This is a genomic window from Rhodanobacter sp. FW106-PBR-R2A-1-15 (assembly GCF_058789735.1).
In genome coordinates this window covers 1-53,932 of record NZ_JBYTEM010000016.1, presented here as the reverse complement: position 1 = coordinate 53,932, position 53,932 = coordinate 1, and the positions used below count along the sequence as shown (strand labels likewise).

The window sequence follows — 53,932 nt, the reverse complement described above, 5'->3', positions numbered from 1 at the left end:
ATGCTCGGCCGCGCTCGGCTCGGGCTCGGTCGGGAGCCCCTCCGCCTCCGCCCTCGCGCGCACCACCAGACGCCCGCTGCGGGTGAGGCTGTCGATGCGCGCGAACACCTCGCTGCGGCCGAACGGCTTTTTCATGAAATCGTCGGCGCCGAAACGCTGCACGTAGAACTGCTCGGTCGCCTGCAGGTTGCCGCTGATCATCACGATCGGAATGTCGCGGGTCAGCAAGTCATGGCGCAACGCGCGCAACACCGCGAAACCGCTCATACCCGGCATCACGATGTCGAGGAAGATCAGGTCGGGGCGTTCCGCGCGGGCGAGCTCCAGCGCGCTTTCGCCGTCCGCCGCCTTCAACACCATGTGGCGGTTCTGCGCCAGCATCTTGCCGAGCACCGCGCGGATGGTCGGCGAGTCGTCCACCACCAGGATGCAGGCTTCCTCCGGCTCGCCGCTGCGCGGCGCCGCGCGACGCTCGCCGTGATCGCCGAACATGCGCTTGATCAGATCGAAACCTGCCATGGCACGAGCTCCCCCAGCCCATGAGACTGCGCGCTAGTCTCGGGGCAGCGCAGACCGGACGCAAGGGAGCCCTACCCGCCCAGCAGCCAGTTGCCCAGCGGGACGGTAAGCAGCGACAGCACGATGCCGGCGCCCAGCACGGTATTGGCCAGCGCCGGCTCCAGGCCGTACTCGTCGGCCAGGATGGTGGCCGACACCATCGGCGCCATCGCCGCCTGCAGCACGCCGACGGTCAGCACCAGCCCGCCGACGCCGGCGGCGGTGCCCACCGCCCAGCACAGCAGCGGCGCCAGCAGCAGTTTCCAGCCCAGCCCCCAGCTGGCCGCGCCGAGCTGGCGCTGACCCGGATGAAACTTGAACTGCAAGCCTACCGAGAACAGCGCCAGCGGCGTCAGCGTGGCGCCGATCGGCGCGAACACGCCGTTCAACAGTTCAGGCCAGCCACCGCTCAGGCCGGCGATGATGCCCACCACCAGCGCGATGAACGCCGGAAAGGTGACGATGCGGCGGACGATCAGGCGCAGCTGCAGGCTGCGCCCCGAATAGACCGAAGCCACCACGATGCCAGCCGACGCCAGCACCGGAAATGCGCCGATCTGGTCGGCCACCACCGCCAGCGCCAGGCCCGCCTTGCCGTGCAGGGCCTCGATCATCGGGTAGCCCATGTACGCCGTGTTGCCCAGCCCGCAGACCAGGATCAACGCGCCCGTGCGCTGCCGCGACCAGCCCAGCCGCGGGCCGAGCAGGCCGAACAGCAGCCACGCGCCGCCGAAGGTGAGCCACATGGCCGCCACCAGGAACCACAGCTGTGGGTCGAACTTCAGCTTCGGGATCAGTTCCAGCACCAGCGCCGGCAACGCCACATTGAGCACCCACCAGTTGATGCCCGGCACGATCCCCGCCGGCGGCTGCGCGTAGCGCGCCACCAGGGCGCCGAGGATCAGGCAGGCGAACAGCAGCAACATCGCGCTCATCAGGTGGAACACCGCGGCGAAAGCTGGTCATTATAGGGATCGCGCGTGCGGCGCCGATGGCGGCCGGAGCGGTGGGCCGACGCTTTCGGGGATAATCCACGGCCTGCCCGCCCGCGGAGACTTCACCACCCCCATGAACGACCCGCTCCATCTCGCCCACGGGCTGGCCGGCGACCACACGCCGCCGGACTGGCCACCGCTGACCGCCGGCGAAGTCGCGACGCTGCTGCGCGGCTATCCTGCGCTCGGCGCGCCGATCCGCATCGACTGGCACAGCCCGCGCCCGCTGTCGGCGGCGTGCCTGGCCCGGACGCCGCACGCCACCGTGTTCGTCAAGCGCCACCACCGCCGCGTGCGTTCGGTCGCCACGCTCGCCGAGGAACACCGCTTCATCGCGCATCTGCGCGACCGCGGCATGCCGATACCGGCCGTGCTGCGCAATGCGCAGGAACAGACCGCGGTGGCGATCGGCGAGTGGGTCTACGAAGTGCACGAACGCGCCGCCGGCATCGACCTGTACCGCGAGGCGATCTCGTGGGAACCGCTGCCGAACCTGAACCACGCCCGCAGCGCCGGCCACATGCTGGCCGCACTGCACGACGCCGCCGCGGACTACCGCGCGCCGCAGCGCGGCACCCACATCCTGGTTGCGCGCAGCGAGCTGCTCGCCGCGCCCGATCCGCTCGCCGCGCTGCGTGCGCAGCTGCCGCAACGGCCCGGCCTGGCCGCTTATCTGCGCGATCGCGACTGGCCGTGCGAGCTCACCGAACTGCTCGGCCCGTGGCATGCCGCCCTGCAACCGCGGCTGGCGCAGCAGCCACGGCTGTGGACGCACGGCGACTGGCACGTCTCCAACCTGTGCTGGAGCGACGGCGGCAGCGACGCGCGGATCAGCACCGTGCTCGACTTCGGCCTCGCCGCCGCCAACGTCGCGCTGTTCGATCTGGCCACCGCGATCGAACGCAACGCGATCGCCTGGCTCGCGCTCGACGCCGACGCTGACGTCGGCTATCCCGACATCGCCTGTGCGCTGATCGAGGGCTACCGCCGGCAACGTCCGCTGGAGGCGGCCGACCTGCACCTGCTGGCCGACCTGCTGCCACTGGTGCATGTGGATTTCGCGCTGTCCGAGGTGGAGTACTTCCACGCCATCACGCACTCGCGCGCGAACGCCGACGTGGCTTACGACACCTTCCTGCGCGGCCACGCGGCGTGGTTCCGTACGCCGGCCGGGCAGTCCCTGCTGCAGGCCATCCGCGCCGCCGGCTGACCACGCGGCGCCGATTCGTGGTTCAATAGACGTTCTTGAAGCGGGGGTGCCCGGCAAAAGCCGGGCTGAGAGAGTCCCTTGGAACCTGACCCGGTTAGTACCGGCGTAGGGAGCTTGCAGATCCGGCGCGTCCTCGCGACAGCCGGGTCGCCGTCGCTTCGTCCGTACCCACCGACGACGACGACGACCATGCCACTTCCCCGCACTCCCCTGCTGCTCGCCCTGCTCGCGGCCATCGCGCCCGCCCACGCCGACGACAGCGCCGACAAACCGCAAACGACGCAGCTGGCGCCCGTGCACGTGGAAGCCGACCGCGCCAAGGGCTACCACGCCGACAGCTCGCAGATCGACACCTTCGGCAGCTTCGGCAGCGCCCCGCTGCACGACACGCCGGCGGCGATCAGCGTGATCACCCGCGACCAGATCGACGACCGCCAGCCACGCACGCTGAGCGAGCTGGCCCGCTCCGATGCCGCGCTCGGCGACAACTACGCACCGGTCGGCTACTACCAGGACATCGCCATCCGCGGCTTCACGCTGGACCTGGCCACCGGCTACCGGCTCAACGACATGACCATCACCGGCGAGCAGCTGACGCCGCTGGAGGACAAGCAGCGGGTGGAAATCCTCAAGGGCCTGGGCGGGCTCGAAGCCGGCGTGGTCGCGCCGGGCGGCCTGGTCAACTACGTCAGCAAGCGCCCCGCCGACGTGCGCAGCGCCACCGTCGGCACCGACTCGCACGGTTCGCGCTACGTCGCGGTGGATGTCGGCGGCTGGCTGTCGCCCGCCTTCGGCGTGCGGGTGAACGCCGCTCACGAGGACATGCATTCGTGGGTCGAACACGCCGACGGCCGGCGCAACTTCCTCTCGCTGGCGGCGGACTGGAAGATCAGCCAGGACACCACGCTGCAGCTGGACACCGACTACCAGACCAGCGGCCAGCGTTCGGTCTCCGGCTACCAGCTGCTGGGCGGCACGACCCTGCCACCCCACCCCAGCCGCACCCGCATGCTCGGCTTCGAGCCGTGGCAGCAGCCGGTAGGCATCGCGGCCAGCAACACCACCGCGCGCCTCGACCACCGCTTCGGCGACACCTGGAGCATGCAGCTCTCGGCCGGCCATAGCCGCAGCCGGATCAACGACAACGTCGCCTTCGCCTACGGCTGCTTCTATTCGCCGGCCTGCGCCAGCGGCGTCACGCCGGGCTATTTCTTTGCGCCGAACGGCGACTACGACGTCTACGATTTCCGCAGCCCCGGCGACACCCGCGTCAACGACGAGCTGCGCGCCGTGCTCAAGGGCAGCTTCGACACCGGCGCCATCGGGCATGAGATCAGCCTCGGTGCCAGCGCGTTCCGCCGCACCCTCGACCAGCGGCCGTACGTCTACGACTATGTGGGCACGGCCAACATCGACGACGCCAACCCGCCCTACTTCGCCCCCTCGCCGAACCAACCCGGCCCGTCCGCGCGCACGCTGACCAGCTGGCAGCACTCGCTGTTCGCGCTCGACCGCCTGCACCTGGGCGAGCACTGGCAACTGCTCGGCGGCGGTCGCTTCGTGCGCCTGCACGAGCGCGACTACGACAGCAGCGGGCTGCTCCAGCGCGACACCCGGCTGAGCAAGTTCCTGCCGCAGACGGCGCTGATGTGGCAGCCCATCGCGCCACTGACCACTTACCTCAGCTACAGCAAGGGCCTGTCGCTGGGCGCCCAGGCGCCATACTGGACCTCCAATGGCGGCACCACGCTGGCGCCGGTGCTGTCGCGCCAGCTCGAGGCCGGCGTGAAGTACGACTGGAGCGACGCGCTCAGCTTCAATGCCGCGCTGTACCGCACCCGTCAGGCCTACCAGTTCGCGCAACCGGACAGCACGCCCGAAGGCTTCACCTTCGTGCAGCGCGGCAGCGAGGTGCACAGCGGGCTGGAGCTCGGCGCTGCCGGCCGCATCAGCGACGACCTGCGCCTTACCGCCAGCATCAACCTGATTCGCGCCCGTGCGCAGGGCACCGGCACGCCCGGCTACGAAGGCCACCAGGTCATCAACGTGCCGCGCGTGCGTTCGGCCGTCTATCTGGATTACCGCCTGCCGTTCGCCCCGCAGCTGAGCGTGCTCGGCGGCTGGCGCTACGCCGGCAGCAATCCCGCCACGCCCGATGGCACGGTCAAGGTTCCGGCCTACCACGTGTTTGACGCCGGCCTGCGCTACGAGAGCCGGTGGCGCGACCACGCACTGATCTGGCGGCTGAACGTCGACAACGTGTTCGACCGCTTCTACTGGCGCGACACCGGCAGCACCGGCGGCGACCGCTACCTGTTCCCGGGTGCGCCGCGGCTGGCCCGGCTCTCGTTGACCGTGGCGTTCTGAGCGCCTGCGATGAGCTGGGTCGAACTCGTCGCCGCGCTGGTCAGCGCCTGGGCCGTCTGGCTCACCACCCGCCGTCGCCCGTGGTGCTGGCCGGTGGGACTGGTCTCGGTGCTGGTCTACGCGTGGGTGTTCGTCCACGCGAAGCTGTACTCCGATGCGCTGCTGCAGCTGGCCTTCGCGGTGCTGATCGGCTACGGCTGGTGGCGCTGGCTGCAGCACTTGGGCGGGGACGGCCGCGTGGAAGTGGCCGCCCTGCTGCCGCGGCAGGCCATCGCGCACCTGGCCATCGGCTGCCTCGGTGCGCTGGCGCTGGGCGCGTTCATGCACTACCGCACCGACGCCGCGCTGCCATGGCTGGATGCGGCGCTGACCGCCTTCAGTCTGGTCGCGCAGTGGTGGCAGGCGAAGCGGCACGTCGCCTCGTGGTGGCTGTGGATCGCGGTGGACGTGATCTACGTGGGCGAGTACGTCTACAAGCACCTGCTGATCACTTCGGTGCTATATGCCGGCTTCGTGCTGCTGGCGGTGCTCGGCCTGCACGCATGGCAGCGGGTGGCGGAGACCGCTGCGCCGCACGAGCTGGGCACACCTCCTTGATGGGTCGGCAGGGCTCCTAGGAACCGTCAGCCGGCCAGCCGAAACGATCAGAGCTTGCTGTGCTCGACCTGCCGCTCGCGTTGCATCAGGGTCCACTCGGCATGCTCGGTGAGCGCGGCGTCGCCGAGTGAAAGCAGGATCTGCCGCTGCAGCGCGGGATCGCTCGTGCGATCCAGCGCCGCGCGTGCACTGGTGAAGATGCGCTGCATGAAACGGTACTGCCGGATCAGCTCCTTGTCGGCCTTGCGGTAGGCATACGCCTCACGCACGGCAGCCATGATCGACAGCACCGCCATGACCAGCACCAGGATGGTCTTGGTGTCGTGCGACAGCCGGTGCACGAACACCGCCAGGAACACGCTGATCGCCACGCCGCCCCACAGGCTGAGCGAGCCGACCGCCTCGGTGACATGGTGCAGCCCGGTGCGCTCGGCGGTCTTGCGTTCGTAGTAATGCAGCTGTCCGGACTTGCCGGATTCGCCGACCCACTCCGCAATGACCTGCGCCAATGCCGCGGGTGGCGGCTGCGCCGGCCGGATCGCCGCCTGCAGGCCGGCGGCGCGCATGACGTTGCGGATCCAGCCCAGTTCGATGTTCTGCTTCTGCAGGAAGTTGTCGTGGGCGAACTCGTGGTCGGCGTTCGCCGCGATGTTCGCCCGCTGCCAGTACGACTGGATCCGCAAACCCTCCGCCAGCGCGCGGTAGTCCAGGTACTTGCGATGCCAGCCGCGGCGCCTGGCAAGCATCGCCACCGCACCGCCGCTGGCGAACAGCAACAGGAACAGGTAGATCAGGAAATCCTGCGCGGGCAGGTGGGCGTAGAAGGTGAAGGCGATACCCATCAGTGCCGCCAGCGTGTAGGTCAGGCGCATCGCCAGCAACACGCGCCGCTGAAAGTGCAGCGCCAGCCAGTCGGCAGCGCGAAACAGGCCGTCGACGTCTGCCGTGGCATCCACCGTGTCGGCCGGTCGCGTCGAAGTCGCGATCTCGTCGGCATACGTGTCGCACTCGCCGTTGAACTCGACCATGCGCGCGAACATCAGCTGAAAATCCGCCGGCAGGTTGCCGGCGGCTGCCACCGTATCGGCCGTGCGCCACAACGTCTGCAATGGCAGCAGCCCGGCGGCCGGCGCGCCATCGACCCCGTCGCGCGAACAGACGATGTGGTAGAGCAGGCTCTCGTCACCGCCGCCCAGCACGTGGGGTGTATCCCGGCGCCGGTCGATCAGGCCGGGCATAGTACCGCTCAGATGATAGTTGACGATCTGCGCGGTGCCGCCGAGCCGGCCCGATACCTTGCCGTCCCAGATCGCCAGCAGGATATGGCAGTGGCTGGCGATATAGACGCCGGCCTTGGCGTACTGGCGATCGCGCGCCACGCCCGGTGAGCCGATCGCCTGCCGCGGTTGTCCCATCAGCTGCGGCAGCAGCACGATCTCGGCCTGGTTGCACAGCAGGTGAAAGCTGGCACGCACGGCCGCACTGGAAAAGTCCTCGACGTACATGTCCGGTGGCAGCGGCAGCGGCGCCACCAGCCGCGCACCGACGGCGAGCGCCTCGTGCGCGACCAGCTGGTCGCCGCCCTCGGCCAGTGCGGACACCACCACCAGCGGCAACCCGGGGAAGTCGCGCCGCAGTCGCGCCAGGAAATCCCGCACACGCTGCCGGATCGGTTCGATCTCGTGCGCGGGAATATTGCGATGGCTGGTGACACCGACAACCAAGGGAGTCATGGCGGCTTCCGGATGATGCTGAGTATCACGGTGGACAATGCATGGCCTCGCGGCCCGGTGATGCGGAGCAAGCCATCGCCGTCCGCTTCCCCATGGAATCGGACTAGCCACGATGTTTGACTCGCTGTTGGCGGCGGCGCGTCAGTTGTTCTTGATCAGCGGTGCGGTGGTGGTATCCGGCGACAGTGGGCTCGTAGTCTGCTCGGGCGCCGGCCCGCTCTCGTGGCTCGCCCCACCTCTCTCTCTTCGCTGTCCGGCAGCGGCGCACCCGGGTTGGGCTGATTTTCGGTAATGGACACGATGTTCTCCAGAACTGGTTGAAGATCGTTGTTGGCGGGGTGTGCCTGCCCCGCCGGGTTGCGGACATGTACGCGGTCCGCTGGCAGGTTGTCGAGAAGGGTTGGCGTCCTGCCCTTGTCGAACGCCCGCTTTGGCACACGTCCGTGGCTGGCTGCGCCGAAGCAGATACCTGGCGTGCCTGCTTCGCGACGGGCCTTCCATGGCCCGCACCGGCAGGATGTTTTCCAACACCCTGCTAGGTGTTCTTGATCGTGGGGCTCGTCGTGGTAGCGGTCATGGACGTCACACGCGACTGGTAGACTTGGTCGCCGATCTTGGCGCTCAACTGATAGACCCACTCTCCCGACGTGGCGGCGCTGTTGTTGAGATCGCTGATGCTGAGCTCCTTGCCGTTCTCGCCCAGCTCGGGGTCGCCGAAGATGCCCGTCGGCGGCAGCTTGCCAATCCAGGCAAAACCCGGCGGGGAGTCCTGTTGCGAGTTGAACTTTCCAGTGGCGGCGTTCCCGGTCAGCCGCCACGTGATGGTCTGCCGGTCGGGACTTCGGCTGACGTTCGCATTGCCGTGCTGGTCGATGTCGAGACACCACGGGGTCATGCTCTTGTCGAGGGTGACATCAAAATTGTTCGGCATGATGGATTCCTTGGTGATGGGGGTTGAGCCGATACCACGCTTGCTGGTGCTGCCATTTCCCCTGTCCGTTGCGCCCGCCCTTACGGGCGAGCGTTCGTGTCGATTGCCGCCAGCAGTTTCTGCTGGAATGCCGTATTGGCTGGGTAGTCGATGTGCGCGCGCCGCAATACGTTCACCAGCGCCATGTCGCGGTAGCCGCTGTTCCATAATTGCTGGATCAACGGTTGCGCTTCGGCCTTTCTGCCGAGCGCAAGCAGCGCCTCGACCCGCAACGCCAGCAGCCGGGGATCGCTGCCGCCGCTTCTCACTGCCTGCATCGCGCTCAAGGCGTCGTTGCGCAGTTGCTGCGCGGCAGCTGCATCGTCGGTGACCACGGCAAGCGACAGCTTCGCGCCCACCGTTGCCAGCAAGGTGGCGCGATCGTCCGGTTGCTGGGCGCGCAGCGGATCGAGCAGGCGCAGTGCGGCGCGGGCCTGCGCGCGCGCCAGCTCGGTTCGACCGGCGCCCCGCGATTGCGCGGCCTGCTCCAGTTGCGCCTCGGCAAATTCGCGCCGCCAGGCCGTGTTGCCCGGATCCTGCCGGGTCAGGCTGGCGAAGGTCGTCAATGCCCGCGCGGTGAGCGCGGCCGCCGCTGCCCCGTCGCCGCTCAGCCGCCGCAACCGGCTCAACTGGGTGGCGTACAACGCCGCGTGTTCCTGAAAGCCGGCATTACCCGAGTCGATTACCTGCAACTGCGTGGCGATGTCGACCGCCTGCTGCAATCCGGCGATGCCGGAGGTAACGTCGCCGGCCAGCGCCCGCGTGCGCCCCAGGATGGCGCGGACGATCAGCATGCTGTCGCGTTGGTCGGTGTCCTTCGGATCGCGCGCCGCCAGCGCAGACTCGATCGCATCATCGGCGCCATACTGCGCGATGGCCGTGGCCAGTTCGCCACGCATCAGCGCCAGCTTGCCCAGATTGTTGTGTGCCGCGCCAAGCGACGCCGACCACTCGGCATTGTCGGGCTGGGCCGCGACCAGCTTGCGCATCAGCGGCAGCATGCTCCGGTACGAGAGCATCGCCTCGTCCAGCTGGCCGCGCGCCTCCATCGTGTGGCCGAGGTTGTTGTCGATCGTCGCCAGCTGGAACTGCAGTTGCCGGTCATCCGGCACGAGCGAGCGAGCGCGCTGCAGGATGGCCTGCGCCGAGACGAAATTCCGCTGCGCGGCATCCAGCTGCCCCTGCCGCCAATGGGTCATGCCGATGAACGCGAGGATTTCCGCGGCAGCCAGTTGCCGCGGCACGTCGGCGGGCGCGGCATCGGCCAGCGCACGCGCCAGCTTCAAGGCCGCCTGATAGGACGCCAGCGCCGCAGGCAGATGGCCCTGGTCAAGCCGCACGCTGCCGATCTGTTCCAGCGTCTTGGCCCGCTGGGCCAACGCCTCGTCGGTGACGTCGGTGGTCGGCAGCGACTGGAAGTAGCGCATCGCGTGGTCGTCCACGGCTTCCATGATGTCCAGCCGCGAGGTCCGTGCCAGCTTGTCGTTGAGATCGCCCAGCATGAAACCGACCAGATCCTCGGCCTGCTTCTGCCGACGCTCGGCGGCCTGGCTGGCGACCACCGCGGCGTGGCGGGCGATCAGCGCGGTGATCGCCAGCACGGTGGTCACCGCCATCACGATCAGCGCCAGCGTGGCCAGCGCGGCCATGCGCCGGGTGCGCCGCTGCAGTTCGCGCCGCTTCAGCACATCCAGGCCGACACCGAGCATGCCGGCGATCAACTTCAGCTTGGCGTTGGCCTTGCCGTCCTTGCCGGGCCGCACATCGGCGGCGATCGGTTCGGTGCGCTGGTGGCTCAACTCACCGTCCGCGCCGAGTGGATGACGCAGCGCCGGCGCGAAACACTCCTCGGCGACGCGGCCGGGCAGCCCGCTCGCGCCGGGTTCGCCATCGACGATCAGGCAGAAGATCCGCTCGCTGCGCCCGCGCCGCTTGAACGCCAGCACCTCCTCGTTGACCCAGTGCGAGGTCGCCGAGCGCGGCGAACAGATCACCAGCAGGCTTTCCGATTGCGCCAGTGCCTCGTTGACCTTGCGCCCCAGGTCGGTGGCGCTGGCCAGCTCGTCGCGGTCGCGGAAAATCGGCGCCAGGCGTTCGGGTATCTCGCCCCCGAACGCCGTCGCCTGGCCGACCAGGCGCTTCGGCACCGCGTAGGTTTCCAGCGCCCGATGCAGCCAGCCAGCCCAGGCCTTGTCCCGGTGGCTGTAGCTGATGAAGGCGCGGTACCGGAATGCCGGCATCGCCGAAGCTTGCGTCATGACGCATCGCGCTCCCGCACGAGGTGACGCACTCCCTTGCCAGGCACCCTCCCCCGTCCGCTCGACCGGACCCTGGGCACCCAGCCACCCCTCGGGCGGCACCCGCAGCGAAGAACGCTAGCACCATAAATGTGATGCAAATCTCATTTTTGCGGTATCAGGAAGCGATTTCTCGGTCTGGAATGACCCGAGACGGGGCCATTGCCTTCACCTCCTGTCGACGGCCCTGACCGCCTGCCGCAGCCGGACCCACGCCCAGCGGCCTTCCGTTCCGGCCACCGGCATGCGGGCGATGCCGGCCGGGTGCAGAATGTCGCCGTCATGAAAAGCCTCACCGCGGGAATCCGTTGCCTGGCTGCCGCCATGCTGTTGGCCGCGGCGCCGGCCGCTGGCGCCCAGAACATCTACAAATGCACGCAGGGCGGGCAGGTCGCCTACACCGACCATCCCTGCCCGAACGGCAGCGGCGAACTGCTGCACCAGGCCGACGACACCGAAGTCATCGACCGCTACCTGCGCCTGGGCCAGGACGAGCTGGCCAAACGCTATGCGCAATCACGCCACCTCGAAGCGCTCTACCAGCAGCGTGTCGACGCCCGCCAGCAGGCCATGGACGAGAAGGCCCAGCGCGACGCCGACGAGGCCTACGCGGCGCAGCAACGCACGGAGGAGGCACAGCAGCAGGCGCTGGCCGACCAGGCGGCGGCACAGGCTGCCGACCGCGACCGGCTGCAGGCCGAGAACGCGGCGCTGCGCCAGCAGAACGCGGACTACCAGAACCAGCTGAGCCAGCCAGTCTACAACGCCCCGCCCGCCTACTGGGGCCCGCCGTACCCGCGCCGGCATCGCGACCACGACGACGGCCAACACCCGCCGCCGGTATCGGACCAGCCGATCTTCCACCCGTGCAAGCAACTCGCCGGCGGCCGCACGCAGTGCTGAGGCGGCGGCCCGCGCGCCTCACTTGAAGCGGTGAATGAAACCGACCTTGAAGCCGCCGGGCAGCCAGCTGATGATCAGCGGCGAATCCCGGTGCGCCGCCCACAGGCCGATCCCGGTGCCCAGCGCGGCGCCGACCAGCACGTCGCTCTGCCAGTGGCCATGCGTCTTCACCCGCGCCACCGCGTCGTACGCCGGCAGCAGGGCCAGCGCATACACGGCCGGATGATCGCGCCCGTAGGTGACGATGAACGGCGTGATCGCCGCCGAGATCGCCGCCACTTCCCCGCTGGGAAAGCTCTGCGCGTGGCCGCCGGCGAAGAAACGGTCGGGATCGTCGGTCTGCGAAGGACGTTTGCGCTGGAAGGTGTACTTCATCGCCTCGGCACCGAGGCTGGTCACCGCCATCGCATCCACCGAGCGCCAGAACGTGTCGCCCAGCTGGTCGTTGTCGCCGAACACCAGGGCACCGCCGACCACCGTGCCGATCGTGCCGTACAGCAGCGCGTTCTGGTTGGAGCGGTTCCAGATGCCGCTGTTGTCGTAGTGGACGCGGTGGTCGATGCCGAACGGGCCATCCCCCGCATGGACGCCGCCTGAAAACAGGATGACGGCGGCGAACAGCCAGAACCTTGATGCAGGCATCTTTCGGCTCCCGCACGACAGGCAGCGCCTGCCTTCCCGCCGCAAGCTACGCGGCCCGCCTTTCAGCCGGCTTATGGAACGGGCCGCGGGGTCGCCGGTGGCGATTGACGGGGCATGCGGGGCAGAGGACAGTGGCTGCGCCGGGAAGCGCCACGTTGCGCCCTCGCCAGCGGCGACCCGGGGAGGCCCTCATGAAATCCATCCAGCTGTCCTTGCTGCTCGCCATGCTGGCCGCCGGTACGGGCGCGGCCGCAACCCCCTCCGGTTCGCTCAACGAATTCCGCCCCAAGGTCCTGCCGGTACTGGTGCAGGTGAACGCGCAAGGCAAGATCACCGACGCCTCGCCGGCGATGAAGCTGCCGCCTTCGCTCGACCGGCTGATGCGCGCGAACCTGAACGAAATGATCAGCAAGCCGGCCACCGACAAGAAGGGACGCCCGATCGCCAGCCAGTTCATCGCCAATCTGGTGCTGCACACGACGCCCCGTACCGAAGGCGGCTACGACGCCCAATTCGTCTACGAATCCATCTCGCCAGTACCCTCGGGCTCCTGGTACTGGGTGCATATCGACGGCCATCGACTGGCGCTGGCCAGCCAGGATTCCTTCAACCGCGGGATGCGGCTGCGCTACGGCGACCACCGTGACATGAGCCGGAACTGGAACAGCCCGAACTATCGGCCCACACCGATGCCCGCCATCCAGAACACGATCCGCAACGCCCCCGGCGCCGCGCCGGCGCGCGCTCCCGCAGCAGATCACTGAATCGGCGTGGCGGTCATGCGCAAGGTTCAGGCCTTGCGCACGAGCCCCGTACCCTCGATCGCAAGGGTGCCGGACGCGACATGGATGCTCGAGTTTAGGCAACGCAGAAGCAGTTGCCCGATGCCCAGCAAGCACCAAGCGGGGTGACCCTAACTCTTTTGGTTACTTTTCTCTTGGTCACGCAAGAGAAAGTGACTCGATCACCAAAGGCGGACGAAAGCTTCTTGGCCACGAACGACAAGGACAAGTGCGATGCCGGCCTGCGCCGGCATGACGGTGTGGGGAAGATAACGCGATTCCGGCCTTCGCCGGCATGACGAACGTTGATGGATGGAGTGACGAGTAATCGAGGATGACAGCAGAGATAAGGCCGCCAGATCGGCGGCCTTGCACATCAGCAACGCGCTCCCGCCTCACCCCATCAACACCCGATTCATCCGCTGCACGAATGCCGCCGGATCCGGCAGCTGCGCCCCGGCGGAAATCTCCGCCTGCTCCAGCAGCAAGATGGCGAGATCGCGGGCCCTGCCTTCATCGGTTTCCGTCTCGACGCGCTTGACCAGCGGATGCTGCGGATTGATCTCCAGCGTCGGCTTCGACTCCGGCATGTCCTGCCCCGCTTCGCGCAGCAGGCGCGCCAGATGCGGCGCCATCTCGTAATCGGAAAGGGCCAGGCACGACGGCGAATCGGTGAGACGGGCGGAAACCTTGACCTCGCCCACGCGGTCGCCCAGCAGCTCCTTCAGCTTCTTCAGCAGCGGCTCGGCCTCCTTGGTGGCCTCTTCCAGCTTCTTCTTGTCGGCCTCGTCCAGCAGCAGGTCGCCCTTCGCCACGTTCTTGAGCTTCTTGCCTTCGTACTCGCTCAAGCTGCCGATCATCCATTCGTCGATGCGGTCGAACATCAGCAGCACTTCGATGCCCTTGGCCTTGAACGCTTCCAGCTGCGGGCTGCCGGCGGCGGCGGCGTAGCTGTCGGCGGTGATGAACCAGATGGTGTCCTGGCCCACGGCCATGCGGCCGATGTAGTCGTCGAACGAGACGGTCTGCTCGATGCCTTCGCCCTTGGTGCTGGCGAAGCGCAGCAGCTTGGCGATGCGCTCGCGGTTGTTGGCGTCTTCGCTGATGCCTTCCTTGAGCGTGTTGCCGAAGGCTCGGTAGAAGGTGGCAAACTTCTCCGGCTCATCCTTGGCCAGCTTTTCGATCAGGTCGAGCACGCGCTTGACGCAGGCGGCCTTGATCCGCTCGAGCTGGCGGTTGTGCTGCAGGATCTCGCGGCTGACGTTGAGCGGCAGGTCGTCGGCGTCGACCACGCCGCGCACGAAGCGCAGGTAGTTCGGCAGCAGCTCCTCGGCGGCGTCCATGATGAAGACGCGCTTGATGTAGAGCTTCAGGCCCTTGCGCTCGTCGCGGCCGCCCATCATCAGGTCGAACGGCGGCTGCGACGGCAGGTACAACAGGGTGGTGAAGCTCTGGCTGCCTTCGACGCGGTTGTGCGTCCACGCCAGCGCGTCGTTGAAGTCGTGGCCGAGCGATTTGTAGAAGCTCTGGTAGTCCGCGTCACTGATCTCCGACTTCGGCTTGGTCCACAGCGCCGAGGCGGCGTTGATGGTCTCGAATTCGTCGGTGGGCTTGCCGTCCTTCTCGGTTGGCATGCGGATCGGGAACGCCACGTGGTCGGAGTAGCGGGTGATCAGCGCGCGCAGCTGCCAGCGGCTGAGGAACTCATCCTCGTCGGCCTTCAGGTGCAGGATCACGGCGGTGCCGCGCTCGGCCAGCTCGACCGGTTCCAGCGTGTACTCGCCCTTGCCGTCGCTTTCCCACTTCACGCCCTCGGCGGCCGGCGCATCGGCGCGACGGCTGAGCACAGTGACCTTGTCCGCGACGACGAAGGCGGAATAGAAGCCCACACCGAACTGGCCGATCAGGCGCGCGTCGGCCTTCTGTTCGCCCGACATCGCCTCCAGGAAACGGCGTGTGCCGGAGCTGGCGATGGTGCCGATGTTCGCCACCACCTCGTCGCGGCTCATGCCGATGCCGTTGTCGCGCACGGTGACGGTGCGCGCATCCGGATCCCAGCTGACGTCGATGTGCAGTTCGCTGTCGCCGGCCATCAACTCGGGCTTGGCGATCGACTCGAAGCGCAGCTTGTCGCAGGCGTCGGAGGCGTTGGAGATCAGCTCGCGCAGGAAGATTTCCTTGTGCGAGTACAGCGAGTGGGTGACCAGGTGCAGTACCTGGGCGACTTCGGCTTCGAATTTGCGGGTTTCGGCGGGTGCGTTCATGCGTGGATGTTCCGTACTGACGTTGACTATGAAGATTGGCTCCTCCCCCTGCCCGCGACCGAAGGGAGTCCCTTGGGGCAGGGGGAGGTTGGGAGGGGGTCGCCCTTGACCTTGGCTATTCAGATCAAGATCAAAAGCACCCCACCCCAGCCCTCCCCTGCCTTGCAGGGGAGGGAGCAATGCGGTGCCTCAGGCCACCTTCTGCAGCGCGGCGATGCGCTCCTCCAGCGGCGGGTGGCTCATGAACAGGCGCCTGAAGCCGTCGGCCAGCGGACCGGAGATGCCGAACGCGGCGATCGTCTGCGGCAGCGTGTTCTCGCCGTGGTTGGCCTGCAGTCGCTGCAGTGCCGAGATCATCGCACCGCGGCCGGCAAACTGCGCGCCCGCCGCGTCGGCGCGGAACTCGCGCCAGCGCGAAAACGCGGCCACGATGACCGAGGCGAACAGGCCGAACACCAGCTGCAGCACAATCACGGTCACGAAATAGCCTATGCCGGTACCGCCTTCGCGGTCGTCGCGACCGCCGCTCATCCAACTGTCGACCAACCGGCCCACGATGCGCGCGGCCAGGATCACCAGCGTGTTCAGCACGCCCTGGATCAGGGTCAGGGTGACCATGTCGCCGTTCGCCACGTGGCCGATCTCGTGGCCGAGTACGGCGCCAGCCTGCTCGCGGTTCATCTGTTGCAGCAGACCGGAGCTGACCGCCACCAGCGAGCTGTTCTTGGTCATGCCGGTGGCGAACGCGTTCATTTCCGGCGCGTCGTAGATCGCCACCTCGGGCATGCCGATGCCGGCGTTCTGCGCGTGGCGGCGCACGGTGTCGACCAGCCAGCGCTCGGTCTCGTTCTGCGGCTGCTCGATCACCCGCGCGCCGGTGGACATCTTGGCCATCCATTTGGACATCGCCAGCGAAATGAAGGCGCCGCCCATGCCGAACACGGCGGCGTAGGCCAGCAGGCCGCCCATGCCGCCGTAACCGCGGGCGGCGGCCATCTGGTCGATGCCGAACAGACGGAGGACGATGCTCAGCAGGAGCAGGACGGCAAGGTTGGTAGCAATGAACAATGCGATGCGACGCATGGCTGTCTCTCTGTGGCAGTCATGAAGGAAACGGAAAAACCGTGGCTCAAGATTCGGGGCGCAAGCGACCGCTTTCAAGGGTTGCGGGCGGCGACCGGGCACGCGCCGCTACCCTAGAATGCGCCGATGATCCACCGCGGTCGCTTCGCCCCCTCGCCCACCGGGCAACTGCACTTCGGCTCGCTGGTCGCCGCGGTGGGCAGCTGGCTGTGCGCGCGGCATGCCGGCGGCGAGTGGCTGCTGCGGGTGGAAGACATCGACCCGCCGCGCGAGGTTCCCGGCTCGGCCGCCGGCATCCTCGCCGCGCTGCCGGCGTTCGGCCTGGTCGCCGACGCGCCGGCGTTGTTCCAGTCACGGCGCATCGCCGCCTACGACGCGGCGTTCGAACAGCTGCGCGTGGCCGGCCAGGTGTTCCCCTGCTGGTGCAGTCGCAGCGAACTGGCCGGCGCCGGCGGCATCCACCGCGATGGCCGCTGCGTCGCACTGCCGCAGCCCGGCCAGGCGCCGGCCTGGCGATTGCACGTGCCGGATATCACCATCGCCTTCGACGACGCGCTGCAGGGTCCGCAGCAGCAGAACCTGCGCGACGACGTGGGTGACTTCGTGGTCCGCCGGGTCGAGGGCCTTTATTCCTACCAGCTCGCCTGTGTGGTCGACGACGCCTTCCAAGGCATCACCGAGGTGGTGCGCGGGCAGGACCTGCTCGACTCCACCGCGCGGCAGATCTGGCTGCAGCGCTGCCTCGGCCTGCCCACGCCGGTGTATCGCCACCTGCCGCTGGTGCTCGATGCGGAGGGGCGCAAGCTGTCGAAGTCCGAGCGGGCGTTTCCGGTCGACCCGGCCGATCCGCTGCCGGCGCTGCGGCGGGCGCTGGCGTTCCTGCGCGTGCCGGCGCCGGCCATGGCAGCCGATGCCGGCGACCTGCTGGCCCAGGCGCTGGCCAACTTCGAGCCGGCGGATTTGCCGCATTGCAGCGGTCACTCTTTCGCCTGAAACGCTATAAATGCCGGACGCGCCGGCGCCTGGCGACAGCGGCTGAAACATGCCCTCGCCATGCTCCGGCGCGACAGTCCACGCTTCACCTGCACAGGAGTTCCAAGGACATGACGCAGCGCACGGCATTGGTCACAGGCGGCACCGGCGGCATCGGCAGCGCGATCGTTCGCTACCTCGCCGGACAGGGACATCGGGTGGCCACCAATTATCGTGACCCGGGCAAGGCCGAAGTCTGGCGCAAGGCGATGGCGGCCGATGGCATCGAGGTGTGCATGGTGTCCGGCGACGTCTCCGACCCCGTCGCCTGCGCGGCGATGATCCAGGCGATCGAGGAGAAGTGCGGCGCGGTCGACATCCTGGTCAACAACGCCGGCATCACCCGCGACACCACCTTCCACAAGATGAATTACCAGCAGTGGACGGACGTGATCAACACCAACCTCAACGCCTGCTTCAACGTCACCCGCCCGGTGATCGAGGGCATGCGCGCGCGCAAGTGGGGCCGCATCGTGCAGATCAGCTCGATCAACGGCCAGAAGGGCCAGTACGGCCAGGCCAACTACGCCGCGGCGAAGGCCGGCATGCACGGCTTCACCATCTCGCTGGCGCAGGAGAACGCGAAGTTCGGCATCACCGTGAATACCGTCTCGCCCGGCTATGTCGGCACCGACATGGTGATGGCGGTGCCGGAGGAAGTGCGCGAGAAGATCGTGGCGCAGATCCCGGTCGGCCGCCTCGGCAAGCCGGAGGAGATCGCCCACGCGGTGGCCTTCTTCACCGGCGACCAGGCCGCCTGGATCACCGGCGCCAACCTGGCGATCAACGGCGGTCATTACATGGGATGGTGAGGCAGCAGGAGCGTGCGGATGAGCGGGATGTGCGCGTTCACGGGGCGCACCGCGATCACCGCAAGCCCCCGGACACATCCTGTGGAGTTCGATCGCGGGACGCTCCAGCGAGCGGATGGCGAGCCGGCATGACCTGGGCCGGGCTTGCATCACCGATCACCCCAGGCGTATATCCCATGGTCACCAACCTGGTGAAAGGAGATCGCTCATGGTCATGGAACGTGTTTCCGGCACCTGCGCATGGATGCTTGCTGGCCTGGCGCTCACCATGGCGCTGCCGGCCTGGGGGCAAAGCGGCGCCGCGGCTACCAGCACCCCAGCTTCTCCAGCCTACCTTCCCTCCACCGCCGCGCCCTCGTACGACAGTGACCCTAACTTCGGCGCCTCGCCGAACGAGGACTTCACCAGCCCCGAGAGCGATGCCAGGCCGGGCGTGTATTTTTTCAGGATAGCCGCCCGCGCCTACGAGCAGAAGAACTACCGCTACGCGATCGACATGTACAAGGTCGCGGCGTCATGGGCGTACAAGCCGGCCGAATACAACCTCGGGGTGATGTATTACCGCGGCCAGGGGGTGCCGGTGGATCGGCCGCTGGGCGCCGCCTGGATGGTTCTGGCGGCTGAGCGCAACACACCGCAATACGTCGCGACGCGCAACCTGATGATCACGCCGCTGAGCGAAGCCGACTTCACCCGGGTCGATACTCTGTGGAACCAGCTGAAGCCTACTTACGGCGACGCCACCGCCCTGCACCGGGCCAAGGTGCGCTGGGCCCAGGTGCGCGCAGGCATGACCGGCTCACGCACCGGCGGCGCCACCGGGCCGCTGAAGGTCGGCTCGACAGGCGGCCCCTCGGCTCCCAGGACGGGCAAAAGCATGACGGGCACGCCCTTGCATACGGACACCACGGGCTTCGAGATCACCAGTGGGCATGACATGCATGGCGTGGTGGCCTATCAGCAGTTCCGCGAAAGCGACAACCCCTACGACCCGAAATTCAAGACGGATCCGGTCGGCACCACCTCGGTGGGCGCCCTGATTCCGGTTTCCGCCAGCGAGGGCAAGGCGGCTACGGACAAGACCCCGGATGACAAGACCTCGGATGGCAACCCACCGGCCGACAAGCCTGGCAATTTGTAGCCGTTCTCCGCCCGGACGCGAGAACCGCATGGCGAGTTTGACCTGACGCCGGCCGGCCGTCTCTACATGTGGACACGGGCGCGCGCGCCCGTGTCCAGTCACCCCAGCAGCTTCTCCAGCACTTTGCCCACCGCCGCGAACGCGAAGGCGCCGGTGACATGGGTGGCCGCGCCCAGCCCACCGCCGCAGGCCAGGTTCATCGCGTCGCCGCCGGGCGGGCGGGTGCCGCAGACCGTGCCGTCCGGTTGCGGATACTGCACGTTCTGCAGCGAATAGACGGCTGAAACGCCGAAATAGCGATCCGGGTTGCGCGGAAAGTTGAAGTCGGCGCGGAGCTTCTTGCGGATCAGGCTGAACATCGCGTCGTGTTCGGTGCGCGAGAGGTCGCGCACGCGGATCTGGGTCGGGTCGGTACGCCCGCCGGCCGAACCCACGCTGACGATCGGCAGCTTGCGCCGGCGGCACCAGGCGATCGTTTCGAGCTTCACGCGGAACGCGTCGCAGGCGTCCAGCACCACGTCGTAGCCGCGGTCGAGCAGTTCATCCAGCGTGGCCGGGGTGAGGAAACGCTCGACCGCCTCCAGCCGGATAGTCGGGTTGATCGCGTGGGCGCGCGCCGCCATTACGCCTACTTTGGGCTTGCCGTACTCGCCGTCCAGCGCGTGCAGCTGGCGGTTGGTGTTGGACACACAGACCTCATCGGCGTCGATCAGGGTGAGCTGCCCCACGCCACTGCGCGCGAGCGCCTCGACCGCCCACGAGCCGACGCCGCCGATGCCGATCACGCAGACGTGCTTGCCTGCCAGCGCGGCCACGCTGCCGCTGCCGTACAGCCGCTCGACGCCGGCGAAGCGTTCGGCCGGGAACGTCGCCGCGCCGGTGGTGCCGCCGGGCGGGTGCGTGGTCGTATCTGCGTGGGTCACCGGGGAATCCTGTTGCAAAGGCGCCATTTTATCGTGCCTGCGCGGATGACGTGCGGCGGGCCGCGCTATCCTGCGGGTTTCCCAACCTCGGAATCGTAGCGATGCGTGCAGCCCTGCTGATCCTGCTTGGCCTGGTGATCGGTGTGATCGGCACGGCCCACGTGATGAATGCGCTGGCCGCGCGCAACCCGATGCCGAAGGCGGTGATGGAAACCATGGGCTACCACGTGGGTGAACTGAAGAACGCGATCAAGGCGAAGCAGTGCGACCCGGCGAAGGTGCAACATCACCTGGCCCGCCTGGAGTCCACCGCCAGCGACGTCATGCCGGTGTTCGGCATCGACGAAAAGGCCTTCACCGACGATGCCACCCAGTTGCAGGAACGCCTGCACCAGGCCGTGCAGGCCGCGCCAGCGAGCTGCGAAGCGGTGACGGCCGCGATCGAGCCGGTTGGCGAGACCTGCAAGAGCTGCCACCAGCAGTACCGCTGAGGCGAAGAGCACCCCACCCCGGCCCTCCCCTGCGAGCAGGGGAGGGAGAAAATCGTCAGAAGCGGATCCTGCCGCGCAGCATCTGGCCGTACATCACCCAGTCGCCCATCAGGCTGTACAGCGGGTGCCTGAAGGTGGCCGGGCGGTTCTTCTCGAAACCGAAGTGGCCGACCCAGGCGAAACCGTAGCCGGCCACCGGCGCCAGCCACAGCCAGCGCAGCTGGCCGCTGGCCAGGGCCAGCACGATCACCGCCAGCACCAGCGTGCTGCCGATGAAGTGCATCCGGCGGCAAATGCGGTTGCCGTGCTCGCTGAGGTAGAACGGATAGAACTCGGTGAAGCTGCTGTAGCCGGACATGTTTCTGCTCCGCGGCGGGACGCGCCGATTCTGCCACTCAACCGATCCGTGCGCGCTGTAGGGCGGGCACTGCCCGCCGGCCTTTGCCTTGTTGAAGCCGAGAGCGGCGGACAGTGTCCGCCCTACGAGGCAAGGCAATCCGCGTGCGCCTACTCCGGCAGCGGGATGAATTCCTTGTCGTCGCCGGCCACTTTCGGGAAGCGCCCCTCGCGCCAGTCGGCCTTGGCCTGTTCGATGCGCTCGCGCGTGCTGGCCACGAAGTTCCACCACAGGTGCCGTTCGCCATCCAGCGGCGCGCCGCCGAACAACATCAGGCGGCTGGCCTCGTGCGCACGCAGCGTCGGCGCCGACGGGCCGGCCTGCACCGCCATCTGCTGCGCGCCAATCTCCAGCTCGCCCCAGCGCACCGCGCCCTCGACCACATGCACACCGCGCTCGGCGTGTTCCGGCGGCAACGCCAGTTCGGCGCCGGCCTCCAGCCGCACTTCGAGGAAAAACATCGGCGCGAACACCTTCACCGGCGAACGTTCGCCGTAGGCAGTCCCCGCGATCAACACCGCCTCGACGCCGGGCTGGCGAATCCGCGGCAACGCGTCGCTGTCGTGATGGTGGAATTCCGGCGCCACCTCGGCGTCGGCCTGTGGCAGCGCCACCCAGACCTGGATGCCATGCAACAGCTGGCTGCCCTGACGCGCCTCCGGCGGCGTGCGCTCGGAATGGGCAATGCCATGGCCGGCGGTCATCCAGTTCACCGCGCCGGGGTGGATATCGGCCAGGCTGCCAATGCTGTCGCGATGGCGGATCACGCCGTCGAACAGCCAGGTCACCGTAGCCAGGCCGATGTGCGGATGCGGCCGCACGTTCATGCCGTTGCCGGCGGCAAAGGTGACCGGCCCCATGTGGTCGTAGAACACGAACGGGCCGACGTGCCGCGCCAGCAATACCGGCAGCATGCGGCGCACCATGAAGCCGTCGCCGAGGTCATGCAGGCGGGTACCTTCGATCAGGGCAGGTGCAGCGTCCATCACGTTCTCCTCGATGATTACCAGGCCCGCTGATATTGCACTGGCGGGTCGATCTTCGCACCCAGCCGCTGTGCCGCGCGCCGCGGGAAGTACGGGTCGCGCAGGCTCTCGCGCGCAATCAGCACCACGTCGGCCTCGCCGGTGGCGACGATCTGTGCGGCCTGCTCCGCGCCGGTGATCAACCCCACCGCACCGGTGGCGACACCGGCCTCGCGGCGGATCTGCCCGGCGAACGGCACCTGGTAACCCGGACCCAGCGGGATCTTCGCGTGCGGCACCAGGCCGCCGCTGGAGACGTCGATCAGGTCCACGCCCAGCGCCCGCACCTGGCGCGCCAGCTCCACGCTTTCCGCCGCCGTCCAGCCGCCGTCGGCCCAGTCCGTCGCCGAGATGCGCAGCCACAACGGCAGTTCGGCCGGCCACGCCTCGCGCACGGCAGCAAGCACCTCGCGCAGCAGCCGGGTACGGTTGTCGAAGCTGCCGCCATAGCGATCGTCACGCCGGTTACTCAGCGGCGACAGGAACTGGTGCAGCAGGTAGCCGTGCGCGGCGTGCACTTCAACCAGCTCGAAGCCCGCCGCCAGCGCGCGCCGGGTGGTTTCGCGAAAGTCCGCGATCACCGTCTGGACGCCGGCCTCGTCCAGCGCCTGCGGAACCTGCCAGCCGTCGTCGAACGGCAGCGCCGAGGGCGCCACGATGCGCCAGTCGCCCTGTCCGCTCGGCACCGGGCCGTGCCCTTCCCACGGCCGCAGCGTGCTGGCCTTGCGCCCGGCGTGCGCCAGTTGCACGCCGGCGACCGCGCCATGCGCCTTGATGAAGCGGGTGATCGGCTGCCAGGCGTCCACCTGGGTCTGGTTCCACAGGCCGGTGTCCTGCGGCGAGATGCGGCCTTCGGCGGAGACCGCGGTGGCCTCGGCGATCACCGCCCCCGCGCCGCCCACCGCGCGGCTTCCAAGGTGCACCAGGTGCCAGTCGTTCGGCACGCCGTCGACGGCGGAGTATTCGCACATCGGCGAGACCACCAGGCGGTTGCGCAGGCTCAGGCTGCGCTGGGTGAACGGATCGAACAGTTTCATAGGGGGTATCCGGTGACGTGGGTACCTCGACATGCAGTCGGGCCCGCGCCGAATCAACCCGCCGCGCTGTCGCCTGCGACAAACGCTGCGTCCGGCGCGGCCAGCCAGTCGGCAATGCGCGCGGCGACCGGCACGGGCGTCCCCATCCAGCCGAAATGGTCGGCCGGCTGGCCGCCGAGGTCGTCGCGTGCGATCGTTTCCACGCGCCGTGCGCCCGGCCCCAGCTTGCCCAGCAGCCACTCCAGCGACGCCGCCGGACCCAGCCAGTCCTCCTGCAGCCGCAGCGCCAGCAACGGCAGTGGCAGCGCGGCCAGCTGACGTTCGAAATCCTGCGTCATCCCGCTCGCCGCGTAGCGGCCAGTGCGCCCGCTGCGCGCCCAGTCGGCGATCACCCCGCGCGCCTCGTTGCCGCCGAAGCCGAGCCGCCGTCCGGGCAGGTAACCCATCAGCCCGGCCAGCAGGGGCGCCAGCACATAAGCCTGCCGAATCAGCCCGCCATGCCGGAAGCATCGCCAGTACGGCGAACCGCTGGCCACCAGCAGCAAGCCAGTGAAGTCGCACGGATGCAGGCTGGCGTAGAGCAGGCCGAGCTGGCCGCCCAGGCTGTGCCCGCCGAGCAGGCAGCTCGCCTGCGGCCAGCGCTGGCGCACGGTGGCTAGGCCAGCGGGCAGGTCGTCCTGCAGCAACTGGCGATAACCCCAGTTGCTACCACGGCCGGCGCGTCGGTCGCTGGAGCCGATGCCACGCCACTCGTGCAGCACCACCGCGATGCCCCGCGCCGCCAGCGCTTGCGCCAGCGGCAGGTAATGCCGGGCCGGTATGCCCATCGCCGGAATCCAGTACAGCAGGCGCTGCCAAGCCGCGGCCGGACACACGGCCAGCAGTTCGAAACGGGCACCGTCGGCGGCGGTTGCCGGAAGCACCAGCGGCTCAGCCGCGGCGGGGATGCTGTCGATGGAGGGGTCGGCCATGGCTGCAGGCTAGCGAATTGTCCCCGCCACCACAAAAGAGAGGCCGGCTTGCGCCGACCTCTTCAAACGGATGCCGTCACCGCCTCAGACCGGGGTGACGTCTTCGGCCTGCAAGCCCTTCTGGCCGTCGACGACCTTGAAGCTCACCTTCTGGCCTTCCTGAAGGCTTTTGAAACCCGAGCCGGTGATGGCGCGGAAATGCACGAATACGTCAGGGCCGTTCTCACGGCTGATGAGGCCGAAACCCTTGGCGTCGTTGAACCACTTGACGGTACCTACTTCACGATCCGACATGACTCACTCCGATCCTATCCAGACGCTGAGACAAACCGGCCCCTGCGGGCCGACGTTTACTGAGCATGCAGGGTCCGGTGCAACAGTCGGATTCAGGAAATCCTTACCGGGCACTCACGTAGCCAAGCAGACGCAGCGGCCCAAGCATAACGGATTTTCAGCCGGCGAGTGATTTGTCAAGCGGGCTGCCGGGGACATTATCCAGGCCGGAAAAAACCGGGCATCCCTGTCCGGTTTTTGCTGCATCGCAGGGCGCTCAGGCGGGGGTCACTTCCTCGGCCTGCAGACCCTTCTGGCCCTGCACCACCTTGAACGAGACCTGCTGGCCTTCCTGCAGGCTCTTGAAGCCGCTGCCGGTAATGGCGCGGAAATGCACGAAAACGTCCGGGCCATTGTCGCGGGCAATGAAACCGAAGCCCTTGGCGTCGTTGAACCACTTGACGGTACCCACCTGACGATCAGACATGTTTAATCACTCCACAGGGTTTATGGACAGCCGCCGCGAGGCGACCGGCCGGCTTGACTGGTGTGCAAGGAAACAACCCAGGGGTGAACGATGAGGCAGATCGCGGATCGGCAGCATCGGGCCACAAACTCTGCTGACCCCGGCAAACTCAGTGGACGGATCATAACGGCACAACCGGGCCGAACGGAATGGAGCCGGTTCACCGTTCCGCACCGCTGCGGCGACAAATTCAGATTTTCTTGACCTTCGGCGCAGTCTAGTGGCAGACAGTCCCCGGATCCGCCCGCCACCCGGCCGGCACGGTCGCCACCTGGAGAAGAGCCATGCCAGCACTGTCCCGCCTGATCCTGACCAGCGCGCTCGTAGGCCTGCTGGCGGCTTGCGGCGCGCCCCATGAGACCACACGGACCACGACAACGGCCAGCGCCAGCGCGGCAAGCCCGTCCGTGTCCGCCCACAAGGCTTCCCCTCAGCGGGAACGGGAGCGTGCCCGCAGCGCTTCCAGCAAGCCCGCCGCCGCCAAACCCGACCTGTCCGAGGACACCGGCATCGCCGCTTGCGACGACTACCTGGCCAGCTATCTGGCCTGCCATCGCGCGGCGGCGATCTTCCCGCCGAACCAGTTGCAATCCCGCTACGAGGCGATGCGCAGTAGCCTGCTGCGCGACTCGAAGAACCCAGACATCCGGCCACAGCTGGCGGCGCGCTGCAACTCGCTGGCCAGCCAGCTGCGCCAGGCCCTGCACGGCAAGTCGTGCGCGGAGAATCCCGCACCCGGGAGCGGCACACCGTAGATCGCTCGGGATCCGGGATCAGACAGGAAAGATGCCCGTCAGCCCACGTGCCGCCATGCCGCGCGCAACGGCCGCGCCAGCGCGGCCGGCGAAGTGCGCCCCAGCCGGATCTTTGGGGTGCCGTGCCAGCGCGCGGTATCGGCGATCGCTGCGGCCACCGCCTGCACCAGTGCCGGCTGGGGCGACACCCCGGGCTCCAGGAACACGGCCTTGACCTCGAACACGCCGCTGTCACGGTGGGCCTTGGCGTCGAGCCGGCCGATCAGCCGGCCCCGATGCAGGATCGGCAGCACGAAGTAGCCGTAGCGGCGCTTCGGCGCCGGCGTGTAGCACTCGATGGTGTACTCGAAACCGAACATGGCCTGGGCGCGCGCCCGGTCCCATACCAGCGGGTCGAACGGCGACAGCAGCACGGTACGCGTGGCGCGCAGGCGCCCCGCCAGTGCCTGGGCCAGCGTTGCGGCATGGTCGCGGTGCACATAGCCGGGAGTGTGCCAGCCCTCCACCGGCACCGCCAGCAGTTCGCCGCTGGCCACCAGCGGCGCCAGTTCGCGCTCGCCGACCTTCGGCTTCAGGCGGAAGTAGTCGGCGACCCAGGCCGCCTGCGTCACCCCCAGCGCACGCACGCTGTCGAGGATGAAGCGTTCGCGCTGTTGCGCCGCCGAAGGCGCAAAGGCCGGATCGAACGGCGGTTCGAGCCGGGCCAGCACGTTTTCGGCCAGATCGTAGACGCGCTGGAAGTTGTCGCGCCGCGCCACCATCAGCTCGCCCAGTGCGAACCACGCCTCCAGCCAGCGCTTCTCCGGTTTCCACTCCCACCAGCCCGCCTTGGCGACGCCGGCCCTGCGCGAGAAATCGGCTGCCCGCACCGGGCCGGAGGCACGAATCGACTGCAGCAGCGCATCCATGTCGGCACGTTGCTCGCGGTGCATGCGCGCCGCATGGCGATGCGCCCAGTGATGCGCGCGGTGATCGTGGCCGCCACGGTGCCAGGCGACATCGGCGGCGCTGACAAAACATGCCTCATGCGCCCAGCACTCGGCCAACCGGCCTTGCGCGAGCGCCTCGTCCAGCCAGGCCGCCGGGTAATCGCCCAGGCGCGAATGCAGCACCAGGTAGGGGCTGCGCGCCACCACGTGGATGGTGTCGATCTGCAGCAGGCGCATGCGCGCGACCGCCCCCACCACATCGTCGCGCCGGGGCCGTCGTCGCGGCGCCTGCAGCAGGCCCTGCGCCGACAGCTGCAGCGCCCGCGCCTGCGCCAGGCTCAACACGTGGCCATCACCTGAAGCGGCGCCCAATGGCCGCCTGCCTTCACGACTTCGTGACCTGGATATTGAGTCGGCATTTACGAGGCCCCTATTAGCGTGAAACGCGAATCGGCAGGAGAACGCCCGCCCGATGGAGTGCAGGGCACCGCACAACTCCACCGATCATTCTGGCATGGAGTACCGATGATGAAATCCCGCAAGCCATTATTGAGCGCCCTCGCCGCCGGCACCCTGCTGTTCGCCGGCAGCCTGATCGCGCAGCAGGACATGCCGCCGCAGACGCCTCCGCCATCGCCCACGGACACGGCGCCGCAACCGCTGCCGCCGCAAACCGTCCCGCCGACACCGCCAGCGGCCGGCACGGCGGCAGCGGCACCGACCAGCCAAGTCGACACGGCCACCATGAACACGCCGGCGGGCCAGTTGGAGGTGCGTTCGAGCATGCCTCCGCCCCCGCCGGCCGGCCCGGCGCCGAGTTTCGAGCAGCTGTCCGGTGGCGGGAAATACATCAGCGAGGAACAGGCCTCGGCCTACCCCCTGCTTGCCAATGACTTCCTGCACGCCGACCGCAACCGTGACGGGCGCATCAGCAAGAGCGAGTACAAGCGCTGGACCGACGACAAGTGAGCCTCCACGCTACAGACGCCGGTCGCACGCGCGGCCGGCGTTTTCATGTGCCGATCACCGCCGTCCGCGCTCGCTCCGCTAAACTGGTCCGCCGACCCGCCAGGAACTTTCCTCCATGAAACGTCCGACCGCGGCCGTCCTGATGGCGCTGTGCGCCGGCGCCCTGGCCAGCGCCGCGCACGCGCAGAACCCCGACCCCACCGACATCCGCGCCTGCACCGCGATCGAGAGCGATGCCCAGCGGCTGGCCTGCTACGACCACGCCACCGGCCGGGTCAACCTGCCGATCGCGCAGAAGCGCATCGACCAGACCACCGCCACGCCGGGCATTTTCAGTCGCGATCATCCGAAGGTCTCCGCCAGCGCGGAAACCAACCGCGAAGTGGCGACCCCACTGTCGCTGCTCGACAGCCGCTGGGAACTGTCACCGGAAAGCAAGCTCGGCACCTTCAACATCCGCGGCTACAAGCCGGTCTATGCGCTGCCGGTTTTCGCCACCAGCAACCAGAACAAGCGACCGCACAGCCCGAACCCGGACAACACCGTGCCGGGCCCGGGAGAACAGCTGGACAACGCGGAGATGAAGTTCCAGCTCAGCCTGAAGACCAAGCTGTGGCAGGGCGTATTCGGCGACGCCGGCGACCTGTGGGTGGGCTATACCCAGTCCTCGCGCTGGCAGGTGTACAACGCCAAGGCCTCGCGGCCGTTCCGCGAAACCAACTACGAGCCCGAGGCGATGCTGGTGTTCGACACCCACTACCAGGCGCTGGGCTGGGAGGGGCGGATGCTCGGCATCGGCTTCAACCACCAGTCCAACGGCCGCAGCAATCCGCTGTCGCGCAGCTGGAACCGGGTGATCGCCAGCGTCGGCTTCGAGCGCGACGGCTGGGCCGTGATGCTGCGCCCGTGGTGGCGCGTCCCGGAGGCGCGCCGCGACGACAACAACCCCGACATCAGCGACTACATGGGCCGCGGCGAGATGCAGGTCGTGCACGAATGGCGCGGCCAGGAGTTCGGCATGCTGCTGCGCCATTCGCTGCGCGGCGGCAACCGCAGCCACGGCTCGGCGCGCTTCAGCTGGAGCTTCCCGGTCGCCGGCAACCTGCGCGGCTACATGGAGGTGTTCAAGGGCTACGGCGAAAGCATGATCGACTACAACCACAACGCCACCTACCTCGGCCTGGGCGTGTCGCTGCTCGACTGGTATTAGGGCGGAGGGTGGAACGGCGAAGGCCCGGTGCAAGCACCGGGCCTTCGCGTTGCGGCAGCAGCCGCGATCAGTGGTGGTGGCCGCCGGCGCCGTGTACGTGGCCGTGCGCCAGTTCTTCCGCGGTGGCGCCGCGCACGTCGGTCACCTCGATGGCGAAGTGCAGGGTCTTGCCGGCCAACGGGTGGTTGGCGTCGATGAACACCACGTCGTTCTCGACCTTGGTGACGGTGACGTTGACCTGGCCTTCCGGGCCGTTGCCCTGGAACTGCATGCCGGGCTGGATGTCCTCGACGCCCTGGAATGCCGCGCGCGGCACTTCCTGCATCAGCTCCTCGTGGCGCACGCCGTAACCTTCCTCGGGCGCCACGTGGGCGGTGAACTTGTCGCCGGCGGCGCGGCCTTCCATCTGTTTTTCCAGGCCCGGCACGATATGGCCGCTGCCATGCAGGTAGGTCAGCGGCTCGCGGCCCGCGGAGCTGTCGATGACCTGGCCATCGTCGTCGGTCAGCGTGTAATGGAAGGCGGCAACGGCGTTCTGGGCAATCTGCATGATGGTCTCGTGAAAGGTTCGGCGCCACCCACCGGCGACGAGGACCGGCAAGGTTAGCAGAAGCGCATCAGGCCGCCATGATCGGACCGTCAACCGCCCAGCCGGGCCCGCGTGTCCTTGCCGATCTTTTCCGGCGTGTCGGTAGAGGCGTAACGCTTCACCACCTGGCCGTCCGCGTCGACCAGGAACTTGGTGAAGTTCCACTTGATCGACTCGCTGCCGAGAATGCCCTTGCCTTCGCTCTTCAGCCATTTGTACAGCGGATCGGCGTGCTCGCCGTTGACCTCGAGCTTGGCGAACAACGGAAAGGTCACGTCGTACTGGGTGCTGCAGAACGTCTTGATCTCGGCCTCGTCGCCGGGTTCCTGGTGGCCGAACTGGTCGCACGGGAAACCGAGCACCACCAGGCCCAGGTCGCGCTGGTCCTGCCACAGCGTCTCCAGCCCCTGGTATTGCGGGGTGAAGCCGCATTTGGATGCCACATTGACGATCAGCAGGGTCTTGCCGCGCCATTCGGCAAGCGAGCGCGGGTTGCCGTCGATATCGCGAACGGTGAAATCGTAAACGCTGGACATGGACGGACTCCGTCGTGATGGATCAATCCCGCAGCATACGCCACCGCCGCCGCTGCCCGTGGCACAGCTTCCCGTGGCATAGAATGACGCACCCGTCCGCAGGCCACTTCCCCGCCGTGATCCGCTTTGTCGATGTCCACAAGTCCTACCGCGTCGACGGCAGGGACATGCCCGCGCTGCAGCCGTTCAGCCTCGACATCATGGACGGCGAGGTGTTCGGCATCATCGGTCTGTCCGGTGCCGGCAAATCGACGCTGATACGGCTGATCAACCTGCTCGAACGGCCCAGCGGCGGGCGCATCTTCGTGGGCGACACCGAGATGACCACGCTGGCCGAACCGGCGCTGCGCGCGCAGCGCCGGCGGATCGGCATGATCTTCCAGCACTTCAACCTGCTCGCCTCGCAGACGGCGGCGAACAACGTGGCGTTCCCGCTGCGGCTGACCGGCGAACGCGACGCCGGCGTCATCCGCGCGCGCGTCGACGAACTGCTGGCGCGGGTGGGATTGGCCGCCCACGCCGACAAGTACCCCTCGCAACTTTCCGGCGGCCAGAAGCAGCGCGTCGGCATCGCCCGTGCATTGGCCAACCGGCCCACCATCCTGCTGTGCGATGAGGCCACCAGTGCGCTCGACCCGCAGACCACCGCCTCGGTGCTGGAACTGCTGGCCGAGATCAACCGCGAGCTGAAGCTCACCATCGTGCTGATCACCCACGAGATGGACGTGGTGCGCCGCGTGTGCGACCGCGTGGCGGTGCTCGACGCGGGCGCCATCGTCGAGCGCGGCGCGGTCGCCGACGTGTTCCTGCACCCGCAGCACCCCACCACGAAGCGCTTTGTCAACGAGGCGCTGCCCGAGGAGGCCGCCAGCGAACTGGCGCCGTTCGCCCGGGTCGACGGCCACATCCTGCGCCTGAGCTTCCGCGGCGACGCCACGCTGAGTCCTTCGCTGAGCCGGGTGGCGCGCGAGACCGGAGTGGAGTTCAACCTGCTCGCCGGGCGCATCGACCGCATCAAGGATCTGCCCTACGGCCAGCTCACCCTGGCGATGCAGGGCGAACGGACGGACGCTGCACTGGCCATGTTGCGCGAGGCCGGTATCGAGATCGAGGAGCTGCACCGATGAACCCGCTGCAGAAACTTTTTCCAAACATCGACGACTGGGGCGAGATCGGCCGCGCCTGCGTCGACACCCTGCTGATGCTGGGCGGTTCGCTCGCCCTCACCGTGCTGATCGGCCTGCCGCTGGGCGTGCTGCTGTACCTCACCGGCAAGGGCCAGCTGCGGCCGATGCCGAAGCTCTACGCCATCACCTCGCTGCTGGTGAACATCCTGCGCTCGGTGCCGTTCATCATCCTGATGATCGTGCTGATGCCGCTCACCTACGCCCTGGTCGGCAGCAAACTGGGCATCCGCGGCGCGATCCCGCCGCTGGTGATCGGCGCGGCGCCGTTCTTCGCGCGGCTGGTGGAGACCGCGCTGCACGAGGTGCAGCGGGGCGTGATCGAAGCCAGCCAGGCAATGGGCGCCAGCCTGTGGCAGATCGTGCGCCACGTGCTGCTGCCGGAAGCCCGCGGCGGCCTGTTCGCCGGCATCACGGTCACCGCGATCGCGCTGGTCGGCTACACCGCGATGGGCGGCGCGATCGGTTCCGGCGGCCTCGGCGACCTGGCCTACCGCTACGGCTATCTCAGCTACAAGTCCGACTACATGCTGGTCACCGTAGTGTTGCTGATCGTACTGGTGCAGGCACTGCAGATGCTCGGCGACCACATCGTGACGCGTTATAAGCGAAGCTGATCGGTTATTTGCGCGTGGCGGTACGGGCGGCCTACTTTGACTGGCCGCCACCGGAAATCACCGCCATGAGCCTGCTGCTCGCCGCCGTCGCCGCTATCCTGGCCCTGCTCCTGCTGGCCGGACATGCCAAGCCGAAGGCATGACGCGCGAGCCATGCCAAGCCAGGATTGTGTTTGGCGGTATAGACGGCTTATTATTGTGCGCCGCACAAACGAATTCCCCATGAAACTCCTACGCGCCGCCTTCGTCACCGCCCTGCTCCTGCTGGCGGGCTGTTCCGCACCGAAGGAGGACGGCCAGACGCTGCGCGTGGCCGCCACCGCGATCCCGCACGCGGAAATCCTCAAGCAGGCCAAACCGCTGCTGGCCAAGGAAGGTGTAGACCTGCAGGTCAAGGTGTTTGCCGACTACGTGCAGCCGAACACCCAGCTGGCCGAGAAGGCCATCGACCTGAACTACTTCCAGACCAAGCCCTACCTGGATGCGTTCAACCGCGAGCGCGGCACCCACCTCGTCGTCATCACCGGCGTGCACATCGAGCCGTTCGGCGCGTACTCGAAGAAGTACAAGAACATCGACCAGTTGCCCGACGGCGCCAGCGTGACGCTGCCGAACGATCCCAGCAACAACAGCCGCGCGCTGCTGCTGCTGGCGAAGCACGGCCTGATCACGCTGAAGGACCCGACCGACCAGATGGCCACGTTGAAGGACATCACCGCGAATCCGAAACACCTGAAGTTCCGCGAGCTGGAAGCGGCGATGCTGCCGCGCACGCTGGACGAGGTCGACCTGGCGCTGATCAACACCAACTACGCGCTGGCCGCCGGGCTGAACCCCACGAAAGACGCGCTGCTGATCGAGGACAAGGACTCGCCCTACGTGAACTACCTGGTCGGCCGCCCTGACAACCAGAACGACCCGCGCGTGCAGCAGCTGGCCAGGGTGCTGCACAGCCCCGAGATCAAGGCGTTCATCGAGCAGAAGTACCACGGCGCCGTGCTGCCGGCGTTCTGACGCCCTCCCCTGCAAAGCAGGGGAGGGGCACAGCGATCAGCCCTGCGACGCGGGAATCTGGAACACCTTCCGCAAATACGCCACGTAGGCCTCGTCCTCGCACATGTTCTTGCCCGGCGAATCGCTCAGCTTGGCCACCGGCTGGCCGTTGCAGCGGATCATCTTGATCACGATATTGAGCGGTTCGGGGCCCACGTCGTTGGTGAGGTTGGTGCCCACGCCGAACGAGAGCTGGCAGCGGCCGCGGAAGTATGCGTACAGCTGCATCACCCGGGGGATGTCCAGGGCGTCGCTGAACACCAGCACCTTGCTGCGCGGGTCGACGCGATTCGCGGCGTAGTGCGCCAGCACCCGCTCGCCCCAGGCGAACGGGTCGCCGGAGTCGTGGCGGGTGCCGTCGAACAGCTTGCAGAAGTACATGTCGAAGTCGCGCAGGAACGCGTCGAGCCCGTAGACGTCCGACAGCGCGATGCCGAGGTCGCCGCGGTACTCCTTCGCCCACGCCTCCAGCGCCGCCACCTGCGAGTCGCGCAGGCGCGGCCCCAGCGCCTGGTGCGCCTGCAGGTACTCGTGTGCCAGCGTGCCCAGCGGGGTCAGGTTGAGCTTGCGCGCCAGCCACACGTTGCTGGTGCCGGCCAGTTGCTCGCCCAGCCCGTCGCGCAGCGCGGTCACCGCCTCTTCCTGCCACACCCGCGAGTAGCGCCGGCGCGTGCCGTAGTCGGCGATCTTGCAGCCCTCGTAGCCGGACGCGTCATGCAGCAGGGCGATCTTCGCCTGCAGTCGCTGGCGCCCCTCGGCAAGGTCGAGGCCGCCGCTGGTCCTGCGGAAGTACACCTCGTTGACGATCGCCAGCAGCGGCACCTCGAACAGGATGGTGTGCAGCCACGGCCCGCGGATGCGGATCTCGATCTCGCCGTTGGCCGCCGCGGCCGGTGCGATCTCCACATACTTCTCGTTGAGCTGGAACAAGCCCAGGAAGTCCACGAAATCGCTCTTGATGAAACGCCACGTGCGCAGGTAGTCGAGCTCGTCCGGCGCGAAACGCAGCGAACACAACCCCGCCAGTTCGGCGCGGATCTCATCGATGTACGGCACCAGGTCGATGCCAGGCGTGCGGCACTTGAAGCGGTATTCGACCTGGGCGGCCGGATACTGGTGCAGCGCCACCTGCATCATCGAGAACTTGTACAGGTCGGTGTCGAGCAGTGATTCGATGATCATCGGCGGCAGGGAGCGGAGCGGGACGGCCATTATCCACTCGAACCGCGCGGCTTGTTCCGCCCAAAAAGAAACCCCATCAGCCAGGGGAGGGCTGATGGGGTTTGTCAGGCGGCATCCAGGGGAGGAATGCCGGCCCCTCAGTGGTGCGGTGGATTGCGCCACTTCCTGTCGCCGTCACGGCGATACACCTGCTTAGTGTGGCCGCCGGCAGGTGAGTTCAACGTGCACAGCGGCGCTCGTTCAGCTTTCCGACAGGCTTGCCGTCACGAGACGGACGGGACGGTTCGCGCGTACGCCGCCTACAATTTCTTCTTCCTCTCGCGGGATCGACCATGAAGCTGCTCGCCGTATACCTGCTCGCGCTGTGCCTGGCCCTGCCCGCGGCAGCGGCCGAGCTGAAGGTCGACCTCGGCCATGGCGTGATGGCCTACAACAGCGAAACCCTGCTCAGGCGCCCCGACGCGCGCACGATCGACGTACCCGCCGACGTGGCATTTCGCCGCACGATGCATTACCGCGCGGTGCCGCTGGCCGCACTGCTCGACGGCATCGCTCCCGGCGACCACCTGCAGTTCGTGGCTGGCGACGGCTTTGCCGCCGAGATTCCCGCTGCGCTGCTGCTGAACACGCAAGGCAGCGAAGCCTGGCTGGCGATCGAGGACCCGGCCCGACCGTGGCCCGCGTTGCCTGGCCACGGCCGGGCCGGACCGTTCTACGTGGTGTGGACGCGCCCGCAGGCTGCCGGCATCGGCCCGGAACAATGGCCGTACCAGCTGGCCAGCATCCGCAAGCTGGCCGACGTGGCCGCGCGCTTCCCGGCGCTCCTGCCCGATCCCTCGCTGCCGCCGGACAGCGAGGTGCGGCGCGGCTTCGCGGTATTCCAGCGTACCTGCCTCGCCTGCCACACGCTCAACGGTCAGGGGGATGCGAAGCTCGGCCCGGATCTGAACATCCCGCACAATCCCACCGAGTACCTGCGCGCCGACCTGCTGCGCGCATTCATCCGCGATCCGCAGTCGCTGCGACGATGGCCGCAGGCGAGGATGCCCGGGTTCGACACGCATGCGCTGTCCGATGCCGACCTCGACGCCGTGCTGGCCTACCTGCGGCACATGGCGGGACGCAGGCACGGCAGCTGAGGCGACCGCGCCATTCACCGCCCGGCCGCCGCCCCGGCCTGCCGAGAATCGCACAATGCCTGCAGTGCCTGTTCGCGCTGCGCCTTCGGTTCGCGCGCCAGCTTGCGCACGCTGGCGTAGAACGCCGGCCACTGCCCCTCGGCCTGGCGGAACAGCACGGCGAATGCCGGCGTCCACTGCTCGTACAGGCCGAACGGCAGCAGCCGCGCGTTGTTGATCGGCTGCGCGATCCAGGCGTCGTAGCGGTGATCGCCCGGCCAGTCGCGCTCGCGCCACTGCGCATAACGGACGCGGAACGCCGCGATCTCGCGCTGTTTGCCCGCCTCCATCGCCGCCGCGTCCGCACTGCCGGCGTACAGCGCCGCCAGGCGCGTGCGCAGGTCCAGCACCAGGCGGGTGAAGCCCCGTTCCATCGCGTGGACGCGCTCATCCGGCGGCGGCAGCCCGCGTGACTGGCGCCATTCGCGCAGCCCCTCGGTCTGCACGAAGGTCGCGAAGGATTCGTTGAACGCGGTGTCGCCCTTCACGTAGACCAGTTGGTGCGCCAGCTCGTGGAAGATCGTGCCATCCAGCTCATCGTCGTCCCAGCGCAGCATGCTCGACAGGATCGGATCGGCGAACCAGCCCAGCGTGGAGTACGCCGGCACGCCGCCGATCCACACGTCGTCGCCGCGCGCATGCAACCGCGCTGCATACTCTTTCGCCGCCGCCTCGCGGAACCAGCCGCGATAGGCCACGCAGCCGCTGATCGGGAAACACTGCGGCACGGCCTGCACCGAGTAGCGCGGCGTGGCGAACACGTTCCACACCACGTAGGGCCGATCCAGCGCGACGTACCCGGTGTAGCTGCGGTTGTCCGGCAAGGCCAGCCGCTGCGAGGCGAACCGGCGCGCCTGCTGCGCCTGCTGCAGCCGCGCGGCGAGCTGCGGATCGGTGGCCGGATCGCGCAGCAGCTTGCTTACCGCACGCCGGTGCACGACCAGCTCGCCCTGCCCGTGCACCGCCTGCGCGTAGTAGCGCAGGCTGCCGCAGGCGCACAGCAAAAGGCCCATCGCCGCGATGGCGATGAGCCTTGGAATACGGCGGCGCGGGGGGGCGAATCCGGGCATGCCCCGATACTGCCTCAACCCTCAGCGACGATCGCGGTCGTCGCGGTCGCGGCGGGCGTCGCGTCGCGGCGGGCGCTCGTCGCGATGGTCGCCGCGGTCATGGCCCTGCCACCGACCGGCGTGGCCGTGATAATCGCGGTAACCGCCGTAGTCGCGGTAGTGGTAGTCGCTGTCCCGGTAGCGCGGGCCGCCGTACCACACGCTGCTGACGCCCACGCTCACGCCGGGCGCATAGCAGCAACCGTAGTAACCGCCGTAATAGCCGTCGTAGTAGCCCGGCGTCGCGTAATAGGTGTTGCCGCCATCGCCATAGTAGGCATCGCCGCTGTAGCCGGAGCCACGCACATAGCTGTAGCCCGGGTCGTAATAGCAGCCCGACAGCGTCGCGGCGGCGACGCTCAGGACAACGCTGGCCAGCAGGCGTTTCATGATCGGTCTCCATCGGGAGTTGCGACTTCACGCTAGGCCGCTGCACTTGAACGCGCACTGAGTTGCAGCGCACCGTCCGCCGGCGTTTACCCACCAGCCACGTATCGCCACCCGGCTTCGATTCAGGTCGGCGGAGCGGAGCCGACTCAGCCGTTGCGCTTGCTCTGTTCGCCCCGCTGGGGAGCCAGCACGCGCCTGTCGGCGCCTTCGCCGCCCACCGGACCGGCCAGCGGCGGCTGCAGTTCCGCCCGGCCCGGCCCCGGCTGGGACGGGTTGACGTCCGGCCAGATCGGCGCCTGTCTTGCCCGTTCCTGCTTGACCGCGAGCAAGGCCTGGATCTTTGCCACGGCATCCTCCTGGCTGAGGTAGCGGGTTGCCGGCTCCGGCGCAGGCTTGCGCGGGGCCGGCCCTTTCGCAGCAACGGCGGGTTGGCCAGCGGCCCTGGCCATGCGCGGTTTGGCCACCGACTTCGCCACGGGCTTTTTCGCCGCCGCCTTCTTCACGGCGACCTTGCGGACCGCCACTTTTTTCGTCGCCGGCTTCTTCGCGGTCTTCCCTGCCACCGCCTTGCCGGCGGCAGGCTTCCGCACTGGCGTCTTCTTCGCGGCAGCCTTCTTCGCGACGGTCTTCTTCACCGCGACCTTGCGCGGGGCGGACTTCTTCGCGACGGTCTTCCCGGCCGGCATTTTCCTGGCGATAGCTTTCTTTGCCGCGGATTTCTTCGCAGCCGACTTGCGGGTCATAGCCATGCGTTCGTTCTCCTGCGGTGGGCGATATAGCTGTGGCCAGTATGCACGCCCCGGCCGCGGCAGGCATTACGCAGCGCAAGAAGCGTTCATCATCGGAAGCTCGGATGCATCAGCGCGTCGAGGAAATGCGGCAGCACCCGCGGCTCCACCAGCAGGGTGAAGATCACGCCGTAGGCTGCGCCCCACAGGTGCGCGCTGTGGTTGACGTTGCCCTGCCCGCGCCGGTCCATGTAGATCGAGTAGCCGGTGTACAGCACGGCGTAGACGATCGCCGGCATCGGGATCACCAGCACGATGATGCGCGACCACGGCGCCAGCAGGATGAAGGCGAACAGCACCGCCGACACCGCGCCCGAGGCGCCGAGGCTGCGGTAGTTCGGGTTGCCGCGGTTCTTCAGGTAGGTCGGCAGGATCGAGACCACCAGGCCGCCGATGTAGAACAGCGCGAAACCGAACGGCCCCATGCGCGAGGCGAAGAAGCCCTCCATCACCCGGCCGAAGAAGAACAGCGTGATCATGTTGAACAGCAAGTGGCCGAAGTCCGCATGCACCAGGCCGTAGGTCACCAGGCGGTGGTACTCGCGCTGGCGGGCGATCGCCGGCGGCCACAGGATCAGGTCGTTCAGCAGGCGGCTGTTCTTGAACGCCATGAACGAGACGATGCAGGTGATGGCGATGATGGCCAGGGTGATCAGCATGGGCAGTTCCGCGTCCGGCAACAAAAGCGGACATCTTGGCGCCGTCGCCGCGGCTTGTCGACTTTCGCGCTTATGCATCTGCCGTCGCGCCATATTCCGGGAAATCACTGCCCGCACCCATGGCAGGCGGCTATCATTCGCCGCTTTACGCGGCCGTCCGGTCGCCCGGCGCATGCCATGACCTCACTTCGCTACCTGCATCTGGACGTCTTTACCGCCACCCAGGGCGGCGGCAACCACCTCGGCGTGGTACTCGGCGCGGACCGCTGGAGCGCCGCGGCGATGCAGCGCTTCGCGCGCTGGACGGCGTTGGTCGAGACCACCTTCCTGCTGCCGCCGACCGATCCGCGCGCCAGCTACCGCGTGCGCATCTTCACCCCGCACAAGGAGATTCCGTTCGCCGGCCACCCCAGCATCGGCAGCGCGCACGCCGCGCTCACCTGCGGCGTGGCCGAGCCGCGCGACGGCCTGCTGTGGCAGGAATGCGGTGCCGGCGTGCTGCCGATCCGCGTACTGGGCAACGGCGCCGGGCGCGAACTGCTGCTGCAGTCGCCCGGCGAGCGTGTACTGGATACCGGCCACGACGCCCACCCGCGGCTGGCGGCCACGCTGGCCGGCATCAAAGCGGGCGTGCTGCCGCCGGCGCTGGTCGACGGCGGCCGCCGCTGGTGGCTGGCCGAGCTGGCCGACGAAGCCAGCCTGCGCGCGTGGCAACCCGACCATGCGGCGATCGCCGCACTGGCCCACGCCAGCGACAGCATGGGTCTGTGCGCGTTCGCACGAAGCCGTCAGCCTGATTACCAGTTGGCAGTACGCGCATTCCCGGCGGGCGTGGGCATCGTCGAGGACCCCGCCTCCGGCGCCGCCAACGGCCTGATCGCCGCGTATATCGCCCATGCCGAACCGCACGGCCCGCTGGCCCGCGGCTACAAGGTCAGCCAGGGCCGCGAGATCGGCCACGACGCACAACTGATCGTGCACATCGACGACAACGCGATCTGGGTCGGCGGACGCAGCCATACGGTGATCGACGGCTCGCTGGCCTGGCAACCATAGCGCCACCGCCCGCCGCTCTGGGTCAGGCAGAAGCCGGCGGGCAATGCCCTCCCTACGAAACCACACGATCCAGATGTAGGGTCATTCGCGTTCGTCCAGATGTGCCCGGCGCGCGGCGACCAGCGCCAGCGCCGACCAGTCCAGTTCCGCATCGCCGGCAGCCAGCGCCTCCAGCATGGTGTCGCGCAGCACGCCGGCGAACGGCAACGGTACGCGCTGCGCCTCCCCCGCTGCCAGCGCCAGCCCCACATCCTTGTAGCCCAGCGGCAATGCGAACCCGGCCGGCTTGAAGCGCTGCTCGGCGATCAGCTTGCCGTAGCCCTGATAGGCTGGCGCAGCGAACAGGGTACTGGTCATCACGTCGAGAAACTCCGCCGCGCTGACGCCGTGGGCGCGGGTCAGCGTGGTGGCTTCAGCCATGCTCTCGATCGCGGCGGCCAGCATGAAGTTGCCGGCGATCTTCGCCACGTTCGCGCGCTCCGGCGCCTCGCCCATTGGCCACAGTTTGCTGCCCATCGCCTCCAGCAAGGGCCGTACGCGTTCGATGGCGGCAGGCTTGCCGGCCACCAGGATGTTGAGCTTCGCCGCGGCGGCCAGGTCCGGGCGCCCGAACACCGGCGCGGCGACGTACTCCAGCCCGCGCCTGCCGTGTTGCGCGGCCAGCTCCTGCGCCAGTGCCACCGAGATGGTGGCGTGGTTGACGTGCACGGTGCCGCGATCCATCGCATCGAGCACACCGCCCTCAAGGAACACTTCGCGTACCGCCTGGTCGTTCGCCAGCATGCTGCACAGCACTTCGCCCTGCACGGCGCGGTCGGCCGTCTTCACCACCTTTGCGCCCAGCGAGGTCAGCGGCTCGGTGGCTGCCGCCGAGCGGTTCCACACCGTCAGCGTGTGGCCGGCCGCCAGCAGGTTGCTGGCCATCGCACTGCCCATCGCGCCGAGGCCGATGAATCCGACTTTCATGCAGGTGTCCTCATGCCGAAACCGGCGCCCAGTGAAACACGCGCGATATTCAGTCCGCGCGAAATCCGCCATATCACGCCACTGTTCCCGCCGCCTGCCCCGAGGCCCGCGCCCACTGGAAGTTGTAGCCGCCGAGCCAGCCGGTGACGTCGACCACCTCGCCGATGAAATACAGCCCCGTCACCCGCTTCGACTGCATGATGCTGGAGGACAGCTCGTCGGTATCGACCCCGCCCAGGGTGACCTCGGCGGTGCGATAGCCCTCGGTGCCGCTGGCGGTGATCGGCCAGGCGTTGAGCTGCGCGCCGAGCTGCACCAGCTCGGCTTCGCGGTACTGACGCATCGGCCGATTGCCAAGCCACTGCTCGCACAGGCGTTGCGCCAGGCGCTTCGGCAGCACCTCGCCGAGCACGGTCTTCAGTTCCGCCAGCGGCCGTGCGGTGCATTGTTCGACCAGGTACGCGCCGATGTCGAGGTCCGGCAGCAGATCGATGCGCAGGTCGTCGCTCGGCTGCCAGTACGAGGAAATCTGCAGGATCGCCGGTCCGCTGAGGCCGCGATGGGTGAACAGCAGGCCGGCGCGAAAGCCCTGCTTGCCGACCCGCGCCTCCACCGCAGGCAGCGCCACGCCAGCGAGGTCCTGGTAATGCTCCTGGTGTTTGCCGCTCAAGGTCAGCGGCACCAGTCCCGCGCGCGTGGGCAGCACGGCGTGGCCGAACTGGCGCGCCAGTTCGTAGCCGAAGCCGCTGGCGCCCATGCTGGGGATCGACAGGCCACCCGAGGCGACCACCAGCGACCCGGCATGCATCTCGCCGCGCGCGGTGAGCACGTTGAAGCCTTCCGGCGTCCTGCGCACACGCTGCACGCCGCAACTCGCCTCCACCGTCACGCCGGCCGCAGCGCACTCGTCCAGCAGCATGCGCACGATCTGCTTGGACGAGTCGTCGCAGAACAGCTGGCCCAGTCCATGGCCACGCCATTGCGCTTTTGTTCGCCATCCCGGCGAAGGCCGGAGGCGCTTTACAACAGCGCAGCTGGTCATCCAGTGCCTCGCAACCGGTACAGGCACTGGGTCCCGGCTTTCGCCGGGACGACGGAAATGAAGGTCGTGCATTATCGCCCAGCCGCATCGCTTACACTCCGTTCTTCAGCTACCAGCGAGCCGCCGCCATGCCTTCCTTTGACGTGATTTCCGAAGTCGACAAGCACGAGCTGACCAACGCGGTCGACCAGGCCAACCGCGAACTGGGCAACCGCTTCGACTTCAAGGGCGTGGACGCGAGTTACGTGCTGGACGATGGCGTGATCACCCAGAGCGCACCCAGCGAATTCCAGCTGCAGCAGATGCTGGACATCCTGCGCGGACGGCTGACCGCGCGGAAGATCGACATCCGCGCGCTCGACGCGGGTGAGCCGGAAACCAACCTGGGTGGCTCGCGGCAGAAGATTACGGTCAAGCAGGGTATCGAGCAGCCGATCGCCAAGAAACTGGTGGCCGAACTGAAGGCGGCCAAGCTCAAGGTCGAGGCGCAGATCAACGGCGACAAGCTGCGCGTCAGCGGCAAGAAGCGCGACGACCTGCAACTGGCGATGGCCGTGCTGCGCAAGTCCGACGTGGAACTGCCGCTGCAGTTCGACAACTTCCGGGATTGAGCCGGGATTCGGGATACGGGCAAGCGTCACGCGTGCGCGAACCGCGTAGGGCGGGCACCGCCCGCCGGCTCTTGCCTTGCGACATTGCGACAAACTGATCCTTCGCCGTAGGAGCCCGCTGGCGGGCGATGCTCTTCGATACAACGAAAGGCATCGCCCGCCAGCGGGCTCCTACGGGCAGCGGCGGGACCTACGCTTTCGACAGCAATCGCCCGCCCATCGCGGCGTTGACGGCCACCACCACCGCCACCGCCAGCGCATGCGTCAGCAGGTCGGTAGCGGCCGAATCGTAGGCGTGGCAGATCTCCAGCAGGCTGGCCGAGGCAGCCGCGCTGGCCAGCCCGATCAGCACGGCCGTGAGCACCGGCCGCAGCGGGCAGGCACGGCGCAGCAGCACGATCAATAGCGCCGACAGCGGAATCGAGAAGCCGATGATGAACAGCAGGCAGTCGGCACTCTGATGCAGGCCGGCAATCTGCGTCCCCGGCGCGATCCACGTGCGCAGGCAGCCGAGGCCGCTGGCGCCGATCCACAGCAGGGCACTGGGCAGCGGCAGCCATGCCCACGCCGCCCGCCGTCCGGGCACGCCCAGCGCGAATGCGGCCCATGCCGCGCTGACCGCAGTGATCGCCGCGCCGACGCCGGCCCAGGCCAGGTCCGGCGTGGCGGCCCAGCGCCGCAGCATCGGGGCCGCGCCGTAATGCAGCAACAACCCGGCCGCCAGCGCCAGCACCAGCAGCAGCCAGCCGGCGGTGCGCAGCCATGGCGGCAACAACCGCCGCACCGGCACCAGCCCGGTGCCGAGACGGTCGATCAGTGCCTCATGGAATGACGGCTCGGGCATCACGTCAGGGTTCTCCATGGAAACGTTCGCGCAGCGCTTTCAGCGCGCGATGCAGGTTCACTTTCAGCGCACCGGCGTTACGTCCGGTCAGCTCAGCCGCCTCGCTGAGCGAGCGCTCGCGCAGGCCCAGCTGTTCCACCGCCTCGCGCTGGCCCGGCGGCAGTTCGGCGATCGCCTCGTGCAGGCGCTGCGCGCGCTGGCTGCTCTCGGCAGCGGCACTGGCGTCGTCGCCGTCCGGGCACCGATCGAGCGCGTAGTCGTCGTGCAGTTCGCGGCTGTCGCGACGGCCACGGCGGCGCAGCGCGTCGATCGCGCGGCGGGTGGCGATCGCGCTTAGCCACGCATCGTACGAACGGGCCGGGTCGTAGGTATGGCGCACGCGGTGCACGGTGATCAGGGTCTCCTGCACCACGTCGTCCAGGCCATCCGGCGCCACGCCCTGGCGTCGCGCGACGGCGCGGATCAGCGCCACCGAATCGGCCAGCAGTTTCTCGTAGGCACGCCGGTCGCCGGCCTGCGCCGCGGCCATCCACGCTGCCCGGCGCCGGTCGGGCGATGCGCTGTCGTTCACCGTGGCGACATCGGCTGGCATGCTCTGCTCGAGACTCGCCCGCAGGGAAAGTCCACTATCTAGACCCATGCCGGCGGTGGCGGTCAAGGCTTGCGACATGCTTCGCTCCACGGCGGAACGCCTGTGGGGTATTCGCCGCATCCGGCCACGGCGTTACTCCGTACCTGCAGGTAACCGCCGTCGGCACGCCGGCGAATAACCAGACAAGCTCCCGCGGATACCTCCCATGCTCGTGTTGATCCTCGCTTACCTCGGCGGCGTACTGACCATCCTCAGCCCGTGCATCCTGCCGGTGCTGCCATTCGTGTTCGCCCGCTCCGACCGGCCGTTCATGCGCAACGGTTTCCCGATGCTGCTGGGCATGGCGATCACCTTCGCCGCGGTCGCCACGCTGGCCGCGCTGGGCGGCAGCTGGGCGGTGCACGCGAACCAGTACGGCCGCTGGGTGGCGATGGCGGTGCTGGCCGTCCTCGGCCTCACCCTGCTGTCGACCCGGCTGGCCGAATGGATCACGCGGCCATTCGTGGCGCTGGGCAACCGGCTGTCGCAGCGTTCGGCCGCCGATGGCGACTCGATCTGGGGATCGGCCGGCCTCGGCGTGGCCACCGGCCTGCTATGGGCGCCGTGCGCGGGGCCGATCCTGGGCCTGCTGCTGACCGGTGCGGCGCTGAACGGCGCCAGCGTGCAGACCACCCTGCTGCTGCTCATCTACGCCGCCGGCGCGGCCACGTCGTTGGGCCTGGCACTGCTGATCGGCGGCCAGGTATTCGCGCTGATGAAGCGCTCGCTCGGCGCCGGCGAATGGGTGCGCCGCGCGCTCGGCGTGCTGGTGCTGGGTGGCGTCGCCGCGATCGCGCTGGGTCTGGATACCGGCGTGCTCACCCGCGTCTCGCTGGCCAGCACCGGCGGCATCGAGCAGAAGCTGATCAACGCCGTACGCCCGGCGCCCGCGCCGCGGCCGGCGCCGAAAGCCGGCGAGCCGCTGCCGGTGGAAGGCACGTTCCCGTCGCTGGCCGGCGCTACGCAGTGGTTGAACAGCCCCCCGCTCACCGCCGAGTCGCTGCGCGGCAAGGTGGTGCTGGTCGATTTCTGGACCTACTCCTGCATCAATTGCATTCGCGCACTGCCGTACGCACGTGGCTGGGCCGACAGGTACAAGGACCACGGCCTGGTGGTGATCGGCGTGCACGCACCGGAGTTCGCGTTCGAGAAGGACCCGGTCAACGTGGCGAAGGCGGTGAAGGACCTAGGCGTGGACTACCCCGTCGCGCTCGACAACGACTACGCGATCTGGAAAGGCTTCAACAACGAATACTGGCCGGCGCACTACTTCATCGACACGCAGGGGCAGATCCGCCACCACCACTTCGGCGAAGGCGAGTACCGGGAAAGCGAGGACGTGATCCGCCAGCTGCTGGCCGATGCCGGCCAGAACAACCTGCCCGGCGGCTACGTCAGCGACGACCATCGCGGCGTCGAAGCCGCCGCGTCGGACGACCTGACCCGCTCGCCGGAAACCTACGTCGGCTACGCCCGCGCGATGAACTTCGTCGGCGGTCGGGTGGCGCGCGATGAAACGCACGACTATCGCGCGCCCGCCTCGCTGGCCGCCAACCAGTGGTCGCTCGACGGCCGCTGGACCGTGCGCGACGAGAACGCGCAGCTGGACCGGGCCGGCGGCGCCATCGTCTACCGCTTCCGCGGCCGCGACCTGCACCTGGTGCTCGGCCCCGCCAGCGACGGCAAGCCCATCCGCTACCGCGTCAGCATCGACGGCCAGCCGCCCGGCGCCGACCACGGCATGGACACCGACGCCGAGGGCAACGGCACGGTCACCGGCCAACGCCTGTACCAGCTGGTGCGCCAAGCCGGCGGCAGCGGCGAGCGGCTGTTCGAGATCAGCTTCCTCGATCCCGGCGTGCAGGCGTACGCCTTCACCTTCGGCTGACCGGCTCTCGTAGGAGCCCGCTCGCGGGCGATGCTCTCGCGAATCCTGAATCCCGAATCCCGAATCCCGAATCCCGGTGGAAAGCATCGCCCGCGAGCGGGCTCCTACAAAGCAACATCCACGGAGGTTGCCATGCCACGCATTGACGAAACCCTCGCGATGGACCGCCGCCGCTTCCTGCGCGCCGTACTCGGCGGCGGTGCATTGCTGGCCATCGGCGGCGGATGGCTGCTGCCGCGCCTGCTGGCGGCGGCGAACACGCCGGTCGGCAAGCCCGGCGAGGTGTTGCTGGAAATCTTCGACGACGCCGGCCGCGACCTCGGCGCGCGCAAGGTGGCGAAGCTGGTGCTCAGCGACGCGCAATGGCGGCAGCGGCTGGCGGCGGCATCGTACGAAATCATGCGCCGCGACGGCACCGAACGCGCGTTCAGCGGCGAGCACGAACGGCCCGCCGTGCTCGGCCTGTTCCGCTGCATCGCCTGCGCCACCGCGCTGTACGACGCCGCCACCGAGTTCGACTCCGGCACCGGCTGGCCCAGCTTCTGGCAGCCGATCGCCGCCCGCAACGTGATCGAGCGCCACGACAGCATGTTCGGCATAGACCGCATCGCGATCAGCTGCACCGGCTGCAACAGCCACCTCGGCCACGTCTTCGACGACGGCCCGCAGCCGACCGGCCTGCGCTACTGCATGAACTCGGTGGCGCTGCGTTTCGTGCCGCACACAGCGGCCTGACCGCGCAAGCGGCTCAGCGACCCTCCCGCGACCACGGCCACCAGCCGCGGCCCGTGCGCGCATAGCGGTCGGCTGCGCGCTCGAACGGATTGCGCACGCTGATGCCGCCGCACAGCAGGTACAGCGGCAGGAACAGCGGACCGAGCAGCATGTACTGGTAGACGTGGGCGCGCTCATGGTCAGCCAGCGATACCGGCGGCTCGATGCAGCGGCCGGCGCGATGCGCGTAGGTGAGGCACGGCACGTCCAGCCGCTCTCCGGTGTGTACGATCACGTTGCCCAGGGTCAGCGCCCCGCCGCGCCCCCACGGCCAGCGCCGCACCACCAGCGCCAGCTCGCGCCGCTGCCAGCGCAGCCGCGCGCCGAAGGGAAGGCCGGCCAGGCCCAGCAGCAGACCGGGCAGGCTGTTCGGCAACGTCCACAACATGCCCAGCGCAAGCAGGCTCCGCTGCGGCCAGCGTGAAGCGGATGTGTCGGGGCGTTGCGGCATGTCGGCTCGGCTTGGTTTCGGCAAAGGGCGCCGCCATCTTGTCGGCGTTGGCGCTTGGCGCCTGACCTGTTACCGGAGTCTGCCATGAGTACACCACTGGCCATCCCCTGCCCGCATTGCGGCGCGCTGAACCGCGTGCCGGCCGAACGCGTGGGCGAACATCCGAACTGCGGCCGCTGCAAGCAGCCACTGTTCGAGGGACATCCGGTGGAATTGACCACGGCGAACTTCGACGCGATCGCCGGTCGCGGCGACCTGCCGGTGCTGGTGGATTTCTGGGCGCCATGGTGCGGGCCGTGCGTCGGCTTCGCGCCGGTGTTCGTGCAGGCCGCCGGCAAGTTCGAACCACGCCTGCGGCTGGCCAAGCTGGATACCGAGGCGCAGCCGCAACTGGCCGGGCGCTTCGGCATCCGCAGCATCCCCACGCTTATCATGTTCAAGCAGGGCCGCGAGATCGCGCGGCAATCCGGCGCACTGAATGCGGCGCAGCTCACGCAGTTTGTCGAGAGTGCGCTGGCGCGCGGCTGATCAGCGCGCTCCGGCGCCGGCCGCCTGCCAGCGCAGCCAGTCGATCACCGCGGCCACCGCCGCGCGCGGTTTCGCCGGCGGCCGCACGATCCAGTATGACGGCCCCAGCGGCACGTCGAGGTCGCTGAACAGGCGCAGCAGGCTGCCGTTCGCCACGTCGTCCGCGGCCAGCCGATGGCGTGCCAGTGCCACGCCCTGGCCCTGCATCGCCGCGCGCAGCACCAGATCGGACGAGGTGTAGCGCGCGCCGCCCTGCAGCGAAAGCTTTGCCGGCCCGTGCGCCTGCCGCCACAGCTCCCACGCCGCCTGCGGATCGCGGTCGTGCAGCAGGCGCAGGTCGGCCAGTTGCGCCGGCTTCGACGGACGCCCGGATGCCTGCCACAGTGCCGGACTCATCACCGGATACAGCGCGTCATCCATCAGCGGCTCGGCGTGCAGCTCCGGCCACAGTCCGTTGCCCATGCGGATCGCCAGGTCGATGCGTCCGTCGTCCAGCGCGTCCAGCCGCTGCTCCACCTGCACCGACAGCTCGATCTTCGGGTGCGCCTTCTCCAGCGCGGGCAACCGCGGCAGCAGCCAGCGGATCGCGAACGACGGCGAGGTGGACAAGGTCACCGCATGCGCCGGGCGGGTCTCGCGCAACGCCGCCACCGCCTGTTCGATCTCGCGCAGGCCGGACAGTGTGGCGCGACCCAGCGCGTCGCCCTGTGGGGTGAAAACCAGCGGGCCGCGCCCGGCCGCCGCGCGCAGCAGCGGTACGCCCAGCCAGCGATCCAGCTCGCCCAGGTGCCTGCTCACCGAGGAGTGCGCCATGCCCAGCTCGCGCGCGGCGGCGCGCACGCCACCATGCGCGTAGACCATGGCGAACGCGCGCAGGGCATTCAGCGGCAGCTCGTTCATGGTCGGAATTCTAGACCATAAGCTATGCGGCACAGACCACTTAGCCGCTTGAACATGCACTTTATTCGACCATTGCCGATGAGAAACCTGCATGGATTCGCTGCTCACCGCGTGCGGCCTGCTCTTGGTGGCCGCGATCACGCCCGGCCCGAACAACCTGGTGGTGCTGCGCGCGGCGGGGCACGCCGGCCTGCGCGGCGCGCTGCCGGCGATCGCCGGCATCGTGTGCGGCGGCCTGCTGCTGCTCGCGGTGACGGCGCTGGGCGCGGGCGCGATGTTAGCAGCGCACCCGCCGCTGCGGCGCTGGACCGGCGCGATCGGCGCGCTGTACCTGGCCTGGCTCGGGTTGTCGCTGTGTGTGGCCGGCATGGCCCCACGACACGCCGCCGCGACGTCGGCGGCCTTGCCGGCCGGCACCCTGGGCTTGATCGGCTTCCAGTTCCTCAACCCGAAAAGCTGGGTGATCGTGCTGACCGTGCTGGCGACAGTGCCGGCCACCAGCCTGCGTGATTACCTGCCGCTGGCCGGACTGTTCGTGCTGATCCCCATCCTGTGCCTGCTGCTGTGGGCTGCGCTGGGCGCGTGGCTGGCCCGCTGGCTGGTGCGTCCTGCGGTGCGCCGCGGCGTCGACGTCGTGATGGGCGTCCTGCTGGTCGCCTGCGCCTTGCTGCTGCTGATCGAACCCTGACGCCTTGCTCACCGGAGACACCGAGATGACCACCTTCCACCCGACTCCCGCCCGCCGCGTGCTGTGCCTTGCCGGCAGCCTGCGCCGCGATTCCTGGAACCGCCGCCTGCTGCAGGCGGCCGTGGCCCAGGCACCGGCGACGCTGCAACTGGACGTCTACGACGCGCTGACTGCCGTGCCGCTGTTCGACGAAGACCTGGAGCAGCACGACCCGGCCGGCCCCGCCGGCGTGCAGGCGCTGCGCGCGGCGGTCGCCGCCGCGGACGGCCTCGTCATCGCCACGCCCGAGTACAACCACTCCATGCCTGGCGTGCTGAAGAACGCGCTGGACTGGCTCTCGCGCGAAAGCCCTGCCGGCGACGTGCTGGCGGAAAAACCCGTGGCCGTGCTCGGCGCCAGCAGCGGCCCGTGGGGCACACGCCTGGCGCAGGCCTCGCTGCGCCAGGTGCTGCACACCTGCTGCGCGCTGGTGATGCCAGCGCCGACCCTGTTCGTGGCGAACGCGGCCAGCCGCTTCGACGCCGATGGCGCACTGGCCGACCTGGCTACCGTGCAGTCGCTGCAGGACTTTCTGCTGGCGTTTGAGCGCTGGATGGCACGCGTGGCGCCGCCGCGCGCCAGGCCGGAACCGGTCGCAGCGGCGCGGTGCTGAACGCGCTCACCCATGCCTTTATGCACGCCTCCGCCGCCGCGGCGCCGGTTATGCTGGCCGCTTTCGTCCGCGAGGAAACGCCGTGCGCCAATCCCTGCCCTCCGTGCTGCTGGCCGCCTTCGTGCTGGCCGGTTCAAGCGTCGCCCCAGCCTTCGCCGCCGACAGCCACAAGCCGGCGGCAGCGGAGGCAAGCAGCAGCGATGGCTTCCAGCTGCCGCCGCTGCCGGCCGATGCGCACGTGACGCAATCGGCCACGGTGGACGGCAAGACGCTCAAGTACACGGTCACCGTCGGCTCGCTGCCGGTGCGCGACGAGAAGGGCAAGACCACCGGCGAAGTGGTGTTCACCGCCTACACCATGACTGGCAAGGACCGCCCGGTGACGTTCGCGCTGAATGGCGGCCCAGGCGCCGCGTCGGTGTACTTGAACCTCGGTGCGATCGGGCCGAAGAAGGTGAACTTCGGCGTCGAGGGCGACAGCCCGTCCGACCCGGCCACGCTGCACGACAACCCCGGCACCTGGCTGGGCTTCACCGACCTGGTGTTCATCGACCCCGTCGGCACCGGCTACAGCCGCGCGCTGATCGACGACAAGGAAGCCGCCAAGCAGTTCTACAGCACCGACAACGACATCAAGTACCTGTCGCGCATCGTCTACGACTGGCTGGTCAAGAACGGTCGCATGGGTTCGCGCAAGTACCTGGTCGGCGAGAGCTACGGCGGCTTCCGCGGCCCACGCATCACCGAGTACCTGCAGACCCGGCTCGGCGTGGCGATGAAGGGCGTGGTGCTGCTGTCGCCCTACCTCGACCCGGCGGCCTACCACGACGAGAACGTGTCGCCGCTGCCGTGGATGCTCACCCTGCCCTCGATCGCCGCGGCGCACCTGGAGCGCGAGCACAAGCTCAGCGCCGAAGCGATGGCGCCGATCGTCGAGTACACCCGCGGCGAATACGCCAGCGACCTGATGCGCGGCCGCTCCGACCCGCAGGCCACCGAGCGCGTGGTGAAAAAGGTCACCGAGCTGACCGGGCTCGACCCGCTGTTCGTGAAGCGCTCCGGCGGCCGCATCGAGACCCAGGCCTACCTGCGCGAGGTGTACCGCGCCGAAGGCAAGCTGGGCAGCCGCTACGACTCCAACGTCACCGCCTGGGATCCGTTCCCCTACGCGCCGCACCAGCAAACCGGCGACCCGATCCTCAACGGCATCATCGCGCCCACCACCAGCGCGATGGTCGATTTCGTCACTCGGGTCGTGGGCTGGAAATACAGCGGCCGCTACAACGCGCTCAGCTACGAGGTGAACAAGCTGTGGCACGAGGACGAGGACGCCGACAAGGGTTCGGTGTCGCAGCTGCGCGAGGCGGTCGCCAATGACCCGGGCCTGCGCGTGCTGATCACCCACGGCTGGGACGACCTGTCATGCCCGTTCATGGCCTCAGTGCTGATCGTCGACCAAATGCCGGCGATGGGCGACCCGACCCGCGTGCAGGTGAAGAACTATCCCGGCGGCCACATGTTCTACGCGCGGGCCGACAGCCAGGCCGCGCTGACCGCCGACGTGAGGGCGTTGTACGGCATCCACTGATGACGTGCGTCTCTGCGGCTTCGCACGGCGGACACTGTCCGCCGCTGCTGCGTCACGGAATCGAAAGCCGGCGGGCGGTGCCCGCCCTACACAAGGAAGCGGCAGCAAGCGGTCGCGGCGTCACACCGACATGCCGGCGCGCACCAGGTACTGCACGCTGAACATCCTTTGCGGGTCGGTCCACACTTGCTGCACGGCCAGCCCGGCGCGGCCGGCCAGCGCGGCGAAGTCCTCCGGCGAATATTTGCAGCTGTACTCGACCTGGATCGCCTCGTCGGCGCGGAACGGCACGCTCACGCGGCCGACTTTGACCTGCTGCTCGCGGCGGCTGACCAGGTGCGTCTCGACGCGCCCGGCCATTGGGTTGTAGTGCGCGCGGTGGGCGAACGCGGACAGCTCGAAGTTGCTGCCGATCTCGCGGTTCAGCCGCGCCAGCATGTTCAGGGTGAACTCGGCGGTGACGCCGGCGCGGTCGTTGTAGGCCGCCTCGATCAGTGCCGGATCCTTCTTCAGGTCCACCCCGATCAGGATGCCGCCGCCGTCGCCCATCTCGTTGCGCATCTTGCGCAGCAGCACGGCGGCTTCGCGGTTCTCGAAATTGCCGATGGTGGAACCGGGGAAGTACAGCACGGTGCGCCGCGGCGCGCGCGGCGGAATCGGCAGCCGCAGCGGCTTGCTGAAATCCGCGCACAACGGCTGCAGCGGCAGCTGCGGGAACGCCGTCGCCAGCCGCTCGACGCTCTGCCGCAGCGGCTCGGGCGAAATCTCCACCGGCACGTAGGCCACCGGCGCATGCAGGTGCTGCAGCAACATGCGGGTCTTGTGCGCATTGCCGCTGCCGTATTCGACCAGCCGCACGCCGCTGCCCAGCGCGTCGGCAATCTCGGCAGCATGCTCGTCCATCAGCGCGATCTCGCAGCGCGTGAGGTAATACTCCGGCTGCTCGCAGATGCGCTCGAACAACGCCGAGCCGCGCTCGTCGTAGAACAGCCACGACGGCAGCCGCTTGGGGCGGGCGCCGAGGCCGCGCTGGACGACTTCCAGCAGATCGCTCGACGGCGGGCGACGGTCGTCGTCGCTGAGGCCAAAGGGTTGCACACTGCTCATCGGTCCTGTCCCAATCGCAGCCCGGCGAATTGCCACCGGGCCTGGGGTGGAAAGAAATTGCGGTAGGTGGCGCGGATGTGGTCGCGCGGGGTGGCGCAGGAACCGCCGCGCAACACCCACTGGCCGCACATGAACTTGCCGTTGTACTCGCCCAGCGAACCGGGCAGCGGGCGGAAGCCCGGGTAGCCGATGTAGGGCGAGGCGGTCCATTCCCACACGTCGCCGTAAAGCTGCTGCAGGCCGCTGCAGGCGCCGGCCGCACGCGGCTGGAAGCGCTGCGCGTCCTGCAAGTTGCCGTCGATCGTGACGCCCTGCGCCGCCGACTCCCACTCCGCCTCGGTAGGCAGCCGCGCGCCGGCCCAGTGCGCAAACGCCTCGGCTTCGTAATAGCTGAGGTGGCACACCGGCTCGTACGGGTCGAGCGCACGCACGCCGGCCAGGGTGAACTCGCTGGCCAGGTCGTCCTGCCAGTAGAGCGGATGCTGCCAGCCCTCGCGCTGCAGCGTGGCCCAGCCGTCGGACAGCCACAGGCCGGGTTCGCGGTAGCCGCCTTCGCGCACGAAGGCCAGGTACTCGGCATTGGTCACCAGTCGGTTGGCCAGCGCGTGCGGCTGCAGCAGGGTGCGGTGGCGCGGGGTCTCGTTGTCGAACGCGAAACCCTCGCCGCGATGGCCGATCTCGGCGATGCCCTCGCGGCCCGCGACGAACTGCAGCGGCACCGCCTTGGCGTCCGCCGGCGCGGCGATCGGCGCGCGATACGCCGGCTGCAGCGGATTGCACCAGAACGCATGCTTGATGTCGGTCAGCAGCAGCTCCTGGTGCTGCTGCTCATGCTGCAGACCCAGCTCGACCAGCCCGGGCGCCTCCGCGTCGTCGCCGCGGTCGAGCAGCTCGGCCACGGCGTCGTCGATGCGGCGACGGTAATCGCGCACCTCGTCCAGCGACGGCCGCGACAGCAGGCCGCGCTGCGGCCGCGCATGCATCGGGCCAACCGACTGGTAGTAGGAATTGAACAGGTAATGCCAGGCCGGATCGCGCGGCCGGTACGCCGGGTCGCGGCCCAGCACGAACTGCTCGAAGAACCAGCTGGTATGCGCCAGGTGCCACTTGCCGGGACTGGCGTCGGGCATCGACTGCAGTTGCAGGTCCTCGGCGCTGAGGCCGGCACAGAGTTCAAGCGTTCGCTGCCGCAACTGCAGGAATCGGGCGGCGATGCCTGCAACGGCGCACGTGTGCCCGGTCGTCATGGGGACTTGCCGCCGGTGGCCATCGGAGTGGCCGCATGAGCTGGGGTGCCGGATACTGGAGTGCTGCAATGCATGACCGCCAGCATGCCGCCTCAACCGTTCACTTATCGTGATACCCAGGTGGCAGATACTTTGCAGCCGCCCTGCCGGATACCGGCATGCAACCGCGCCACCGCATCACGGCACGCACGCATACGAACGGACGAGGTAACGCCGATGAAAACGCCCCTCCCCTCCCTGCTGCTCGCGCTCGTTGCCGGCAGCGGTGCCGCGTACGCTGCCGAGGCGGTGCCGGCGCGCTCGCCGCTGCCGGCCGCCGACTGCATCGACACCACGCAGATCAACGAGTGGCATATCGTCGACGCCCGCACCGCCATCGTGCGCACCGGCCCGAAACGCTACCTGGTGACATTGCAGAACGATTGTCCGCGCCTGGGTACGCCGCCGCCAGGGCTGATCTTCCGGGCCAACCCGTCCAACACCGTCGTCAATCGCGGCCGCATCTGCGGTGAAGTGGGCGAGACCGTGCATTCGCGCTACCAGTCGCCGTGCGCGATTCAGTCGGTCCGCAAGATCGACAAGGCGCGCTTCGACCAGCTCGGCGCGCACGCGCTGCACCACGGCAGCGGCGCGGAACTACCCACGCGCATGCCCGCACATTGAGCGCCAAGCCGGCATGGCCGTGAAAACGGAAAGGCCCGGCATGGCCTAATGCCAGTCAGTTAAGGTATTGACGCGACGGGAACGACCCAAGAGGCTCATGGTTTTCCATGAGCCTCTTG

General features: G+C 68.4%; 57 protein-coding genes and 1 riboswitch (1 of these 58 cut by a window edge). Of the genes, 26 read left to right on the top strand and 31 right to left on the bottom strand.

All coding sequences use genetic code 11. The features are described 5' to 3' along the window. Both AC3WTD_RS10075 and AC3WTD_RS10070 read right to left on the bottom strand, forming a co-directional pair. Window positions 1-519: the 5' portion of a response regulator gene (locus AC3WTD_RS10075; protein WP_027493950.1), read on the bottom strand. Its footprint begins 66 nt before the window's first position; 519 of the gene's 585 nt are visible here — the first part of the coding sequence; the start codon lies at window positions 517-519; its stop codon lies off the left edge, out of view. A 71-nt stretch (window positions 520-590) separates the two neighbouring features. Then, window positions 591-1,484 carry an AEC family transporter gene (locus AC3WTD_RS10070; RefSeq protein ID WP_037090539.1) on the bottom strand — a complete coding sequence of 298 codons (894 nt, stop codon included), beginning with the start codon at window positions 1,482-1,484 and terminating at the stop codon, window positions 591-593. Window positions 1,485-1,626: 142 nt separating this feature from the next. Between AC3WTD_RS10070 and AC3WTD_RS10065 the strand changes: the two genes are divergently transcribed. The 3 genes from AC3WTD_RS10065 to pnuC all read left to right on the top strand — a co-directional run bounded on the left by AC3WTD_RS10065 (window position 1,627) and on the right by pnuC (window position 5,727). Beyond that, entirely contained in the window at window positions 1,627-2,763 is a 1,137-nt protein-coding gene (locus AC3WTD_RS10065; RefSeq protein WP_492613707.1) for a phosphotransferase enzyme family protein, read from the top strand. A gap of 32 nt (window positions 2,764-2,795) precedes the next feature. Continuing rightward, a riboswitch (TPP riboswitch) is annotated at window positions 2,796-2,892 on the top strand. 60 nt (window positions 2,893-2,952) lie between these two features. After that, complete coding sequence (locus AC3WTD_RS10060) at window positions 2,953-5,130, top strand: TonB-dependent siderophore receptor (RefSeq protein ID WP_492613706.1); 2,178 nt, start codon at window positions 2,953-2,955, stop codon at window positions 5,128-5,130. A gap of 9 nt (window positions 5,131-5,139) precedes the next feature. After that, window positions 5,140-5,727: a nicotinamide riboside transporter PnuC gene (pnuC, locus tag AC3WTD_RS10055; protein WP_492613705.1), complete on the top strand. Its 588-nt coding sequence runs from the start codon at window positions 5,140-5,142 to the stop codon at window positions 5,725-5,727. 47 nt (window positions 5,728-5,774) lie between these two features. On the opposite strand, the gene AC3WTD_RS10050 is transcribed toward pnuC, so the two are convergent. From AC3WTD_RS10050 to AC3WTD_RS10040, 3 genes are all read right to left on the bottom strand, one after another. Continuing rightward, window positions 5,775-7,460: a hypothetical protein gene (locus AC3WTD_RS10050; protein ID WP_027493955.1), complete on the bottom strand. Its 1,686-nt coding sequence runs from the start codon at window positions 7,458-7,460 to the stop codon at window positions 5,775-5,777. A 535-nt stretch (window positions 7,461-7,995) separates the two neighbouring features. Further along, complete coding sequence (locus tag AC3WTD_RS10045; RefSeq protein ID WP_492613704.1) at window positions 7,996-8,391, bottom strand: hypothetical protein; 396 nt, start codon at window positions 8,389-8,391, stop codon at window positions 7,996-7,998. A gap of 80 nt (window positions 8,392-8,471) precedes the next feature. Beyond that, entirely contained in the window at window positions 8,472-10,688 is a 2,217-nt protein-coding gene (locus AC3WTD_RS10040; protein WP_492613703.1) for a toll/interleukin-1 receptor domain-containing protein, read from the bottom strand. A 321-nt stretch (window positions 10,689-11,009) separates the two neighbouring features. On the opposite strand from AC3WTD_RS10040, the gene AC3WTD_RS10035 reads away from it, so the two are divergent. Beyond that, window positions 11,010-11,630 (top strand): DUF4124 domain-containing protein, encoded by a 621-nt coding sequence (locus AC3WTD_RS10035; RefSeq protein WP_492613702.1) that lies wholly within the window; start codon window positions 11,010-11,012, stop codon window positions 11,628-11,630. A gap of 18 nt (window positions 11,631-11,648) precedes the next feature. On the opposite strand, the gene AC3WTD_RS10030 is transcribed toward AC3WTD_RS10035, so the two are convergent. After that, window positions 11,649-12,272, bottom strand: a complete 624-nt coding sequence (locus AC3WTD_RS10030; RefSeq protein WP_027493959.1) for a phosphatase PAP2 family protein — start codon at window positions 12,270-12,272, stop codon at window positions 11,649-11,651. Between the two features lie 191 nt (window positions 12,273-12,463). Here AC3WTD_RS10030 and AC3WTD_RS10025 point away from each other — a divergent pair, with 191 nt between their 5' ends. Next, on the top strand, window positions 12,464-13,036 hold the full coding sequence (locus tag AC3WTD_RS10025) for a hypothetical protein (RefSeq protein WP_027493960.1): 573 nt from the start codon (window positions 12,464-12,466) through the stop codon (window positions 13,034-13,036). Window positions 13,037-13,449: 413 nt separating this feature from the next. On the opposite strand, the gene htpG is transcribed toward AC3WTD_RS10025, so the two are convergent. After that, entirely contained in the window at window positions 13,450-15,318 is a 1,869-nt protein-coding gene (htpG, locus tag AC3WTD_RS10020; RefSeq protein WP_492613701.1) for a molecular chaperone HtpG, read from the bottom strand. A 189-nt stretch (window positions 15,319-15,507) separates the two neighbouring features. Next, window positions 15,508-16,401 (bottom strand): protease HtpX, encoded by an 894-nt coding sequence (gene htpX, locus AC3WTD_RS10015; RefSeq protein WP_492613700.1) that lies wholly within the window; start codon window positions 16,399-16,401, stop codon window positions 15,508-15,510. A 126-nt stretch (window positions 16,402-16,527) separates the two neighbouring features. Between htpX and gluQRS the strand changes: the two genes are divergently transcribed. The 3 genes from gluQRS (at window position 16,528) to AC3WTD_RS10000 (ending at window position 19,386) form a co-directional block, all read left to right on the top strand. Further along, window positions 16,528-17,394, top strand: coding sequence for a tRNA glutamyl-Q(34) synthetase GluQRS (gene gluQRS, locus AC3WTD_RS10010; protein WP_492613699.1), 867 nt, complete (start codon window positions 16,528-16,530; stop codon window positions 17,392-17,394). 110 nt (window positions 17,395-17,504) lie between these two features. Beyond that, window positions 17,505-18,245, top strand: a complete 741-nt coding sequence (phbB, locus tag AC3WTD_RS10005) for an acetoacetyl-CoA reductase (RefSeq protein ID WP_027493964.1) — start codon at window positions 17,505-17,507, stop codon at window positions 18,243-18,245. A gap of 208 nt (window positions 18,246-18,453) precedes the next feature. After that, on the top strand, window positions 18,454-19,386 hold the full coding sequence (locus tag AC3WTD_RS10000; protein ID WP_492613698.1) for a tetratricopeptide repeat protein: 933 nt from the start codon (window positions 18,454-18,456) through the stop codon (window positions 19,384-19,386). Between the two features lie 98 nt (window positions 19,387-19,484). On the opposite strand, the gene AC3WTD_RS09995 is transcribed toward AC3WTD_RS10000, so the two are convergent. Then, window positions 19,485-20,336: a tRNA threonylcarbamoyladenosine dehydratase gene (locus tag AC3WTD_RS09995; RefSeq protein ID WP_492613697.1), complete on the bottom strand. Its 852-nt coding sequence runs from the start codon at window positions 20,334-20,336 to the stop codon at window positions 19,485-19,487. A gap of 74 nt (window positions 20,337-20,410) precedes the next feature. Here AC3WTD_RS09995 and AC3WTD_RS09990 point away from each other — a divergent pair, with 74 nt between their 5' ends. Further along, window positions 20,411-20,800, top strand: a complete 390-nt coding sequence (locus tag AC3WTD_RS09990) for a cytochrome c (protein ID WP_492613696.1) — start codon at window positions 20,411-20,413, stop codon at window positions 20,798-20,800. A 55-nt stretch (window positions 20,801-20,855) separates the two neighbouring features. Here AC3WTD_RS09990 and AC3WTD_RS09985 read toward each other — a convergent pair whose 3' ends face one another. The 6 genes from AC3WTD_RS09985 to AC3WTD_RS09960 all read right to left on the bottom strand — a co-directional run bounded on the left by AC3WTD_RS09985 (window position 20,856) and on the right by AC3WTD_RS09960 (window position 24,990). Then, on the bottom strand, window positions 20,856-21,158 hold the full coding sequence (locus tag AC3WTD_RS09985) for an Mpo1-like protein (RefSeq protein ID WP_492613695.1): 303 nt from the start codon (window positions 21,156-21,158) through the stop codon (window positions 20,856-20,858). 149 nt (window positions 21,159-21,307) lie between these two features. Beyond that, a complete protein-coding gene (locus AC3WTD_RS09980; protein ID WP_492613694.1) occupies window positions 21,308-22,183 on the bottom strand; it encodes a pirin family protein in 876 nt (291 codons plus the stop codon). A gap of 17 nt (window positions 22,184-22,200) precedes the next feature. Continuing rightward, on the bottom strand, window positions 22,201-23,259 hold the full coding sequence (locus AC3WTD_RS09975) for an NADH:flavin oxidoreductase/NADH oxidase (protein ID WP_027493970.1): 1,059 nt from the start codon (window positions 23,257-23,259) through the stop codon (window positions 22,201-22,203). A gap of 53 nt (window positions 23,260-23,312) precedes the next feature. Further along, window positions 23,313-24,230 (bottom strand): alpha/beta hydrolase family protein, encoded by a 918-nt coding sequence (locus AC3WTD_RS09970; RefSeq protein ID WP_492613693.1) that lies wholly within the window; start codon window positions 24,228-24,230, stop codon window positions 23,313-23,315. An 84-nt stretch (window positions 24,231-24,314) separates the two neighbouring features. Next, complete coding sequence (locus AC3WTD_RS09965) at window positions 24,315-24,524, bottom strand: cold-shock protein (protein ID WP_492613692.1); 210 nt, start codon at window positions 24,522-24,524, stop codon at window positions 24,315-24,317. Window positions 24,525-24,780: 256 nt separating this feature from the next. Next, a complete protein-coding gene (locus AC3WTD_RS09960) occupies window positions 24,781-24,990 on the bottom strand; it encodes a cold-shock protein (RefSeq protein WP_008433536.1) in 210 nt (69 codons plus the stop codon). Between the two features lie 323 nt (window positions 24,991-25,313). Here AC3WTD_RS09960 and AC3WTD_RS09955 point away from each other — a divergent pair, with 323 nt between their 5' ends. Continuing rightward, on the top strand, window positions 25,314-25,784 hold the full coding sequence (locus AC3WTD_RS09955; protein ID WP_492613691.1) for a hypothetical protein: 471 nt from the start codon (window positions 25,314-25,316) through the stop codon (window positions 25,782-25,784). A gap of 38 nt (window positions 25,785-25,822) precedes the next feature. Here the strand turns inward: AC3WTD_RS09955 and AC3WTD_RS09950 are convergent, their stop codons facing one another. Continuing rightward, window positions 25,823-27,058: a winged helix-turn-helix domain-containing protein gene (locus tag AC3WTD_RS09950; protein WP_492613690.1), complete on the bottom strand. Its 1,236-nt coding sequence runs from the start codon at window positions 27,056-27,058 to the stop codon at window positions 25,823-25,825. Window positions 27,059-27,241: 183 nt separating this feature from the next. Between AC3WTD_RS09950 and AC3WTD_RS09945 the strand changes: the two genes are divergently transcribed. Together AC3WTD_RS09945 and AC3WTD_RS09940 are read left to right on the top strand one after the other, a co-directional pair. Beyond that, the gene (locus AC3WTD_RS09945; protein WP_037090541.1) at window positions 27,242-27,682 is read left to right on the top strand and encodes a hypothetical protein; all 441 of its coding nucleotides are present in this window, start codon (window positions 27,242-27,244) and stop codon (window positions 27,680-27,682) included. A gap of 115 nt (window positions 27,683-27,797) precedes the next feature. After that, window positions 27,798-28,892, top strand: a complete 1,095-nt coding sequence (locus AC3WTD_RS09940; RefSeq protein WP_235642326.1) for a phospholipase A — start codon at window positions 27,798-27,800, stop codon at window positions 28,890-28,892. A 67-nt stretch (window positions 28,893-28,959) separates the two neighbouring features. Here AC3WTD_RS09940 and AC3WTD_RS09935 read toward each other — a convergent pair whose 3' ends face one another. Together AC3WTD_RS09935 and AC3WTD_RS09930 are read right to left on the bottom strand one after the other, a co-directional pair. Then, window positions 28,960-29,442: an FKBP-type peptidyl-prolyl cis-trans isomerase gene (locus tag AC3WTD_RS09935; protein WP_027493975.1), complete on the bottom strand. Its 483-nt coding sequence runs from the start codon at window positions 29,440-29,442 to the stop codon at window positions 28,960-28,962. Between the two features lie 89 nt (window positions 29,443-29,531). Next, window positions 29,532-30,017 (bottom strand): glutathione peroxidase, encoded by a 486-nt coding sequence (locus tag AC3WTD_RS09930; protein WP_027493976.1) that lies wholly within the window; start codon window positions 30,015-30,017, stop codon window positions 29,532-29,534. A gap of 116 nt (window positions 30,018-30,133) precedes the next feature. Between AC3WTD_RS09930 and AC3WTD_RS09925 the strand changes: the two genes are divergently transcribed. The 4 genes from AC3WTD_RS09925 to AC3WTD_RS09910 all read left to right on the top strand — a co-directional run bounded on the left by AC3WTD_RS09925 (window position 30,134) and on the right by AC3WTD_RS09910 (window position 32,832). Next, entirely contained in the window at window positions 30,134-31,144 is a 1,011-nt protein-coding gene (locus tag AC3WTD_RS09925; protein WP_492613723.1) for a methionine ABC transporter ATP-binding protein, read from the top strand. Further along, window positions 31,141-31,818, top strand: a complete 678-nt coding sequence (locus AC3WTD_RS09920) for a methionine ABC transporter permease (RefSeq protein WP_027493978.1) — start codon at window positions 31,141-31,143, stop codon at window positions 31,816-31,818. The genes AC3WTD_RS09925 and AC3WTD_RS09920 overlap by 4 nt, the downstream gene beginning before the upstream one ends. Window positions 31,819-31,826: 8 nt before the next feature. Then, entirely contained in the window at window positions 31,827-31,961 is a 135-nt protein-coding gene (locus AC3WTD_RS09915) for a hypothetical protein (RefSeq protein WP_492613689.1), read from the top strand. A gap of 79 nt (window positions 31,962-32,040) precedes the next feature. After that, window positions 32,041-32,832, top strand: coding sequence for a MetQ/NlpA family ABC transporter substrate-binding protein (locus AC3WTD_RS09910; RefSeq protein ID WP_027493979.1), 792 nt, complete (start codon window positions 32,041-32,043; stop codon window positions 32,830-32,832). A 36-nt stretch (window positions 32,833-32,868) separates the two neighbouring features. On the opposite strand, the gene pncB is transcribed toward AC3WTD_RS09910, so the two are convergent. After that, complete coding sequence (gene pncB, locus AC3WTD_RS09905) at window positions 32,869-34,053, bottom strand: nicotinate phosphoribosyltransferase (RefSeq protein ID WP_027493980.1); 1,185 nt, start codon at window positions 34,051-34,053, stop codon at window positions 32,869-32,871. Between the two features lie 332 nt (window positions 34,054-34,385). Here pncB and AC3WTD_RS09900 point away from each other — a divergent pair, with 332 nt between their 5' ends. Beyond that, the gene (locus tag AC3WTD_RS09900) at window positions 34,386-35,192 is read left to right on the top strand and encodes a cytochrome c (RefSeq protein ID WP_027493981.1); all 807 of its coding nucleotides are present in this window, start codon (window positions 34,386-34,388) and stop codon (window positions 35,190-35,192) included. A 14-nt stretch (window positions 35,193-35,206) separates the two neighbouring features. Here AC3WTD_RS09900 and AC3WTD_RS09895 read toward each other — a convergent pair whose 3' ends face one another. The 4 genes from AC3WTD_RS09895 to AC3WTD_RS09880 all read right to left on the bottom strand — a co-directional run bounded on the left by AC3WTD_RS09895 (window position 35,207) and on the right by AC3WTD_RS09880 (window position 38,177). Beyond that, on the bottom strand, window positions 35,207-36,244 hold the full coding sequence (locus AC3WTD_RS09895) for an aminopeptidase (protein WP_492613688.1): 1,038 nt from the start codon (window positions 36,242-36,244) through the stop codon (window positions 35,207-35,209). Between the two features lie 78 nt (window positions 36,245-36,322). After that, window positions 36,323-36,730, bottom strand: coding sequence for a lipoprotein (locus AC3WTD_RS09890; RefSeq protein ID WP_492613687.1), 408 nt, complete (start codon window positions 36,728-36,730; stop codon window positions 36,323-36,325). Window positions 36,731-36,876: 146 nt separating this feature from the next. After that, window positions 36,877-37,479, bottom strand: a complete 603-nt coding sequence (locus AC3WTD_RS09885) for a histone H1-like repetitive region-containing protein (protein WP_492613686.1) — start codon at window positions 37,477-37,479, stop codon at window positions 36,877-36,879. Window positions 37,480-37,568: 89 nt separating this feature from the next. Next, window positions 37,569-38,177, bottom strand: a complete 609-nt coding sequence (locus tag AC3WTD_RS09880) for a rhomboid family intramembrane serine protease (RefSeq protein ID WP_027493985.1) — start codon at window positions 38,175-38,177, stop codon at window positions 37,569-37,571. Between the two features lie 177 nt (window positions 38,178-38,354). Between AC3WTD_RS09880 and AC3WTD_RS09875 the strand changes: the two genes are divergently transcribed. Beyond that, window positions 38,355-39,233, top strand: coding sequence for a PhzF family phenazine biosynthesis protein (locus tag AC3WTD_RS09875; RefSeq protein ID WP_492613685.1), 879 nt, complete (start codon window positions 38,355-38,357; stop codon window positions 39,231-39,233). Between the two features lie 81 nt (window positions 39,234-39,314). Here AC3WTD_RS09875 and AC3WTD_RS09870 read toward each other — a convergent pair whose 3' ends face one another. Next, entirely contained in the window at window positions 39,315-40,271 is a 957-nt protein-coding gene (locus tag AC3WTD_RS09870; RefSeq protein ID WP_492613684.1) for an NAD(P)-dependent oxidoreductase, read from the bottom strand. 1 nt (window position 40,272) lies between these two features. After that, window positions 40,273-41,241: a BaiN/RdsA family NAD(P)/FAD-dependent oxidoreductase gene (locus AC3WTD_RS09865; protein WP_492613683.1), complete on the bottom strand. Its 969-nt coding sequence runs from the start codon at window positions 41,239-41,241 to the stop codon at window positions 40,273-40,275. A gap of 128 nt (window positions 41,242-41,369) precedes the next feature. On the opposite strand from AC3WTD_RS09865, the gene AC3WTD_RS09860 reads away from it, so the two are divergent. Further along, window positions 41,370-41,852, top strand: coding sequence for a YajQ family cyclic di-GMP-binding protein (locus AC3WTD_RS09860; RefSeq protein WP_235642330.1), 483 nt, complete (start codon window positions 41,370-41,372; stop codon window positions 41,850-41,852). Window positions 41,853-42,042: 190 nt separating this feature from the next. On the opposite strand, the gene AC3WTD_RS09855 is transcribed toward AC3WTD_RS09860, so the two are convergent. After that, a complete protein-coding gene (locus AC3WTD_RS09855) occupies window positions 42,043-42,696 on the bottom strand; it encodes an NrsF family protein (protein ID WP_492613722.1) in 654 nt (217 codons plus the stop codon). 4 nt (window positions 42,697-42,700) lie between these two features. Continuing rightward, window positions 42,701-43,288: an RNA polymerase sigma factor gene (locus tag AC3WTD_RS09850; protein WP_492613721.1), complete on the bottom strand. Its 588-nt coding sequence runs from the start codon at window positions 43,286-43,288 to the stop codon at window positions 42,701-42,703. A 205-nt stretch (window positions 43,289-43,493) separates the two neighbouring features. Between AC3WTD_RS09850 and AC3WTD_RS09845 the strand changes: the two genes are divergently transcribed. Then, the gene (locus AC3WTD_RS09845; RefSeq protein WP_492613682.1) at window positions 43,494-45,215 is read left to right on the top strand and encodes a cytochrome c biogenesis protein DipZ; all 1,722 of its coding nucleotides are present in this window, start codon (window positions 43,494-43,496) and stop codon (window positions 45,213-45,215) included. Between the two features lie 132 nt (window positions 45,216-45,347). Continuing rightward, entirely contained in the window at window positions 45,348-45,950 is a 603-nt protein-coding gene (gene msrB, locus AC3WTD_RS09840) for a peptide-methionine (R)-S-oxide reductase MsrB (RefSeq protein ID WP_492613681.1), read from the top strand. 13 nt (window positions 45,951-45,963) lie between these two features. Here msrB and AC3WTD_RS09835 read toward each other — a convergent pair whose 3' ends face one another. After that, window positions 45,964-46,440 carry a hypothetical protein gene (locus AC3WTD_RS09835; RefSeq protein ID WP_492613680.1) on the bottom strand — a complete coding sequence of 159 codons (477 nt, stop codon included), beginning with the start codon at window positions 46,438-46,440 and terminating at the stop codon, window positions 45,964-45,966. Between the two features lie 84 nt (window positions 46,441-46,524). Between AC3WTD_RS09835 and trxC the strand changes: the two genes are divergently transcribed. Beyond that, on the top strand, window positions 46,525-46,968 hold the full coding sequence (gene trxC / locus AC3WTD_RS09830; protein ID WP_027493992.1) for a thioredoxin TrxC: 444 nt from the start codon (window positions 46,525-46,527) through the stop codon (window positions 46,966-46,968). Here trxC and AC3WTD_RS09825 read toward each other — a convergent pair whose 3' ends face one another. Beyond that, a complete protein-coding gene (locus AC3WTD_RS09825) occupies window positions 46,969-47,868 on the bottom strand; it encodes a LysR substrate-binding domain-containing protein (protein ID WP_027493993.1) in 900 nt (299 codons plus the stop codon). Window positions 47,869-47,959: 91 nt separating this feature from the next. Here AC3WTD_RS09825 and AC3WTD_RS09820 point away from each other — a divergent pair, with 91 nt between their 5' ends. The 3 genes from AC3WTD_RS09820 to AC3WTD_RS09810 all read left to right on the top strand — a co-directional run bounded on the left by AC3WTD_RS09820 (window position 47,960) and on the right by AC3WTD_RS09810 (window position 50,796). After that, window positions 47,960-48,556, top strand: coding sequence for a LysE family translocator (locus tag AC3WTD_RS09820; RefSeq protein WP_027493994.1), 597 nt, complete (start codon window positions 47,960-47,962; stop codon window positions 48,554-48,556). A gap of 25 nt (window positions 48,557-48,581) precedes the next feature. Further along, the gene (locus tag AC3WTD_RS09815) at window positions 48,582-49,208 is read left to right on the top strand and encodes an NADPH-dependent FMN reductase (RefSeq protein WP_027493995.1); all 627 of its coding nucleotides are present in this window, start codon (window positions 48,582-48,584) and stop codon (window positions 49,206-49,208) included. 82 nt (window positions 49,209-49,290) lie between these two features. Then, the gene (locus AC3WTD_RS09810; protein ID WP_492613679.1) at window positions 49,291-50,796 is read left to right on the top strand and encodes a S10 family peptidase; all 1,506 of its coding nucleotides are present in this window, start codon (window positions 49,291-49,293) and stop codon (window positions 50,794-50,796) included. Between the two features lie 120 nt (window positions 50,797-50,916). Here the strand turns inward: AC3WTD_RS09810 and egtD are convergent, their stop codons facing one another. Continuing rightward, window positions 50,917-51,903 (bottom strand): L-histidine N(alpha)-methyltransferase, encoded by a 987-nt coding sequence (egtD, locus tag AC3WTD_RS09805; protein WP_492613678.1) that lies wholly within the window; start codon window positions 51,901-51,903, stop codon window positions 50,917-50,919. Then, window positions 51,900-53,150, bottom strand: a complete 1,251-nt coding sequence (gene egtB, locus AC3WTD_RS09800; protein WP_492613677.1) for an ergothioneine biosynthesis protein EgtB — start codon at window positions 53,148-53,150, stop codon at window positions 51,900-51,902. The genes egtD and egtB overlap by 4 nt, the downstream gene beginning before the upstream one ends. A 216-nt stretch (window positions 53,151-53,366) precedes the next feature. Between egtB and AC3WTD_RS09795 the strand changes: the two genes are divergently transcribed. Then, a complete protein-coding gene (locus AC3WTD_RS09795; protein ID WP_492613676.1) occupies window positions 53,367-53,813 on the top strand; it encodes a DUF6491 family protein in 447 nt (148 codons plus the stop codon). Window positions 53,814-53,932: the final 119 nt, after the last annotated feature.

Bases quoted from the DNA above. Each gene is read 5' to 3' on its own strand.
- AC3WTD_RS09930 (WP_027493976.1), bottom strand. From the start codon at position 30,017: ATGTCCAGCGTTTACGATTTCACCGTTCGCGATATCGACGGCAACCCG.
- AC3WTD_RS09960 (WP_008433536.1), bottom strand. From the start codon at position 24,990: ATGTCTGATCGTCAGGTGGGTACCGTCAAGTGGTTCAACGACGCCAAG.
- egtB (WP_492613677.1), bottom strand. From the start codon at position 53,150: ATGACGACCGGGCACACGTGCGCCGTTGCAGGCATCGCCGCCCGATTC.
- htpG (WP_492613701.1), bottom strand. From the start codon at position 15,318: ATGAACGCACCCGCCGAAACCCGCAAATTCGAAGCCGAAGTCGCCCAG.
- pnuC (WP_492613705.1), top strand. From the start codon at position 5,140: ATGAGCTGGGTCGAACTCGTCGCCGCGCTGGTCAGCGCCTGGGCCGTC.
- AC3WTD_RS09940 (WP_235642326.1), top strand. From the start codon at position 27,798: ATGAAACGTCCGACCGCGGCCGTCCTGATGGCGCTGTGCGCCGGCGCC.
- AC3WTD_RS10035 (WP_492613702.1), top strand. From the start codon at position 11,010: ATGAAAAGCCTCACCGCGGGAATCCGTTGCCTGGCTGCCGCCATGCTG.
- AC3WTD_RS09920 (WP_027493978.1), top strand. From the start codon at position 31,141: ATGAACCCGCTGCAGAAACTTTTTCCAAACATCGACGACTGGGGCGAG.
- AC3WTD_RS09855 (WP_492613722.1), bottom strand. From the start codon at position 42,696: ATGCCCGAGCCGTCATTCCATGAGGCACTGATCGACCGTCTCGGCACC.
- htpX (WP_492613700.1), bottom strand. From the start codon at position 16,401: ATGCGTCGCATCGCATTGTTCATTGCTACCAACCTTGCCGTCCTGCTC.
- trxC (WP_027493992.1), top strand. From the start codon at position 46,525: ATGAGTACACCACTGGCCATCCCCTGCCCGCATTGCGGCGCGCTGAAC.
- AC3WTD_RS10030 (WP_027493959.1), bottom strand. From the start codon at position 12,272: ATGCCTGCATCAAGGTTCTGGCTGTTCGCCGCCGTCATCCTGTTTTCA.
- AC3WTD_RS09825 (WP_027493993.1), bottom strand. From the start codon at position 47,868: ATGAACGAGCTGCCGCTGAATGCCCTGCGCGCGTTCGCCATGGTCTAC.
- pncB (WP_027493980.1), bottom strand. From the start codon at position 34,053: ATGATCATCGAATCACTGCTCGACACCGACCTGTACAAGTTCTCGATG.
- AC3WTD_RS09890 (WP_492613687.1), bottom strand. From the start codon at position 36,730: ATGAAACGCCTGCTGGCCAGCGTTGTCCTGAGCGTCGCCGCCGCGACG.
- AC3WTD_RS10060 (WP_492613706.1), top strand. From the start codon at position 2,953: ATGCCACTTCCCCGCACTCCCCTGCTGCTCGCCCTGCTCGCGGCCATC.
- AC3WTD_RS09910 (WP_027493979.1), top strand. From the start codon at position 32,041: ATGAAACTCCTACGCGCCGCCTTCGTCACCGCCCTGCTCCTGCTGGCG.
- phbB (WP_027493964.1), top strand. From the start codon at position 17,505: ATGACGCAGCGCACGGCATTGGTCACAGGCGGCACCGGCGGCATCGGC.
- AC3WTD_RS10070 (WP_037090539.1), bottom strand. From the start codon at position 1,484: ATGTTGCTGCTGTTCGCCTGCCTGATCCTCGGCGCCCTGGTGGCGCGC.
- AC3WTD_RS09970 (WP_492613693.1), bottom strand. From the start codon at position 24,230: ATGGCCGACCCCTCCATCGACAGCATCCCCGCCGCGGCTGAGCCGCTG.
- AC3WTD_RS10000 (WP_492613698.1), top strand. From the start codon at position 18,454: ATGGTCATGGAACGTGTTTCCGGCACCTGCGCATGGATGCTTGCTGGC.
- AC3WTD_RS09965 (WP_492613692.1), bottom strand. From the start codon at position 24,524: ATGTCGGATCGTGAAGTAGGTACCGTCAAGTGGTTCAACGACGCCAAG.
- AC3WTD_RS09815 (WP_027493995.1), top strand. From the start codon at position 48,582: ATGACCACCTTCCACCCGACTCCCGCCCGCCGCGTGCTGTGCCTTGCC.
- egtD (WP_492613678.1), bottom strand. From the start codon at position 51,903: ATGAGCAGTGTGCAACCCTTTGGCCTCAGCGACGACGACCGTCGCCCG.
- AC3WTD_RS09935 (WP_027493975.1), bottom strand. From the start codon at position 29,442: ATGCAGATTGCCCAGAACGCCGTTGCCGCCTTCCATTACACGCTGACC.
- AC3WTD_RS09870 (WP_492613684.1), bottom strand. From the start codon at position 40,271: ATGGCGGATTTCGCGCGGACTGAATATCGCGCGTGTTTCACTGGGCGC.
- AC3WTD_RS10050 (WP_027493955.1), bottom strand. From the start codon at position 7,460: ATGACTCCCTTGGTTGTCGGTGTCACCAGCCATCGCAATATTCCCGCG.
- AC3WTD_RS10045 (WP_492613704.1), bottom strand. From the start codon at position 8,391: ATGCCGAACAATTTTGATGTCACCCTCGACAAGAGCATGACCCCGTGG.
- AC3WTD_RS09980 (WP_492613694.1), bottom strand. From the start codon at position 22,183: ATGGACGCTGCACCTGCCCTGATCGAAGGTACCCGCCTGCATGACCTC.
- AC3WTD_RS09880 (WP_027493985.1), bottom strand. From the start codon at position 38,177: ATGCTGATCACCCTGGCCATCATCGCCATCACCTGCATCGTCTCGTTC.
- msrB (WP_492613681.1), top strand. From the start codon at position 45,348: ATGCCACGCATTGACGAAACCCTCGCGATGGACCGCCGCCGCTTCCTG.
- AC3WTD_RS09850 (WP_492613721.1), bottom strand. From the start codon at position 43,288: ATGCCAGCCGATGTCGCCACGGTGAACGACAGCGCATCGCCCGACCGG.
- AC3WTD_RS09865 (WP_492613683.1), bottom strand. From the start codon at position 41,241: ATGACCAGCTGCGCTGTTGTAAAGCGCCTCCGGCCTTCGCCGGGATGG.
- AC3WTD_RS09900 (WP_027493981.1), top strand. From the start codon at position 34,386: ATGAAGCTGCTCGCCGTATACCTGCTCGCGCTGTGCCTGGCCCTGCCC.
- AC3WTD_RS10025 (WP_027493960.1), top strand. From the start codon at position 12,464: ATGAAATCCATCCAGCTGTCCTTGCTGCTCGCCATGCTGGCCGCCGGT.
- AC3WTD_RS09990 (WP_492613696.1), top strand. From the start codon at position 20,411: ATGCGTGCAGCCCTGCTGATCCTGCTTGGCCTGGTGATCGGTGTGATC.
- AC3WTD_RS09985 (WP_492613695.1), bottom strand. From the start codon at position 21,158: ATGTCCGGCTACAGCAGCTTCACCGAGTTCTATCCGTTCTACCTCAGC.
- AC3WTD_RS10040 (WP_492613703.1), bottom strand. From the start codon at position 10,688: ATGACGCAAGCTTCGGCGATGCCGGCATTCCGGTACCGCGCCTTCATC.
- AC3WTD_RS09995 (WP_492613697.1), bottom strand. From the start codon at position 20,336: ATGGCGCCTTTGCAACAGGATTCCCCGGTGACCCACGCAGATACGACC.
- AC3WTD_RS09860 (WP_235642330.1), top strand. From the start codon at position 41,370: ATGCCTTCCTTTGACGTGATTTCCGAAGTCGACAAGCACGAGCTGACC.
- AC3WTD_RS09975 (WP_027493970.1), bottom strand. From the start codon at position 23,259: ATGAAACTGTTCGATCCGTTCACCCAGCGCAGCCTGAGCCTGCGCAAC.
- AC3WTD_RS09835 (WP_492613680.1), bottom strand. From the start codon at position 46,440: ATGCCGCAACGCCCCGACACATCCGCTTCACGCTGGCCGCAGCGGAGC.
- AC3WTD_RS09875 (WP_492613685.1), top strand. From the start codon at position 38,355: ATGACCTCACTTCGCTACCTGCATCTGGACGTCTTTACCGCCACCCAG.
- AC3WTD_RS09845 (WP_492613682.1), top strand. From the start codon at position 43,494: ATGCTCGTGTTGATCCTCGCTTACCTCGGCGGCGTACTGACCATCCTC.
- AC3WTD_RS09945 (WP_037090541.1), top strand. From the start codon at position 27,242: ATGAAATCCCGCAAGCCATTATTGAGCGCCCTCGCCGCCGGCACCCTG.
- AC3WTD_RS09885 (WP_492613686.1), bottom strand. From the start codon at position 37,479: ATGGCTATGACCCGCAAGTCGGCTGCGAAGAAATCCGCGGCAAAGAAA.
- AC3WTD_RS09895 (WP_492613688.1), bottom strand. From the start codon at position 36,244: ATGGGCCTTTTGCTGTGCGCCTGCGGCAGCCTGCGCTACTACGCGCAG.
- gluQRS (WP_492613699.1), top strand. From the start codon at position 16,528: ATGATCCACCGCGGTCGCTTCGCCCCCTCGCCCACCGGGCAACTGCAC.
- AC3WTD_RS09820 (WP_027493994.1), top strand. From the start codon at position 47,960: ATGGATTCGCTGCTCACCGCGTGCGGCCTGCTCTTGGTGGCCGCGATC.
- AC3WTD_RS09795 (WP_492613676.1), top strand. From the start codon at position 53,367: ATGAAAACGCCCCTCCCCTCCCTGCTGCTCGCGCTCGTTGCCGGCAGC.
- AC3WTD_RS10065 (WP_492613707.1), top strand. From the start codon at position 1,627: ATGAACGACCCGCTCCATCTCGCCCACGGGCTGGCCGGCGACCACACG.
- AC3WTD_RS09955 (WP_492613691.1), top strand. From the start codon at position 25,314: ATGCCAGCACTGTCCCGCCTGATCCTGACCAGCGCGCTCGTAGGCCTG.